We start from the raw sequence: 48,786 nt of genomic DNA, 5'->3' as shown, positions 1-48,786 counted from the left end.
AGGTCAGCAAGGTCAGCAAGGTCAGCAAGGTCAGCAAGGTCAGCAAGGTCAGCAAGGTCAGCAAGACGATTCTTCGCAAAGCTCGCAGGATCAACAACAAAGCTCAGCTGACAATGGGAAGTCGCAAAGTCAAAGTGGTAGCCAAGATCAAAGCAACAAACAAGATCAAAGTGAAAACCAAGATCAGAATACTGACCAAAGCCAAGCTGATGATAGCCGCTCTGATTCCAAGACGGATGAAGAAAGCGACAAGCAAGCTGTGCAACAAAACAAAGCGGATCAAGCAGATAAACACTCACAGGACAAAGGTGACTCAGCATCTCAAACTGCCCAAGCACAAGAGGCTGCTAAGGAAGACAGTGATAACAACACTCAACCAGCTGCAGCACAAGCATCAGGTCAACCTATGTCGAGCGATCCGGATATGCGAAAGCTTGAGCAAGTAGAAAGCGCCCGTGACCCGAGCCAACTGCTTAAAGCGCAAATGATTCTACAAGCACGCCAAAAAAGTGCTCCTAACAACCAAAACAAAAAGTGGTAACCATGCGATCTTTAAACAAGCCATTTTTCTCAATACTCCTGACTTTGTTGCTGGGAGCTTTCTCTTCCTTCTCTGCATTGGCAGCAACGGCCGTAGCGAGCGTTTCACAAAACAGCGTAACTAAAGATGAAGTCTTCCTACTTAGAGTCGCAACCGATGAAAAAGTATCGTCAGGTGCTTTAGATCTAACGGCTCTCCAACAGAATTTCTACGTCGGCACCCCAAGCTTTGGGTCATCAATGCGAATCATCAATGGTAGCCGCACTGTGTCTAGCGAGTGGAATATTACCCTTGCCCCACTTCGATTAGGCCGATTAGATATTCCTAGCTTTGATATTGAAGGCGCTAAAACTAAGCCGATCACCATCAACGTTTCGGTTAATAAAGCCGCTCCAAAGCAGAGTGATATGGCCGAGTTTCAACTTAATCTGAGTAAAGACTCGCTATACCCTCAAGAGGTCGCGGAACTTGATGTAAAACTCATAATCAAAGCGGATCCAAGAAGATTACAAGATCCCCAAATCTCTCTACCAAACTCATCAAATTTGGACGTGGAACCCATCGGTGAGTCGAAACAGTTCCAAGATGTTATCAACGGACAAGAAGTCACAGTTGTTCAGCAATCTTTCCATATATCGTCACAGCAAGCAGGACAATTTCAGCTTCAAGGGCCAAAGTTAACCGGTGCTGTTGTTTACTCAACCAACAACTCAAGCAAAACTCGCCTTTTCCAGCTCGATACTCCTGTTGAAAGTCTGAATGTCACCGTCAAGCCTGTACCAAAAGGCTATCCAGGTGAGTGGTTACCAACCTCCGACTTCAAGTTGATTCAGAAATGGTCAGATAGCCAAGGCAACGAGCTGAGAGGTAGCAATGCTTTAGGTGGCGACAAGCAGAATATTGAAATGGAAGCCGGTGATTCGTTAACTCGTACCATCACAATGACAGCCAGCAACTTGACCCAACACCAGTTACCAAAACTGAACATCACCTACCCTAAATCGGTGCGCGTGTATGAAGAGAAACCGCAATTTGGCACAACCCAGTCTGGTGATGCTGTCGTTGTTTACAAGCAAGTCTTGATTCCGAAAGAGGCTGGAAAGATCTCTCTTCCTGATGTTTCTCAAGCTTGGTTCAACACCGATACGCAATCGGAACAAACCACTAAAGCGCTTGGTCTTGAGTTGTCAGTTCAGGCAAGTGAACGCGCTAGCTCAAGCTCGCCAGCTCCTGCTATGGAGACACCAACTCAGCAAGCTAGCCCGACGATTGTTACCGTTGAAAACCCAGGAATGTGGCCTTATCTAACGGCGCTGTTTGCTGCTTTATGGATAATTAGCTCTGCGGTTGCTTTTTACTTCTGGTCACGCCGCGGTACAGCAGTAAAACAAAAGCAAAAAGATGAACGTCAATCCGATACGGCAGAAGCGCTTATTGCAGCTCTGAAAATGAAAGACGGTGTGAAGACGAGAACCTTGTTCGAACAGTGGAAAACAGAAAACCCAGACTTGAGTGATGAGACGTTAGAAACAATCGAAGCTGAGCTCACCAAGCTAAATCAGAGCCTCTATGCTGAAGCTTGCTCACCAAGTCAGTCATGGGACCCTTCTGAGGCAATCAAAGCGGTTAAGAAACCAAAACGCATCTCGAACAAAGCACACAAGAGCACATTAGAAAGGCTTTAATTAACCGGTGTTCTAAGTAAGCAGAAAGCTAATTAGGCAGAAAATCTAAGTAAAAAAAAGAACGAAGCCGTGATGACCACATTGTGATCATCACGGCTTCAGTCGTTTTTGAGAACGGGAAAAACAGATACCACACTAAGTCAGTGTAGCCGCAACTTTTCTTCGCTTCATAGCCGAGACAACTCTATTTCGCCCTGAATCTTTCGCCTTATACAAAGCCTTATCAGCCTTGCCATACAACAAATCAAAATCGAACTGGCGCTGATCCGAAGTTATCGATGCATAACCCACAGATGCGGTTAAATATTGGCTAGTGCTACTTTTACAATGGAGAATTTTTGCATCTTCAATACTTTGTCGAATCGACTCTGCACGCTGCTTTGTTGTTGTGTGATTGGTACCGATCATCAACAACATAAACTCCTCACCGCCGATACGGCAGAAGGTTTCTTGATCACCGTAAACATGAGTGCTCAGTATCTTGCCAATGGCACGTAAAGCGACATCCCCCTCAGTATGGCCATAGACACTGTTGTACAAACCAAAATGGTCAAGATCGACAAGAATTAACCCAAAGGTGACCTCATTCTGCGTAGCAAATGCACCGTGTTCCTCACAATTCAGATCATCTAAAACTTGTGACAGCATACGGCGGTTACCAAGACGAGTCAGCGGGTCGAGTTTAGAAATTACATCGAGCTGTTCATTCGCATTTTCAAGCTCTTGAGTTCGCTTGCTAACCTCTTGTTCTAGGGTTTCATTGAGCTTTTTGATCTCTTCTTGCGCCATGGTTCTTTGTAAGACTTCAGCAAGGCTAGAGGCGAAGATACGTATCACTTCACGCAGTTGTGAAGTTAAAGGGCTTCGTGTTAGCAAATTATCCGCAGCGATAAACGCAATCGGAACGCCTGTATTTGTGGTGAGCATTGTCATTGCCGTCCAGCCAACTCCGACAATATTATAATCATGATAAATTGGGACCGATTCTTCAAAAGCAACTTGGTTAGGGTAAGTACGAGCTGCAGACACAATGTCGCGCTCTACCAGCTCGGAGCGATAATAAGACTCATCGACAATGTCGCCTTTTATGTCGGTACCCCAAGTACCTTGCATGTAACTGCAATTTTTATCGGTAAGGAAAACGGCTAATCGATCAATGCCTAAATGCTGAATAGCAAAACTGACGGCGGACTTACACACAGCACTGACGCTATCGCAGCGAGACAACTCAACCATACTCGAATGCAGCATTCGGATGTTCAGTTCTTGGCGTTTACGAATGTATATCTGAGACAGCAGAGAGCCGAACGATTCAAGCATCTGCTTTTGGTAATTGGTGATTGGCGAGCGGTGAATGTAGTTGTCCATAGCAATCCAACCTACGGGTTTATCCCCTTCACGCAAGATAAGCATGCCATTCCACCCTTGCCCTACAACCTTACCTTCAGTGTAGAGTGGAGCATGTTCAATAACGACCAAGTTAGTGTGGTTGTCAGACAATGCCTCGATATATTCCGATTCAAGCTGATGCAGGTCATATTGAGTGTGATGTTCGCTGTTGGTTTTTCCTAGTTCATCGGTGCCGTAGGTGCCACTAAAGCAACGCTTTTTCATATCAAGCAACATAAATATGGCGCGATCAAAACCAAGTCTATCGCGTACCGCCTCTACCGATGCTTTGTAGAGTGCATCCAATGATTCAGGGTTCGAGAGCTCTAACGCCACCTGATGAACCAATTTCATATTCTCGACAAACAACTCTCGAAGCTTAATTTCATCAAGATATTGCGCTTCACGTGTATCCCTATGCTTAATCTCGATAGCTGCATTTTTTTCTGCGCGAATACACTGCCAGCGAGCTGCCGCTAATTGAAGGCCATCCAGCCCTTGGTCAAAGGTTTGATTAACTTTTTCTGCGATGCAATTTTGAATAATTAAATAAGTTCTACAGGCTGGGGCGTTGTCGAGCATCATGATGAACGACTCTCCACCAAGCGCTTTACTGTGATCCCACTTGCACGTATTGAGAGACATCGGTAACACACCGTCTGCAGTGTCGAACTGTGAAACCCATGGCCAAAATGTTGAAGGGTAATGATCAAGAGAGGTTAATTCACCGTAGGAAAACAACGGTAACGAGTCGCTTTCTGGTATTGGCTCTGAAAATATTCCGATCCCTTGGGGACCAAGCATTTTAATCAGGTAGTCAAACAGAGACTCAGCCAATAAACGGTGGTCACGCGTAGCAGATATCTGTTTTGCAAAGGCTTTAACATGCACGGCGTTGATCCATTGGCTAATAAGAATAACGCAAAAATACAGAAGCCTTGATATGCAATCAATGTAACTAAAAATGAGATGTTAAGTGGGTCGCAATTTGACCTTTTTCATTATCACAAGCATGAGAAGGACTACAAAAATGGGATTTCCTGCCCAAAATTTCGTCGACATGTGATGCTTTTTAACAGCATAAAAAAGCCCCACCTAAAGTGGGGCAAAACTTCCATCGCTTATAGTTATAGTGATAATTCTGTAAATCGAATCGATTATCTAACCTGCGTTTCAGTTAGTGGTATTGACCACGTTATCGATTAAGCAATTAACCAAAGTCACCGTTTACATAACCTTTAGTGCGATCATCTTTTGGTTCGCTGAAGATAACGCTGGTTTCGTTGTGCTCTACAAGCTCCCCCATTAGGAAGAAAGCCGTGCGATCTGAAATACGGCGGGCTTGCTGCATTGAGTGCGTTACGATAACGATAGTGAAGTTCTTCTTCAGATCTTCCATCAACTCTTCTATTTTATGAGTCGCAATTGGATCAAGAGCTGAAGTAGGTTCATCCATCAAAATTACGTCTGGTTGCATTGCGATAGTGCGAGCAATACACAGGCGTTGCTGCTGACCACCAGACAAACCGAATGCGTGTGCTTTCAAACGATCTTTCACTTCATCCCAAAGCGCCGCGCCGCGAAGTGAACTTTCAACCACTTCATCAATGTGCTTTTTGTCTTTGATACCTTGAGCACGTAGTCCGTATGCCACGTTTTCATAGATACTCATTGGAAATGGGTTTGGCTTTTGAAAAACCATGCCGACTTTGATACGTAGATCAGCCACATCTATATTGCCGTAGATGTTATCGCCATCCATCTCAAGAAGGCCGGTGATTTTTACACCTTCAATAAGATCGTTCATTCGGTTCAAGCAACGTAATAGCGTTGATTTACCACAACCCGACGGGCCAATCAAAGCGGTCACTTGGCGCTCTGGCACGGGTAGGTTGATTGATTTAAGCGCTTGGTTTTCGCCGTAAAAAAGGTCTAGGTCTTTAATATTAAATTTGTTCATATTCGTAATCTCGTAATTCGTCAAAGTCTGTACTGTTTTTGTTTTAGGAGCTCATTTGGCTCTAGAAAACCCTGCTTAGTAAGTTGCAGTATTAAAACGTCTTGCGATCAACTTCGTGAGTGTGTTGATCAGCAGTACAAGAACAATCAGTACTGTTGCTGTGCCGTATGCTTGATTCCATTCTTCAATGGTAAATAGCTCCGTCGTTAACTTATATAAGTGAACGGTTAATGTACGGCCAGAATCCAATAGTGAATCTGGGATACGAGCAACCATGCCTGCGGTCAAGAATACTGGCGCTGATTCACCAATAACACGACCAATACTCAGAATAACTGAAGTGATAATACCCGGCATTGCACTTGGTAGAATCAAACGCCAGATTGTGTAGATTTTAGAAGCACCTAAACCATATGAGCCTTCACGATAAGTTTGAGATACCGCCATCAACGCTTCTTCAGTAGTACGAATAATCACTGGAAGAATCAAGATACTCAGTGTCAACGCGCCCGATAGGATAGAGAAACCTAAACCTAAAATAGCTACGAAAAATGTCATACCAAACAGACCGAAGATGATTGACGGAATACCTGCTAATGATTCGGTACAAAATCGAATGATCTTAACTAAGCGACTGCCTACTTTTGCGTATTCAGTCAGGTAGATTGCCGTCATGATACCCAATGGCGCCGCAACCGCAATCGAAGCAATAACCATGTAGATGGTCGAGATGATCATCGGAAAAATGCCGTGCTCATCGCCCGTTCGCGTGTAGTCATCCGTGATGAAATTCCAATCAACGTGCTGTAAGCCGTTTGAGAGGATGTACCACATAATCCAGAACAAGAAGCCCACCGTTAACGCGGCAGCAGCCCATATAAAACCACTCAGAACGGCGTCTTTACGTGCGCGGGCTTTCTTTAACGCGATTTTATTCATCGTCTTACCTTGCGGGTTCGTAGGATCAGTTTGAGGTGCTACGTTATTTTCTAAAGACATAATGTTACCTCGCCTTCTCACGGTTCAAGTAAAGGAGAATTGCATTCAGAGACATGATGAAAACAAGGAGAACAACACCCGTCGCATAGAGCGCACTTGCGTGAATACCACTCGCGTAAGACATTTCAATCGCAATGTTCGCGGTTAGTGTACGAGCTGAATCCAAGATACCTTCAGGCATTGCCGGCGCATTACCCATCACCATAATGATTGCCATCGTTTCACCAAGAGCACGGCCTATACCCAAAATTACGCCCGTCATAATGCCTGAGCGAGCAGCCGGAACGAGCAACTTAAAGATGGTAAAGATCTTTGAAGCACCTAACGCTAAAGAGCCTTCTTTGTACGTTCTTGGTACAGCACGGATTGAGGTTTCAGAAACCGTAATTACCGTCGGAAGGATCATCACTCCCAATACAATAATACCCGCCAAAATCGTGTTACCCGCAGGCACTTGAAATACGTTTTGAATCAGGGGAACGATAATAACGAGACCGAAGAAGCCGTAAACTACCGAAGGTATACCCGCTAGCAATTCGACAGCAGGACGAATGATGTCCGCCAGACGCTTTGGCGCGATTTCAGCAATAAAGATTGCCGTTAACACACCAATCGGCACACCGACCACTACTGCACCTAATGTCGATACGACAGATGCCACAATCATGGTAGCAACACCGTAAAGTGCTGGTGGTAGCCAGTTCTGTCCTAGCACGATGCCCGATAGGCCCGCTTCCTGGAACGCAGGGATACTTTCTCTAACGATGAAAAAAGCAATAACAGCAAGGGATACGATGCCGATGATTGCGCTAGTAAGAAATAAGCCGTGAAAAATACGCTCTTTCCAATCTACACGCTTCTTTTTACGTAAGCCGCGTTTCAGTTGAGTCGCTTCGCTATTCATAAGCTGTTCACTATTCGTTGCGATGGTCATAACAAGTCTCACATATCGAAATCCTTAACACGCTGTCTAAGCGTACGGATTAACTCGAAGTGGGATAGAAAAGGCTCAGCCTGAAAAGGTAGGCTGAGCAATATTTAATTAATTGAGATATAGATTAGTTAACTGAGATGTAGCCTTTGTTCTCAACAAGAGATTGAGCTTCGTCAGTTAGCATCCAATCTAGGAACTTTTGAGTTTCAGAAGAAGGCTTACCTTCTTTGTAAAGTACTAGGAAAGGACGAGCTACTTTGTAAGAACCGTTCTTAACGTTGTCTACAGATGCTTCAGTACCGTCAATTGCAAGCGCGTTTACTGAGTTATCTACTGTACCTAAAGAGATATAGCCGATTGCGTAAGGGTTAGATGCAACCATTGTTTTTAGTGCACCGTTACCGTTAGCAACTTGAGCACGTTGAGAGATTGCTGATACTTTCGTGCCAGAAATCTTCATTTTAAGAGACATGATGTCTTCGAATGCGCCGCGAGTACCCGATGCTGTATCACGAGTGATTGCTACGATTGGCTTGTCTGCACCACCAACGTCTTTCCAGTTTGTTACTTCACCTTTGTAGATAGCTGTTACTTGCTCAGCCGTTAGACCGTCAAGACCATTCTTAGGGTTAACCACGACTGCGATGCCGTCACGAGCAACCACTTCTTCAACGAGTGTTGTTTCTTTCTCGCTATCTTTAAGGTTACGAGAAGACATACCTAAATCTGCACTGCCGTTCTTCGCCGCTTTAACACCAGCAGACGAACCTGGGCCTTGTACTTCGATAAATACGTTTGAATTCGTTTTCATGTATGTTTCAGAGAAAACTTCCATCAGTGGCGTCACGCTGCTTGAACCAACTGCTGAAATAGTTTCTTTAGCTGAAGCTGGAGTCACTGTTAGTGCACCTAAAAGAGCGATTGCACCGATAACTGTCTTTTTCATCACAAATTTCCTTAAGTGGCGTTATTGCCGTTGTGTTTAACTTGAACGGTGCCCACTTTAGAATCTGAATGTGACAGTTGTGTTTCATTAAATTGAAGCCTATATGACAACTACAAATTAGTAGATAATTTATCTCCTACTCGATCAATTGATGATTGCACATCTATATAACTCACATATTTATCGAAGAGTTCACCGAAAAATCAGGCACTACACCTTAGAACACCTCTTCATTTATATCGAACGACAACCAATAAATTTCCATATTTATCAGTCTAATAGCTTCAACACAATATGTAGAAATACGCACATTAGCCGCCATTTCGTGCAATAAATAACCGTGCACATTAAATACTTACTACATATAACAAAATCAAAGTCATTACTGATTGAATTGTTAGTCTCATTAGTTAGAATTGCGGGCTAATTATAATAAAAGCAATTGCATTTATTTATTTATTTATTAAGGGACAGTACATGCGCCAACTTCTCAGTGGCTTATCAATTAAAGTTCAAATTCTTATTCCAGTGCTCTTTTCCGTCGTATTACTTTTGACAGGTGTCATCATCGGTGGTGACAAGCTGGAAAACGCATTTAAAGATGTATCAACAGCGACAGATCAACTCATTCTACATAAAGAAGAACTCAGCGAAATCGTCGACAATAGCTACGGCATGCGCATCAAAGCAATCTATAGCTTGTTTAATCCTGATGATGTAAACACACTCGTTGAAACGCTTAACCAAAAACGTGAACAAAATTATCGGCTGTTGAACTCATTGGAAACAGTGTCAGGTATGCAAGATGAAGTCGCAGCAATGACCAAGGCGATGGACCACTACGTTAACTTCTCACGTAATACCATGCTTCCCCTGTTAAAGGCAAAGCACGACAATTCAATCCTACCTTCTGATTTTGATACAAGCTACCAAACAGCGGTTGACCAATACCGCCATGCAGGTAATGAAATGGTAAAAGCAATCGACACTCTTTCTAAAAAGCTAAACTTGCTTGCTACTCAACAAGTCCATACCAATGGTCAGCAACACACTAGCACCCTAAATACTGCGACTATTGGGCTTTTAGTGATTCTTTCTATTGCTCTTGTTATTAGCTGGACACTGGCTGGCATCATTGTTAAACCAATCAACAATATTCAGGCAACCATGCGCGAAGTAGCAAAAGGTAACCTGCTAGTAAAAGCCGAAGAACATGGAGACAATGAGATCTCACGTCTTGCGCAAGACGTAAACAAATCCGTTGAGCAATTGCGTGACACGGTAAGTTCACTGTCTCGAATCAGCATCGAAGTTGCGTCAGCATCGACTGAACTAGCTGCTGTAATGACACAATCAAGTGCGAACTCAGACCAAGAGAAGCAAGAAGTGGAACAAGTTGCTTCTGCCGTGAATCAACTTGAGAGCACAGCAGCAAACGTCAACGAAAATGCAGTACAAGCCGACTCCGCGTCTAAGCAAGCTGACGAAATGGCGACACACAGCATGAGCTTGTTTAATGAAAGTAACCAAGCAAACGAGCAAATGGCGATTCAGCTTAGCGAAGCTGCGAACGTTGTTGGCACGCTAAAAGAGCACTCAGAGAAGATTGGTAATGTCATTGAGGTTATTCAAAGCATCTCAGAGCAGACTAACCTTCTTGCGCTTAACGCTGCCATTGAAGCCGCTCGTGCAGGTGAAAGCGGACGTGGTTTTGCGGTTGTAGCTGATGAAGTGAGAATGCTAGCAGCACGTACACAAGATTCGACCAAAGAAATCCAAACCATCATTGAAGGCTTGCAGGTTCAATCTGGAAACGCGAATGAGAGTATGAGCAGTTCGCTGTCTATGTTGGAACATAACCAGACTCTTTCAGGTGAGGTAAGCTCTGCACTTTCAGGCATTGCGAACTCAGTAACGGATATCACGGAGATCAACACTCAGGTCGCCGCTGCTGCAGAAGAGCAAAGCCAAGTGACTTCAGACATTAACCGTAATATCTCAAATATCTACAGCTTAGTAAGCCAAAATGTAACAGGCATTACCCAAGCAGCAGCAGCAAGCCACGAGTTATCAAACCTCGCTGAACAACAAAAGCAGCAGTTGGGCTTCTTTAAGGTTTAAGGAGTAAGGTTTAAGGGCGAATAAGCTTTAAGGTTCAAGCTGTAACGGCTTATGGTATAGGCTCTAGGATACAAAATTTAAGCCTTAAACTGTAAGCACTTACTTAGCATGTACAGATTGCAGTAACCGTCCTTCATTATTAAGCCAACTATTGAGTCATCAGTAGTTGGCTTTTTTAATTTCTGGAGATTACTGATCGCTCTGAGCAGCTCTGATTCTTTCAATCGCTTCTACCCTTCTCAGCTGTTGTGGCTGAAAATGCGTAGTCCGAAGCTGTGCGATAGTCTCTTGTTGCTCAATTTCAGAGAGTTCGGAGTCATTCAAAATGTCATTTCGTTCAACAAAGTAAACTTCTAAAGCTCCATCAAAGTCCGCCCTTTGTTGATCAAGCGCTTCGAGCCTCTGTGTCGCTTCTTCTCCGACCAGTTCGCTTCTTTTCAAGTATTTACCTTGTTCGTCTAGACCTTCTGAACTGGATAGCTGTGGGAGTAATACCTGATTTTGATGACTGGCTTGAACGTAATCTGGCTGTTCAGATAGATAAGACTCAAGCCTTTGCTGATATTCTGACTCGTCTAGCCCTTCTTGTTTCAGAAGTAACTTTTCTAAAGCGATTTCCCTCATTCTGTTGTCATGGGTAAACAAAATACTTATCTCGCTCTCACTGAAAAACTGTGCTTGAAGATCGAGGAGAGCTTGATTCAGTGCACGTAAGTCCTCAGCGGATATAGAGGTGTTGTCGAATTGCACGTCTAATGCTGTCAGTGCCGCCTTGTACTCAAGATACTTGGCAAACAGTGCTTCATCGACAATCGTAGCTTGTGATTGCTCGTGGTGTTTTGCCACATTGTCGCGAATATCTTCGAGGGTTAATTCTGTATTGCCTGACACGAAATATTCCATCATGTCTTTAGCTGACGCACTATCGATTTCGGTATCTTGTTGAGAGCTAACCTTCAATGAAGAAGCGCTTTGTTCGCTGTTATTATATGAACTTGTATCTTCCTTCTTTAGATATAAAAAGACCGCCGCTGTACTCATCAGGGCTATCGTGGTTATCGACAAAATGGCGATCTTTTTCATCATACTTTCCTTATTCTCTTAATGAACGGTTAGTGCTACCTAAAGGCCGGCCAACTTCAATCGATTGGCGTGCTGACGATATAAGGTCACTGGATCGGTCTCAAAAAGATGGTGGATACCCAATAGTCCATTGATCTCGTCTAGGTGATTCATTTTGTAGTCATCACCAATCACTTTGCCCAAATGCGCGCTACATGCTCCCACTAACCCGTCATTAGGTTCATTAAAAGCTAAACCAAGGATTGTCATCGCTCCGTCGGTAGGATCAAGAAGGTTGGTAAAAGTGGAAGAGCCTGTCCATGAATAGTAATAGACACCGTTGTTTGCTTGCCATTCACCATCACCACACTCAGACGTTGGCACGCCTTCAGGGTAAAACTGATTGAATGCAAGCGAACCTTCAGTGGTCAACGCTTCAAGAGACGCAAGGCCATCTTGATCAAGATCCGTTCCACCAGATAATAGGTTGATAAGCGCCGTCAATCCACCAGCCAATTTAACCGCGATACCTTCTGAAACTGACCCTTCAGATACCGTCCCGCGAACAAGGTCTGCCACTTTAGATCCTTTATGAACACCACCAATGCTCGTCACCGAAGCAACAAGATCAGGTCGAACCGATGCGACATAGCGCGCAGTAGGACCACCGTGACTATGACCGACTAGATTCACTTTACTTGCGCCTGTCGCGGCTAATAGCGTCTCGACTTGAGCGAGTAACTGTTCACCACGAACTTCGGAACTGTTGGTAGCTGAAACCTGAGCAACGTATACGCTCGCACCATCTTTTGTTAGAGACTCCGGTACGCCATAGAAGTAATCCACGCCTGCTAATGTATCGAAACCAAACAAACCGTGTACCAGCATAATAGGGTATTTCGTTGCAGTGTATCCGCTGGTTTCTAATGCTGATGCGCTTGTTCCGGCATAGACGCCAAAACTGGATAGGCAGGCTATCGTCCAAATTAATATCTTTTTCAATGCTCTTTCCTTAAACAGATTAGACCTCTGATGAGTAAGGAAACCGTAGATGATGATTTTATAAAACAAAAAGTAACAACTTGATATTTGTGATATTGAACTTGAATTAAACAATTGTGATGAACATAGAAAATGCAACGTCGCTTGATATTACCAACGGGTAAGCTACTGATTAAATTATAATTTACCTCTCACCCTTCTGATAACGTTTTCATTTAGCATTCAATAGACAAGTCATCACATACCGGTCAATGACGACGTGTTTGCCTGCGATAGTTCGTTAAAATCAAATGTTAGATATTAGCCATTTCACTTCGAAGCCATTGTTTTTCAATCAAAAAGTGGTTGAAACTTTGACACTTATGCCAGTTATGAGCCGCTAACAACCTGAATGTATTGACGAGAGCTATTGGTTTTAGATATAGGTCATACCAGTTATCTGCAATTTAGTTATTAAAACAGTCACAAGCAACAACGTTTTGTTTGGCTCACTAAATATAAAAGAGAATACAGTGATGAAAAATACGGCTTTTATACTCGCGTTAACCCTGCCTTTTGGCGCTTATGCTGCTGAAGATTCAATACCGACACCTGAATCCATTACATCCGCACAAGTATTTGGTACACAAGGTTCCGAGACCTATTCTTATGTTCGATGCTGGTATCGAACCGATGCCTCACATGACTCTCCAGCCACCGACTGGAAATGGGCAAAAAAAGAAAATGGTGATTACTACACGATCAATGGATACTGGTGGTCTTCTGTATCCTTCAAAAACATGTTTTACAGTGATACGCCCCAGCCTGAAATCAAGCAACGTTGTGAAGAAACGCTCGACATCCAAAATGATGCCGCAGACATCACTTACTTTGCCGCAGACAATCGCTTCTCTTATAACCACTCGATTTGGACAAATGACAACGTTGTCCAAGCGAACACCATCAACCGTATCGTCACCTTCGGTGATAGTCTTTCTGACACTGGTAACCTATTTAACGGTTCTCAATGGGTTTTCCCGAACGCTAACTCATGGTTTTTAGGGCACTTTTCAAACGGTTTAGTCTGGACAGAGTATTTAGCCAAGGCGAAAGATGTGCCTCTTTATAACTGGGCAGTAGGTGGGGCAGCTGGCACCAATCAATACGTCGCATTAACCGGAGTATATGACCAAGTCACCTCTTACTTAACCTATATGAAAATCGCCAAAAACTACCGCCCAGAAAACTCGTTGTTTACTTTGGAGTTTGGCCTCAATGACTTTATGAACTACAACCGAGAAGTGGCCGATGTAAAGGCCGATTTCAGCAGCGCTTTGATCCGCTTAACGGAATCTGGTGCAAACAATATCCTGCTGTTCACCTTGCCCGATGCAACCAAAGCACCTCAATTCAAATACTCAACTGAACAAGAGATCATTAAAGTTCGTGGCAAGATTTTAGAGTTCAATCAATTCATCAAGACGCAGGCCAAGTATTACCAAAGCATGGGTAAAAACGTGGTGTTGTTCGATGCAAGCGCGTTGTTCGCCAGCATTACCGATAATCCAGAGCAACATGGCTTTCGAAACGCGAGTGATGCCTGTCTTAATATCAATAGAAGCTCAGCAGCCGACTACCTAAAAAGTCACAGCTTAACCAATGATTGCGCAGCGCACGGATCAGACAGCTATGTCTTCTGGGGAGTAACACACCCAACGACCGCCACCCACAAATACATTGCCGACCATATCTTAGCGTATTCATTCTCAACCTTTGATTTCTAAAGCCTTTCGAATGACTCTGTAACCTGAGACAACACCTCTCAGGTGCAGAAACCAGATACAAAAAAACCGCCCTTCATAGGCGGTTTTTATTTACGCTAGCTTGTATAAAAATCTGTTTTTATAAACATAATCTTTTAGCTCACGCGAGTTGATTACTCGTCGTCAGTTTTTGGCGCAACTTTCTTCTTAGGGATAAATACTGTATCACCCACTGCCACATTCTTGTGGAAGCTCTTATCGCGCTTAACCGGTTTTTTCGGCGTTTTCTTAGCTTGAGTGTTGGTTTTCTTCTTCGCAGGACCGCCTTTAGCAAAAGCAGGTTTACGCGGCTTAATACCTTTGAATTTACCTTTTAGACCTTCAAGTACAGAGAAAGTAAGATCTTGTTGAAGGTAAAGCTCAACACGCTTGAAGCTATCCCAATCCTTTGGACCAACCAAAGAGATTGCATCACCTTTGTTACCCGCACGACCAGTACGACCAACGCGGTGCACGTACTCTTCTGTATGCTTAGGCATGTCAAAGTTAATAACATGGCTTACGTTTGGAATATCGATACCACGTGAAGCAACGTCTGTTGTTACCAAGATCTTGTAAACCGCACGCTCGAACTGGCTCATGATTGCATTACGTTGCGTTTGGTTTAGGTTACCGCTCAATGCCACCGCTTTAAGCTTCTTCTCGTTTAACTTCTCGGTTAGGCGATCAGTATCAGCACGAGTTGCCGTGAAGATCATCACCTGACGGTATTCAGCTTCTTCAATAACACGATCCAGAATTGCTTCTTTATGATCTAGATGGTCACATAGGTAAAACTTCTGAGTGATATCAAGGTGCTGTTCGTTAGAAACACCCACTGAGATGCGTTTAGGCGAATCTAGCATTTCATTTGCAATGTCGTTCACTTCCGCGTGATCAAGTGTCGCAGAGAACATCAACGTTTGACGGCGACGGTGTTTAGCTGCGTTCGCGATACGACGCAATTCAGGTGCGAAACCTAAATCTAGCATACGGTCAGCTTCATCAAGGATCAGCGTTTCAACACCATCTAAAAACAGTGAGCGGTGCTCAAGGTGATCGGCCAGACGACCTGGAGTCGCAATAATAAAACGAGGGTACTTACGCAGGGCTTTAACTTGGTCGTTAAAGTTTTCGCCACCCAAGATAAGTGTGGCTTCGTAAGACAGACCACCAAGCATGCTACGCAGCTCGCCGTAAACTTGTTTTGCTAGCTCACGAGTAGGAGCCAAAATTACACCACGAGGATCTTTAGCAGAAAACGCTTTTGTTTTTAATGCTTTATGTATCATCGGCAACACAAACGCCAATGTTTTACCTGATCCCGTTTTTGATGAAGCCAATAGATCCTTACCAGCAATAGCAACAGGGATCGCTTTTGATTGGATCTCTGTCGCCTTCTTGAAGTCGTAATGTTTTAAGTTCTTCAGTAAGCGGTTATCTAAGCCTAAATCTTTAAAGTGCAAAGGACTCTCCAGTCATGATGGTATTGAATAAAATTAATTTAACGTGACATGATACCGCGAAAGTACTTTATAAGGATAGAGATCACAGAAAATTTATCCCTTTATCTCTCGTTTGCTAGCACATTGTATGCATTGTTCGTAAAGAAATAACTCTCCAAAACACATCAAAACCGGCTCTCACCCCTCCATCTCATAAACGAGACATAACGTGACGCTCAGCTAATTACCTCAAAAATTTAGTAATTTCTCTAGTTATTGTTTTTGCAGTTAAAAAATTAGTCGCTACAATCATTAATGAAGCGACTATATGATAAAGAATGTATAGCGCATCTTTTGATGATAAATAAGCAAGGAGTTCTTATGAATAAGACGTTAATCGCAGCTGCAGCCTCAGTTTTCATTTTAGCTGGTTGTTCTTCTGAGCCAGAAGAAGCTGCAATGTCACAAATGGATCAATTGACTAACCAAGTTGCTGAGCTAACCAGTGAAGTTGAAGCACTTAAAGGCGATAAAGCGGCAGCTGAAATGAAAGCTCAAGAAGCAGCTGCAGCCGCTATGGCAGCAAAAGAAGAAGCGGATCGTGCTAACGACCGTATCGACAACATCGCAGAGTCTTACACTAAATAGTTTGAGAGCTCAGTGCGATTAAGCTGTAGATTAAATCAGTCGCAAAATGCAGTAAATAGACAGCACCACCTCTTAACGGATGTGGTGCTTTTTTTCGGCGTTACTAATTCGAATAGAAGGCATTAATTCGAGTAGAAGGTACTAATTCGAGTAAACAAAGATAAACGCCCCTTATTACAGAAGAGGCAATCAAATTAGAACTCAATCACAGGTGGTGCTATCTCAACAGGCACGCCATTTTGAGCAAATATCACCGCTTTCGCTTTTGAATTTGGTAGATCTGCATCTTCAAGCCACCATTTTAATTCAACGGGGATTTGCAATAATTTCTTAGAGCCGTCGCTTCGCGTCAATGGTTCGTGAGCTTCAACAAACACGCTTCTATCTGGCTCTAAAGACACTTTGATAGGCTCATCGATTATTGTGACTTGCTCACCACGACTAACCTGTTCAAAAAGCCACTCAATATCTTTAGGTTCCATACGGATACAGCCGGAGCTGACTCGCAAGCCTATCCCAAAGTCTTTATTGGTGCCGTGTATCAGATAATCACCTGCACCATAAGCAAGTCGTAATGCATACTCGCCCAGAGGGTTTTCCGGCCCAGCAGGAACCACTTTTGGTAGCTCAATCCCTTTCTCTAGATACTCTTTACGAATTGAGTTTGGAGGCGTCCAAGTCGGATTGGGTCTTTTTTGGCTTATCTTAGTGATCATCTCTGGGGTATCTCGCCCCACTCGACCGATGCCAACAGGAAATACGTGCACCTGATTTTTCTCAGGTTCAAAGAAGTACAACCTTAACTCGGCAAGGTTAATCACAATGCCTTTTCTCGGCGTATCCGGCAGAATCAGACGACTAGGAATACTTAACACATAACCTTCAGCAGGAAGAAAAGGATCAACGCCTTTGTTTGCCGCCATTAAAGAGAGAAAACCAATATCGTATTGCTTAGCAATGATGGCCAACGTTTCGCCCGCTGCCACTTCATGCTGCTGTATTCTTCCGACAATACGACTTTCAGTTGGCGGCAACTCAAAAGTTGCAGCAGACACACACGACGAAGCCATCGCTGCCACAAACAAGGTGACCCTCACTAGAGGTAAAGCTACCTTACGTATCTGTGTTCTCATTGAGTGCAAAGGCGTCGAGTTAGCGCAATACGACATACAATTCCTTGGTTTGTCTTTTTATCAAAGTTTAGATTATCGCTGATCAAACGTCGCGACAACGTATTGTTGCTCCAAGCTGATATGCAACAGGCCTTTATTTGTCGTTTTTCGTCTGGACATAGCGTAATTTAACCACACAAAATCGATTGCCTCTAAACTTTCAACATATTTGGTTATCTATATGAATAATACTTTAAAGGTAGAGCAAATTTGTGACAAACATCTCACGGAGCCTCGTTTTAACTCGCTAATATTGCCTCAACAAAACGAATTCAATTCAACAGAATCGGTAATTAATAAAACCCTGTTCCTATAATTACCGTTAAAACTTTGGAGAACGACCATGGCTACACCTCATATTAATGCTCAAGCTGGTGATTTCTCAGAAACTGTACTTATGCCAGGCGACCCGCTTCGCGCAAAATACATTGCAGAAACATTCCTTGATGACGTGAAGCAAGTTTGTGACGTTCGCAACATGTTTGGTTACACAGGCACTTACAAAGGTAAGAAAGTTTCTGTAATGGGCCACGGTATGGGTATTCCATCGTGCTGCATCTATGTACATGAGCTAATTGCTGAGTACGGCGTAAAGAACGTTATTCGCGTAGGTAGCTGTGGTGCGGTACGTGATGACGTTAAACTAATGGACGTTGTTATCGGTATGGGTGCATCGACTGACTCAAAAGTAAACCGCATTCGTTTCAACAACCATGACTTCGCGGCAATCGCTGATTTCGGTCTTCTAGAAGAAGCCGTAAACCAAGCACGTGCACAAGAAGTTCCAGTTAAAGTTGGTAACGTATTCTCTGCAGACCTTTTCTACACTCCAGAAGCTGACCTTTTCGAAAAAATGGAAAAGCTAGGCATCCTTGGTGTTGATATGGAAGCAGCTGGTATCTACGGTGTTGCTGCGGATCTTGGTGCTAAAGCTCTAACTATCCTAACAGTATCTGACCACATCATCCGTGGTGAGAAACTAAGCTCTGAAGATCGTCAAAAATCTTTCAACGACATGATGAAAGTTGCTCTAGAGACTGCAATCAACATCTAACGAATTGATAAGATACATTGAAAAGCGTTACCCCGCAGCCAAGCTCACTTGGCTGCTCAAATAATCCCGAGGGGGAGATCGTGTCTAACGACAAGCTGCCAAAAGATGCGGATGGTTTGCAACTCAACTTTTGTAAAACATTGGCGTGTGACAACTTTGGCTTGAGCGATGCAAAACGGTATGTTTTGCAACACGCAAACCCTAAGCGTCCAGCGATGGTTTGTCGTGAATGTGGAGCTTTCCCCCCCTTACTTAACAATCGTGAAGTGTTAAGCGAACTTCATCGCCTAAGACAACTTCACAGCGACGGGCTCCCTGCTTGTCGTAATGATGATTGCGATAACTTTGGCTTATCGGTTCATACCCACAAACATCTTTATCATGCCTTCGGCTACAGTGGCGATAGGCAGCGTTACAGATGCAAAGACTGCCAATCAACCTTCGTTGATAAGTGGTCAGGATCCAACAAAAAACTTCAGTTTCAAGAGAACCTCATGGGCTTATTGTTCATGGGGTATTCAGTACGTGAAATTTGTAGAAAGTTAGAGATCAATCCAAAGACTTTCTATGATCATGTTGACCATATCGCCAGTCGCTGTCGTCGCAAGTTAGCGATGATCGATGCTCGTTGGGTCAACCATGCTAAAGATTACGAATTCGCTTCTCACTACCAACGCCTGCAACCGAAAAGCAACAATGGTGTGGTATGGATAGCGACTGGCGAGGCACACTCTGGCTACATCCTTTGCCAACACGTCAATTACTCTCAAAATGAAGAACCATCTGGAAGTGCTGATCACAACCCTTATGATGACGTTGCACGCTTTGTGTCTAAAGAGCACTCTTCAGAAGCGAATCTCGAACTTCCTCAGCCGTCTGACAAACTGAAAGAGCGCATTGAGCAGCAATACCAAGTGATTCTTGCGAGAGGTAATGTCGAGGATCCAATGGGGAACCTCACGACATTCAGTTACCCTTCGAAGGGCGCGCTAATTCGACCGCCTTATACTTCCTATGCTCACTTCCTACACGTGCTTGATATGTGTGATGAGAATAAGCATGTCACGATCTATATGCCACAAGACCCATTACTAAGATCTGCCGCTCTAAGCGTTTGCTTGCCGCGTATTCAGAGTCAAAATGTTGACCTTATGTATGTAGAGGAAGACTCAGGTTGGCAAGATGACCAAAATTTTGAAAAGATCGACATCGTTCATATGAGTTGGTGGCGCGATCGTTGGGCTATCGCGAGTCAAGGTGACAGTCAAAAAGGTATCTGCTACCTAACCGGTAACAATCCAGAACCAAAACAGTGGTTTAATACAGCTTCAATTCAGCAAACAAAGTTCTATCAACAACGTTTTCAGTTGTTATTTGATAGCTTCATCAATGAGCCAAGACGTAAACTTCGTCCTGGGGGCATTCTTCCATTACTCGACATATTTAGATCTTGGCACAATCTGTGCTACCAAGATAAGCAAGGGTTGACGGCAGCACAACGCTTAGGTGTGACAGAGCAGCCATTAACTCTTAAGCAATTGCTTTCATAGAGATTTACCATCTAGACAAGCGCTCTAGAACTCATTGATTTCAAAGCAAAAGCATGAGATAACACCCAGAATTGGAAAAGATACGTGTCCCCTTTATGCTCAGCGAGAGATAATTGATGCTTATCATCAATCACACTCCTATAATGATTGTGTTATCAATATGTTCGATAATTATGGATCTAAGCCTTGGACAAAAATCAGTACCTTCTTGAAACCGAACTAGAACAACTCAAAACTCGCGTTGATTCTGAGCCATTGGTGATCCTAGAGATTGCACAACAATGCCTAGTCAGATCAGAGCAAGTTCTGTTTGAAGAGGGCGCTATCCAGTCATTCATGTTAATGGCGAGATGTTGTTGGAACCTTATGGATTACCAGAAAGGTTTAAAATACATCAAGGAAGCCTACAAACGCCAAAGCCGATTAGATACCGATCATTTTCTCCCTGAAATTCTCCACTTACACGCTCTCCAATTCTGGGGACAAGCCAAGTATTACTCCGCCCAACAGTTCTGGATCAATGCATTAGAACAATCTGCACTGGTTGATGAAGTGGAGATTCAAATTGAATGCCTCATTGGCCTTGGCAACATTTGGCGAATGACTCACGAATATAAACTTGCACGCTCTACCCACCAGCTCGCTGTAAAAGTAGCGAATAACAGTCGCATTGGTTGGTTAGAAGGCAAAGCAAGAATACTTCTCGCATGGGATTACTACCTGCTCAACAACTATGTTGAAATGCTGTCGGTGCTCGACGGTGCAGAAGAAGCATTAAAAGAATATAAAGATAATACTTGGCACGCTGAAGTATGGGATTTTCGAGGCCTTGCCCTACTTGGCCTTGAACGTTTGGATGATGCAGAACGAGCCACAGCCAAAGCGCACAAGCTAGCAGTAGAGCACAACCTTGTATGGATGAAAGCGCATTCCTACATCAGTCGAGCTAGACTGGAGCTCTTAAGAAAGAGGCCAGAACAAGCCGCCGAGTTGCTAAGGCTGGCAGAAGAGTCAGCAAACGAATTCGATAATGGCGAACTGCTTAGCCAAATTTGTTATCAACAGTCTTTAGTCGCAGAAGAAAATCAAGATTTTGAAGCCGCATTGACCGCTTTTAAGAAGTATCGTCAATATTCTACCGGCATGCTTAAAGAACAAACAAATCGTGTCGGTTTAGACAAAGCGCGCAGTTCAAAACGCCAGCTTGAACAGAGAGCTCGTAAGCTAATTAACCGCATTCGAGGTCAACACGAACACGACCCGGAAAAGCACCTCTCTTATGTCGTTTCCGAAACCTTCTGGTGGGAAAAACTGGTACTATTTAAGACGGAGCTTAAACGCTCTAATCACTGCATCATCATGTTCCATCACATCGATACCGATTACTTAGATGTCTGTACCGAGATAGCACATACCTTGTGTAATCAGAACGACTTCATTGCAAGGCTAAGTTCGGAACGTGTGGCTCTTATGCTTTCCGAAAAAGACGAAGCTGCTGACCAGATCTTCAAAACTCTGACCACCATGCTAGATATCTATCCATGGCACAGAAAAGGATTAAAAGGTTCGAGACCGACCGTCAGCCTCAACGATATTTTGACGTTCCCGTTCACTCTTGAACAACTAGAAGAAGACGATGCTGAGGTAACAGAATGATGGAAACCCTATTAAGCAAGATTACAGATGCAGGTCTAGATCCTTCATCGGTATCGGGTGAAGAGGCGATCATATTCTGGAATCATATTCGCCAACACGTTTCGACGACACAAACAGAACAAGCACACTGTTACATCATCAGCTCTGAGTACCGCGCCGAGTTACAACAAAATCAAACCAGTATTGATGAATTAAAACTGGCACTCGACCTACTCCACCTTCCTACAGATATAGAAGATATTCTTACTGTAAAGACCAGCTTAAGTAATCGCTTGGTTGAAATTGGTGATTACACGTCGGCACTGAATGAATTCGTCAGCTCATCGACAATCGCCGTTGAGCACGGACATATCGATGAATATGTAATGACTATCTTAGGTATGGGGAACCTGTGTGACGCTTACGGAGACCACAGCAGAGCTCTTCGCTACTACCAAAAAATCAATAGCATAGATCACGCGATAAGCAGTCGATCACTTCGTCTGAAATTCAAGCTTTATATGGTAGCAAGTCTGCTACTGCTCAACCGAATAACGGCGGCCAGCGACTTACTGAACGAATGCGAAGAACTGAGCATTTTAGTGAGTGATAAGCTACTCACAGCTCAGATACTGTTGTATCAAGCAAAAGTGCTCCGTGCTAAGAAAAAGCACCATGAAGCGCTTCGTTGTCTGTCAAAAATTCAATATCCAGCCAACAGTACTCAAGCAAGTTGGCTCGCGACCATGACTCGTCTAGAGTTAGCACATTGCTTGAGTGCGACCGGAAAGCAAGACTATGCAAGTATGATCTTGTCGAGCACCCACAAACGTGTGAAGCCCGGCTCGTCACCTGTGCTTGCGAAGCGCTTCTATGATTCTCTAAGTGATGTGTGTTTGAATCAAGGTCGTTTTGAAGAAGCGCTGAGCTACGAGAAGAAAGGCTACCGAATTGAAACGGATCTGATGAAGCAGATCCCGATCAGCGAACTCGGTGCAAGCCAACTGCGCCGTCTATCTCGGTTTGAATTACAACTTAAACTCATTCTCTCCGAACAAGAGAACAAAGAGCTTAAAGAGACAACAGAGCAACATAAAAATACAGTTGCTCAGCTACAACAAGATGTTTTCACCGATCCACTGACCGGGTTAAACAACCGTCGCTGGTTAGATGTGAAACTGAAAGATCTACTGCTACACGAAACGCCTTTCGCATTAATGGTTATCGATATCGACCACTTTAAGTCAATCAATGATGAACTGAGCCACTTAGTGGGTGATAAAGCGATCGTCAGCGTTTCTCAAGAACTGCGTTCATACTTTAAGTTTAGAGGCGCGTCATGTGTCAGGTTTGGCGGAGAAGAGTTCCTCGTCATCCTTGAGAATACTGACCTTGCGAAAGCAGAAATGCACTCTGAAAATTATCGAGAGCGTATCTTCCAATTTGGGTGGCATGAAATACTCGGCGAGCGCGGTTTAACCGTTAGTATCGGTATCACTTTGCATCGCGATAGAGAAAATACTCAGCGTACCTTCTATCGTGCAGACAAAGCCCTATACCGAGCTAAAGCCAACGGCCGTAATCAAGTGTGTACAGAGTAGTAACACGTCTGTCTGTGGGTCTTTAGTTCTGTAGGTCTGTAGCTCTGTAGCTAAGCCCGCCTCTTATTGATAAAAGAACAAAGAAATTCCACCTAATGCGGCAAGTGTCCCGATGATACTTTGCTTTGACACCTTCTCTCCTCTAATCGCATAAATCACCAAAATAAAGACCGGGCTGGTCGCTATTAATGTTTGAGCAATCGCAGGGTTAGCATTTTTCAACGCCACTTGCTGAAGCCATAGAGCGAGAAACGTCCCGACAAAGATTGCCCCTAATAACCAAAGTTTATCGAGCTTGGTCATTGCCCATAAATCTCTTTTTATCGACGAGTACGGCTTCTTTTCAACGAAAGGGATAATCAGCATTACGGCAAACACGCCAATCGTCAGGCGAATCAAAGCACCTAACAATGGTGGAATGTCACCCGCCACCAATGCGTAGTGGGAAATCACCACACCCGACGCCTGACAAACACTTGCCATAAGCCCATATCCAATGCCACCCCACTGTGCTTTGTCATTAGAAATATCATTACCGTTCGCTGATTTCGACGGCTGAAAGACCACAAAGGTCACCGCTAAGGTTGTTATCACAACACCGAGCCAACTTTGCAAAGTGAGTGCCGCGCCAAGAAACATTAATGCCAAAACACCAGAAAGAGGTGGAGCCAGAGATTCCAGCAACAAGGTCTTATTGGCACCAATTCTTTTTAATGCCGCAAAATAAGCACTGTCACCAACTGCGATACCAATGACTCCCGAGATCGCCAAGATCCCAAAATGGTTAGCACTCAGTTCGAATTCAGGCATTGGTATTAACGGCATGACCAACAGCATCATGCCAGAGGCTACAACCCCCTTAACAATGTTCAACTGCATCGCAGAGAAGCGATGCCCAAACTGCCCATAAATCCATGTCGCACACGCCCACACCATCGCAGCGCCAATGGCCGCTAATTCACCTATATACATCCGCATTTATCCTTTATTTTTTGTTGTTATGATTATGGCTATGCGCATCGTTTGAATCAGAACTGTCATCTTGTCAGCAAGAAATACGAAACAACCTATTCAAGTTCAATTGGATTTTATAAGATCCATCAGTGATTTTATTCTCATTATTAGCAGCAACATATTATTTTCAGATTGGTAAATCATTTTTATAACAATTACTTGGATGATAGCGTAGTATATTTGTAACTAACATCTAACATTACAAGGATCTGTTATGTTTTTAGACTACTTTGCACTCGGTCTACTGATTTTCGTAGCATTAGTTATCTTTTACGGCATCATCGTTATTCACGATATTCCCTATGAAATTGCGAAAGAACGCAATCACCCTCATCAAGATGCTATTCATGTCTCAGGCTGGGTTAGCCTATTCACTTTACACACTATTTGGCCATTCCTTTGGATTTGGGCTACGTTGTGGCGCAAAGATCGTGGCTGGGGCTTCGCTAAGCTTGAAGAAGAACAACATGATATTCATCACCGAGTCGACACTCTCATCGACCAAGTGAGTGCACTTCAGAGCGAAATCGCACAGCTAAAGCAAGCGGGCACTGAGCAAAACAGCACAGAGAAACAGACAAACAACGTTCAAGATCAGGAGGCTAAGTAATGGATTTACTGCTGATAATGACCTACGCGGCGCTTTGTATTACGATTTTCAAAGTATTCAAAATCCCACTAAACAAATGGACCGTCCCAACAGCCGTACTGGGTGGTGTTGTCCTCATCGGTACTTTGATTCTATTAATGAACTACAACCACCCTTTCACACAAATCGGTAATCAAGTTTACTCAACGACACCGATTGTTTCAGGGGTTCGAGGCAAAGTCATCGAGGTTCCGGTTGAAGCAAATAAGCCTCTCAAGCAAGGGGATATCCTTTTCAAAATAGACCCGATTCCTTTTGAAGCTGAAGTTGCTAAGCTGCAAGCCAAAGTAAAAGAAGCGAGTCAAGGTGCCTTAGGTCTAGAGTCGCAAGTTGGAGAAGCCGAAGCAGCCAAAATAAAAGCCATTGCAGAAAGAGATAAAGCACAACGTGAATTCTCTCGATACAAGCGAGGCTTCGAAAGTGGCGCATTTACAGAGCAACAGCTCGATACTCGTCGACAGGCATACAAAGCCACAGAAGCAGCAGTGAAAGTAGCCGAAGCAAACCAACAACAAGCTCAGATCGCACTTAACTCTGAGATTGGCGGTGAGAATACAGCGGTTGCAGGCTTACTTGCTGATTTACGTAAAGCTGAATTCAATCTTGACCAAACGGTAGTAAGAGCACCAACCGATGGCTACGTAACTCAACTCGCTCTTCGTCCTGGTGTAATGGCTGTACCACTACCATTAGCGCCGGTGATGACCTTTGTTCACACTGAGGCGCAATTCTATACCGCAGCCTTTAGACAAAACTCACTACAACGACTGCAACCTGGCTACGAAGCTGAGTTTCTATTTAGAGCACTACCAGGAAAAGTGTTTAAAGGACGCATTGATGAAGTGATCCCAGCCATTGGTGAAAGTCAATTTCAAGCTCGAGGCACACTTCTAGGTACTGACGCACTGCGCACTAGCGGCCGTGTATTTGTTAAGCTGACCATCACTGATGATCTGTCTGAGTACCATTTACCTATGGGTACTGCCGTCGAAGTGGCCGTTTATTCTGACAGCTTCACTCACGTATCTATCATGCGTAAAGTGCTTATTCGCATGAAGAGTTGGCAAAATTATTTGTATCTAGACCACTAACCGTATCTAGACCACTAACTAGAGCTAGACCACTAAACGGTCGTAGATATACGACGACCCCGCTTAACACATTGTTAATATGAATCAAAAAGCCAGACTCGTTCTGGCTTTTTTGTTGCTTGATTAACCGTAAAATTGCGCTTTTTACATGATATTAATGCGTCTAGATGGAATTTTAGACATCTAGACACTTACCTTCCCTTATGGAAGGGTTCTACTGTATAATGCGCGCCTTATTTTTTATATTTGCCCAAAAAACGTTCTCATTGAGACGCATATTAATAATGGCGAATATTATGCTTTATTTTCAGTATTCGAGGTTATCTATGAACTTTTCAGCTAAAACAGTCGTCGTTATTGCTATTGGCGCGGCACTGTACGGCATTGGTGGTTTACCTATGTTTGGTGTCCCAGTGTTTGCTAACACGACATTGAAACCAGCAATGGCAGTCCTAGCACTGTTTTCTGTTTTGTTTGGCCCTATTGTTGGCTTCTTGGTTGGCTTTATCGGTCACTGGGTAACGGATTTGTTCGCAGGTTGGGGGGTATGGTTAACTTGGGTATTAGGCTCAGGTATTGTCGGTATGGTTATCGGCTTATTCCCAATGATGACTAAGAATCGCCTTCAACAAGGTGAACTGCCAATGAAAGATTTTGCACTGTTCGTGGTACTTGCCCTTGCGGGTAACGTTGTGGGTTATGGTAGCTCCGCGTTCCTAGACACCATCCTATACGCAGAACCGTTTACTAAAGTCTTCACTCAACTGTCTATCATCGCTGCGGGCAACACTATTCTTATCGCAGTGGTAGGCTTCCTGATCCTAAAATCAGTCGCTAAACGTAACAAACAAAGCCGTAACCTGACCGAGGCATAAACGCTAATGACTATAGCATTTTCGAACTTCTCTTTTAGATATGAGTCGCTGGATAAACCGACGCTAAAAAATATCAATCTAAGGATAGAGAAAGGAGAGAAAATCGTCATTATTGGACCAAGTGGTAGTGGTAAATCTACGCTAGGTCAGTGTCTCAATGGTCTGATACCTCATGCAATTAAAGGTGAGGTATCTGGTTCTTTAGAGATCAACGGCAAGAATGTGTCTGAGTTTTCAATGCACGACTATACCGAGCAAGTCGGCACAGTATTGCAAGATACTGACAGCCAATTTGTGGGGTTAAGTATCGGTGAAGATATCGCGTTCGCATTAGAAAACCAGTTGATGTCGAACATTGATATGTACCCGTTAGTTAAATCGACAGCAAAAATGGTCGACCTAGCGGATATGCTTGAGCGCTCTCCTCATGACCTTTCAGGTGGTCAAAAACAGCGAGTATCGTTAGCGGGTATTTTAGTCGATGATGTCGATATCTTGCTGTTTGATGAGCCTTTAGCAAGCCTTGATCCTAAAACGGGCAAAGCAACGATTGAGATCATCGACCAACTTCATAAAGAAACCAACAAGACTATCGTGATTATCGAGCATCGCCTTGAGGATGTTCTACATCGAGATATCGATCGTGTAATCTTAATGGAGCGCGGTGAAATAGTCGCGGATATGACTCCGGATGACATCTTAGCGTCCAAGTTACTTGAGACGCACGGTATTCGTGAACCTCTCTACTTATCTGCACTTAAAGCAGCGAAAGCCCCTCTGACTAACGAAGATAAACTTTCAAACCTCAAAGCTTTGGATTACAAAAGATTCCGCCCAGCAGTTCAAGCTTGGTTTGCTGAGCGCCCTGCACCGGTAGCAGAGAAACAGTACCAGCCTTTACTCGAAGTTCATGGCTTAACTTATTCTTACGACGGCGAAAAAAATGCACTCGAAGATGTGAGTTTCAAAATTGGTAAGGGTGAGTTTGTCTCGATTTTGGGCAAGAACGGTTCGGGTAAATCCACTATCACCAAACTCATCATGGGTGTGATAGATGCTGATTCAGGTTCTTCCTATCTAAATGGTCAAGACTTATCTGAACTTTCCATCTTTGAAAGAAGCCAGAAAGTCGGTGTGGTGATGCAGAACCCGAATCATATGATCTCACATCATATGATTTTTGATGAGATTGCTTTTGGTCTTCGTAACCGAGGTATTGCAGAACAACTGATCACAGAAAAAGTAGAGAACGTTCTTGAGCTTTGCGGGTTAAGTAAGTTCCGCCACTGGCCCATTGAAGCTCTGAGCTATGGTCAGAAAAAGCGTGTAACGATCGCGTCTATCTTAGTGTTGGAGCCTGAACTCCTCATCTTAGATGAGCCAACAGCAGGCCAAGACTACCGTAACTACACATCGATGCTGGCATTCATCCAAAAGCTTAACCGAGATTTGGGCATTACTGTTGTGATCATCTCACACGACATGCACTTGGTTCTAGAATACACCACACGTTCGATCGTAATCGCAGACAGTAAGTTAATTGCTAATGCAGCCATGACGGAAGTGTTTAGTCAGCCATCGCTTTTAGAACGTGCGAACCTTTGTACTACCAGCATTTATGAACTTGCGACTATAATGAAAATCGACGACACCAACGCTTTTATGCAGTACTTCATCGACGACGAGAGAAGCTCGCTATGAATGCATCAAAAGTAAAATTTGGCATCAATTACATTGATACCAAATCACCGTTACACGCACTGAACGGCATCACTAAATTTGTACTTTTTCTCGCTTGGGTCACTGTGGTTTTAACTACGTTCGACCTGAGATTGATCGCGTTGCTTATTGTGACTGGTTTATTCCTGCTAAAGCTCACCAATGTGCCTGTGCGCGTTTATAAGCCTTTGTTATTGGGAACGGTGAGTTATTAAGCCTAAATGCTTTGTTCATGTATCTGCTTGCTCCACAGCAAGGTACAGAGCTCATCGGCAGCGAGACTCTATTGCTGACACTGCCGAGTAACTACTCGTTGAGCCAAGAGACTCTGTTTTATTTAATCACTGTCACGCTCAAATACATGAGCATGTTCCCGATAGCGTTAATATTCGTCTTTACCACGCACCCGACCGAGTTTGCCGCAAGCCTCAACCGTATTGGCGTTCCATACAAAATCGCCTACGCGGTCAGCTTAACACTGCGTTATTTACCTGAAGTTAAAAAAGACTTCATCAATATCATGCACGCGCAACAGGCTCGTGGCGTTGAACTATCGAAGAAAGCACCTTTACTCACTCGCATCAAAAACGTTGCTAAGGTTCTAGGTCCGCTCATTTTTTCTAGCTTAGACCGTGCAGACGAGATTTCAAACGCAATGACGTTACGAGGTTTTGGCAGACATAAGTCACGGACTTGGTATAGCTATGCGCCTTTGAAACGTATCGATTATGTTTGGCTAATGGTTATCGCCTTTATCGTTGTGTTAGCGATCGTAAAGCGTGTTTTAGAACCACAATTATTCTGGTATCCATTTTAGGTTTTTCATTGAAAGCATCGCTTAAATAACGTGCTGTATAATGTTCTACTTAACGAAATTCAAGCCGTTTTAGAGTGAAAATCGAAACAAAAAAAGGGAGCCTCAGGGCTCCCTTTGTCGTCTTTGTGATCACTTACTTACTGTGATTGTTATTAGTTTAATTTGTAAAACACCGTTGATAGTGGTGGCAAACGCAGCTCAATCGACGTATCCAAACCTTCGCTTGCTATTGATTCAACCTGAGCAACCTGCTTCACTTCAAAACCGCTGCCTGCGTAATCAGCCGAGTCAGTATTCAGCAATAGCGAGTACTGGCCTTGGGCTGGAACACCTAAGCGGAAACGCTCATGAGGAACGGGCGTAAAGTTAGAAACAACCAATACTCGTTCACCCAACTCACTAATACGTTCATGAGCTAAGATACTTGCTTCAGCAGAATCTTGTAGACGCCATTCAAAACCTTTCGGGTCGAAATCAAGATCGTGCATTGCCGCCTCAGAGCGGTATAGATTGTTCAAATCTTTCGTTAAGCGTTGAACACCTTGATGGCGTTCATATTCCAACAAGAACCACTGCAGTTGATCATCATGATTCCATTCAGCCGTTTGACCGAATTCAGCGCCCATGAAGTTCAGCTTTTTACCCGGTTGTGCATACATGTAACCCATGTAAGCGCGTAGGTTAGCCGTTTGCTGCCACTCATCACCCGGCATCTTGTTGTGGATAGAGCCTTTACCGTAAACCACCTCATCGTGAGACAGAGACAATACGTAGTTTTCGCTGTGAGCATAAACCAACGGGAAGGTAATCGTATCGTGGTGATATTTACGGTTGATTGGATCTTCTTGAATGTAAGACAAGCTATCGTGCATCCAACCCATGTTCCACTTAAAACCGAAGCCTAAACCGCCCATAAAGGTTGGTGCTGAAACACCCGGGAAAGCCGTCGATTCTTCAGCAATTGTCATCGCATTCGGGAAGTGTTTGTACACTTCTTCGTTCATCCACTTAAGGGTTGCGATGGCGTCGTAATTTTCATTGCCGCCGTCTACATTCGGAATCCATTGATCATGGCTACGCGAGTAATCGAGGTACAACATCGAAGCAACAGCATCAACACGAATGCCATCGATATGGAATTGTTCGAACCAGTACAATGCATTTGCTACTAAGAAGCGACGAACATGCTCTTTACCTAAGTCGTAAATGTACGAGTTCCAATCTTGGTGCCAACCACGGCGTGGATCTGGATCATGGAACAAAGGCGTTCCATCAAAGTTAGCTAAGCCGTGATCATCACTTGGAAAGTGTGCAGGAACCCAGTCCAGAACAACACCTAAACCGGCTTGGTGACATTGGTCGACGAAGAATTTGAAATCATCTGGAGAACCAAAACGACTTGTTGGCGCAAACAAGCCTATTGGCTGATAACCCCAAGAGCCGTAAAACGGGTGCTCTGAAACCGGCATCAACTCTACGTGTGTGTAACCGAGATCCGTTAGATATGGGATTAGCTCTGCCGCTAGCTCACGGTAGTTTAGGAATTCACCTTCAGCATTGCGCTTCCAAGAGCCGGCATGCAATTCATAGAATGAAAGGGCTTCTTTGCGCTTTTGCGTCACTGGGCGATTCTGCCATTGAGAATCTTGCCACTGGTAGCGAGCGTGATCGTAAGTCACAGATGAAAATGATGGGTACTGCTCAGAGTAGAAACCCCATGGGTCAGCTTTATGTGGCAAGCCTTCGCCATCAGGCCCTTTTAATTCAAACTTGTATTGTGCGCCTTCTTCCAGATCAGGAATAAATAAGCCCCACATACCATAATCTAGACGCTGCATTGGGTGGCGACGACCATCCCAAGCGTTGAAGTTACCCACCAAGCTAGCCGCTGTTGCATGCGGTGCGTACACCAAGAAACGCGTGCCTGAAATCGTCTGTCCATCACGCTCTAGCGTAATAAACTGAGCTCCCATGTGATGATACATATCTTTAGGTGTATGAAGATCCTCATAACTCGCGTACAGATCATGGTATTGGTATGGATCATCGATGATCTGCTCTACTCCATTCCAATCAACCGCAAGCTTGTAGTGAGTAAAACGTAAGTCTCTTTCTTGCTTAAGAATGAAACCACTTTCACCCTCTCGCGCTAACTTAATACGAGGTTCCTTTCCAACAATCAACTCGACTTTATCTGCCCCAGGAATCCACACTCGTAATGAACCTTGTTCAGAAGGTAAGTATGGCCCTAAAAACGCAAATGGATCTGTGAAGCAAGCCTGTGATAGTTGGGTATATATTTGTTTTTGCTTTGAAATCGAACTTAGTTCCAAAACGCTTCTCCCTAACCAAACATCCAAAAAACATAATACAAAAATGCCCGCTATTAGTGCGGGCAATATAACGACGGTTTATTCTACCAGATGAGCATTCAATATTGAGTGACCGAGGTTGTAGTTTCGTACGGCGTAAGCAAAAAACCACCTCTTTTCAAGCCACTCGACTCCATTACTTAGCTGCTTTTTCTCGTACATCAGTTAGCTTAGATGCGATACGATTCACGCCTTCATGAGCGAAGATTTCGTCCAAGTTCATTGATAGTTTACGACGCCAGTTAGGGTACTCATCGACCGTACCAGGGATGTTAACGGGCTTATCCATCTCTAGCCAATCTTCCAACTGAACACTCAGGAGTGTTGAGCCACCAGCCGCAACGTGCAACTGAAGCGCTTCAGCAAGATAAGAATCCATCGGCACTTGACTTGCATCACGCCCAACACCTTCAGGTAGGAAGCCGTGCCATGCCACTGAGTCTAAGATACCTTGCTTGCACTCCAAGCGGTTATCGAACAAAGTTTCTAGCTGTTGTGCGTCTGGGTATAAACCAATCTCTTGACCCATTTTCAAGTCATCACAGTGCCAGAAGCCGCGAAGCGTTGGCATATCGTGAGTACACAGTGCTGCCATCGATTGTGACGCGTAGTGCTTCGGAGAAATAAAACCACCGTCATTTTCTGATGTTTCGAAGAAGAAGACTTTGTAAGAATGCACGCCAGCATCAGCAAGGATGTCTACGATTTCATCCGGTACCGTGCCTAAGTCTTCACCGATAACGCTGCATTGGTAACGGTGAGATTCAAGCGCCAGAATAGACAGCATGTCTTGCACTGGGTAGTAGATGTACGCACCTTTCGTTGCGTTCTCACCCTTTGGAATCCACCACAAACGCAGCAGACCTAAAACATGGTCAATACGCAATGCACCACAGTGCTTCATGTTGGCACGAAGTAGTTTGATGTAAGCGTCGTAGCCGGTTTCTTGAAGTACTTCTGGGTTTAGTGGCGGTAAGCCCCAGTTTTGGCCTAGAGGACCAAGAATATCCGGTGGAGCACCAATGCTCGCATCCATCACTAGGTTGCCTTCATCAGCCCATGTCTCGCTGCCTGAATCTGCAACGCCTACCGCTAAGTCACGGTACAGTCCAACCGCCATGCCTTTCTCTTCAGCAAGAGACTGTGCATCGTTGATTTGGCAATCGGCTAACCATTGTAGGTACATATAGAGATGCACTTGATCTAGGTTATCTTTGATGTATTTCTGGGTCGCAGGGCTTTCAAATGTACGGAATTTCTCTGGGAATACAGGCCAGCCCCACATACCTGAATCTTCAGCATGCAGTTCACCGTGCAGAGCATCAAACGCCGCTTGATGCATCAGGCTTTCACCGCCCTCTTCAACGAACGCTAAGAACGCTTGTGCGCGGTCGCTGTTTTTGTCTAGATGACGAGTCTTAAATTCTGCGAATAGCAGAGGTAAGATGCTCATCTTCAGCTCAGACACTTCAGTGTAATTCACCCAGTGCGCTTCACGAGCTTTCTGTAGGCGCTGCTGGAACTCGGCGCTGCCTACCGTTTGTTGCGCTTCCGCGCTTAATGCGAACTCAGGAACTGAACTCACATCAATGTATAAGACGTTCAACCAACGACGTGAAGACGGGCTGTATGGGCTCGCACCTTCCGGGTTTGCAGGGAACAGTGAGTGAATTGGGTTTAGACCAACAAAGTCACCACCGCGAGACGCGATATCCGAAACAAGCTGTTTTAGGTCACCGAAATCACCAATACCCCAGTTGTGCTGAGTTCTTAGCGTGTACAGTTGAACACTTGGTCCCCAAAGCTTTTTGCCTTGCTCAATGGGTGACTGCTTGAAGCACGCTTTTGGCGTAATAATCAACGTCATCTCGTAAGGTTTCTTACGGCGCTTACGACTCACAATGAGCTTGTGATAACCCCATGCCAAATCACTTGGCAATGCAAACACTAAAGGGCCACCCTCGGCACGCTCGTCACGAACGACTTGAGATTGAAGATAGCCTTCAAGTACCTCTCCTTGCTCGGTTTCTAAGCGCCAGCTGAACTCACTTTCACGAGCACTCACACCCAGATTGAGTGTCACTTCTACTGGCTCACCGTCACGCAAGACAAGAACCGGGTCTAATACATCTTTTCTGTGCTTTCTTTCTGCAGATTTAAGCAGTGCATCATCGCTGCTTGTATCGTAGCCCAATGAAGCCAATAGAGACGTAATCGTCTCTTCTGATACTTGTGCTTCATCGCCCCACGCACTAACGTAACTATCGGCAATATTTGCCATTTCTGCGACTTGTTTTAATACGGTCTGTTCTTTCATCGCTCTCTCCGAAAACGTTCTGACGCTTTCAATTTTTGTAGGGTTGTCTATTTAATTTTTACTAATCAATTAGCTTGTGACAATCAGTTTGTAAGCATTGCTATCTGAATAAGCCGTCTATTTGCTCACAAGCTAATTGAGCCAAGGCAGAAACTGCCTTGGCTACTTTGCAACTATTAACGGTTAACCGCTTCAAGTTTCCAAATGTTGTTCACGTAGTCGCGAATTGAGCGGTCTGATGTGAACTTACCAACCAATGCCGTGTTAAGAATCGCTTTCTTAGCCCAACCAGCTTGGTCTTTGTATTGTGTGCCCATGTCTTCGTGTGCTTTCACATAAGATGCGAAGTCAGCAAGACATAGGTAAGGGTCACCACCGTCTAATAGGCTATCAAACGTTGCACGTAGAAGACCGGGTTGACCTGGAGTGAACTCATCGCCAGTCAGTAGATCTAGAGATGCTTTCAATAGTGGGTCTGCATTGTAGTAATCGTATGGGTTGTAACCCTGAGCTTTCAGTGCAACAACACCGTCAACTTCTAGGCCGAAGATGTAGATGTTTTCATCACCCACTTCTTCACGAATCTCAACGTTTGCACCATCCATAGTACCGATAGTTAGAGCGCCGTTTAGAGCCATCTTCATGTTGCCCGTACCTGAAGCTTCTTTACCAGCTAATGAGATTTGCTGAGAAACGTCTGCCGCAGGGATGATGATTTCAGCCATGCTTACACGGTAGTCAGGAATGAATACCACTTTCAGCTTGTTACCAATGCGAGGATCGTTGTTGATCTTCTCTGCAATCTTGTTAACCGCGAAGATGATTTCTTTTGCTAGGTGGTAACCCGGTGCTGCTTTCGCTGCGAAGAAACATACGCGTGGCTCACACTCGAAACCAGGTTCGTTAAGAATACGGTGGTACAGAGACAGAATGTGTAGCAAATCTAGGTGCTGACGCTTGTATTCGTGCAGACGCTTAATTTGAACGTCGAAGATAGCGTTAGTATCTAGCTCGATACCCATATTCTCTTGAACCCAATCCGCAAGACGCTGTTTGTTTTCTTTCTTAACAGCCATAAATTCTTTTTGGAATTTCGCGTCTGTTGCAAACTTAGCGATGCCTTCTAGCTGCTCAAGTTTTGCTGGCCACTCAGAGCCAATCTTACCTGTGATTAGATTAGATAGACCTGGGTTACAGAACTTCAACCAACGACGTGGCGTGATGCCGTTCGTTACGTTAGTCAGTTTACCTGGGAAGATTTCGTTGAACTCTGGGAACAAGTCTTTCTTAACAAGTTGAGAGTGAAGTGCCGCTACACCATTTACTTTGTAAGAACCAATCACACATAGGTTTGCCATGCGAACCATGCGGTGGAAACCTTCTTGGATGATAGAAAGCTTCGCTTGTTTCTCACCGTCACCAGGCCACATCTTGCGAACTTCTTGCATGAAGCGGTGGTTGATTTCAAAAATGATTTCCATGTGACGTGGAAGAAGACGGTTGATCAGCGATTCAGACCAAGTCTCTAGCGCTTCTGGAAGTAGTGTGTGGTTCGTGTAAGCGAACGTATGTGCACTGATTTCCCATGCTTGATCCCAAGATAGACCTTTCTCGTCGATCAGGATGCGCATTAGCTCAGGAATCGCAATCGTTGGGTGCGTATCGTTAAGCTGAATCGTTTCTTGTTTAGGCAGATCTTCTAGAGAGAAACCTGCTGCTTCGTGACGACGTAGAATATCGCGAACAGACGCTGCTGAGTGGAAGTACTGCTGCATTAGGCGCAGTGTCTTACCTTTCTCGTGGTTGTCGTTCGGGTAAAGTACTTTAGTGATGTTACCTGCATCGATTAGCGAGTGTTGCGCTTCGAAGTAATCACCGTTGTTAAAGCTTGCTAGTGAGAATGGTGCAATTGCCTGACATTCCCAAAGACGCAATGGATAAACCGTGTTTGACTCGTAACCTACGATAGGTAGATCCCAAGGCATTGCTTTTACTTCCATACCTGGAACCCAAGTACGAACTTCTTTACCGTCGATGAATTCAACTTCTACATGACCGTAAAAACCAATGTGTTGTGCTAGCTCTGGACGAGCGACTTCCCATGGGTAACCTTCAACACCACGCCATGCGTCTGGTGCTTCTTGTTGACGACCATCTTGGAAAGACTGTTTGAATAGGCCGTATTCATAGTGAAGACCGTAGCCTACTGTTGGGTACTCTTGTGCAGCACAAGAATCCATAAAACATGCAGCAAGACGACCAAGACCACCATTACCTAGCGATGGGTCGCGTTCTTCTTCTAGAAGGTCAGTTAGGTTTTGGCCTAGCTCTTCCATTGCATGAGTAATCTGTTCGTACAGACCCATGCTGATCAGATTGTTACCTGTTAGACGACCAATCAAAAACTCTAATGAAAGGTAGTTAACGCTCTTCGCGTTTTTGATTTTTTCATCATTTTCAGTTTCTAGCAGATCAAATGTTGTCAATTCTGCTAGCGCACGCCCCATTGCTAGGTACCATGCGCGGCTATCTGCTGTTTCAATCGTTGTTGCGTAAGTTGCAGATAAATGCTTTTTAACGCTTTCTTGGAACGACACTTTATCGAAAGTTTTTTGCTGAGTTGGTTTCATTTCAGAAATCTCGCTTTTAATAGTTCTAATTCATCTGTGACATATCGTGCATGGTCACCATTAACTAAACATCCTCCCGTTAATACGACTAACTAGGAGTAGATGAGAGGGCGTAGGGGGCGTACCGATGTAAGGTTAGTGATCTGACTCTCATGTTCTAACTTCGAACAAAAAGTTGGAGTGACTAAGATCACAAGCTCCCGTTCGATAACTTAACGTTAATTGATGTGAGTTTTATTTAACCGGAATAAACTGATTAGCAAATCTGAGCTTGAGATCACGAAATTATTTTCCATATCTCATCTTTTGCATAAATCTCAGTGTAAGACCGAACAAAGTCACATTCACAAACCACCACGCAACGTGAGCAAAGTCTCAAATTAAGGGCGTAGAAAGCCAAAAACATGCAAGACCGCAAGGTTTCTGAGGAGAATCATAGTCGGTGCCATTTTTCTTCACGTAACATAAGCACAGACTTAAGTAATTAGGCAGATGTGATTGGGCAACTCTTTTACGGTTTTAGAATCCCCAAAACATACGCCACGGAATAGGTGAAAAACTTCGACATGTGGATCCCTTCGAAACTGACTCGTCCCGGCCGCTTACATAATGCAATCCTACGACCTAGGGTTCTCGATCTGCTCCAGAACGCAGATTGCTATAAGCTTGTATTGTTCCGTTCTCCTGCGGGCTATGGCAAGACCACCATGGCTGCACAGTGGCTGTTAGATAAGCCGAATGTGGGTTGGTACAGCATCGATGATAGTGACAACGATGCCTTCCGTTTTATCAACTACCTACTCCAATCACTCAATAAAGCGACTCAAAATTCCTGTCCCAATGCCCAAAAACTGGCAGAGAAACGACAGTTTTCATCGCTGCATTCTTTATTGAGCGAAGTATTCGCCGAGATGTCGGACTATCATCATGAATGTTTTCTTGTTTTAGACGACTACCATTTAGTCAACAATGATGACATTCAAGAAGCAATGCGCTTTTTCCTCAAACACATGCCCGACAATCTCACGCTAGTTGTAACCAGTCGTGGTACACCACCCCTAGGTACGGCAAACCTGCGCGTTCGAGACTTAATGATCGAATTAGGTAATGACTCGCTGGCTTTTGATACCGAAGAGACGACGCGCTTTTTTAATCAGCGTGTTGCCGATGGTATTGATGACACAACGGCAGACAGTATTTGTACCTATGTAGAGGGTTGGCCTTCTGCACTTCAACTTATTGCGCTACAAGCCCAACATCAAAAACGCACGCTGGCGCAGTCTGCTGAGTCCTTCTCCCACTTTAATCAAGCCCATCTTTGGGACTACTTGGTTGAAGAGGTTTTCGACCTGTTAGACAAAGAAACTCGACAGTTCTTGATGCAGTGTTCAGTGCTTGACCACTTCAACGACGAACTGGTTTGTGCGCTAACGCAGCGTGAAGACGCACTGGGTATGATCGAATCATTAAATCGATTCGGTTTATTCATCTACCCGCTTGAAGGCGAAAAGAACTGGTATCGTTTCCATAACCTGTTTGGTGAATTTTTGGCACATGAGCGTCAAGCTCGAATCCCTCAACAAGAAGCAGAGTTGCACCGAAGTGCCGCGAAGGCGTGGATTAAACAAGACACACCACACCAAGCACTACGCCATGCACAGCGCGCTGAAGACCCAGAACTGATCATTCAAATACTGACAGACCACGGTTGGCCGATGTTCAACCAAGGCGAGCTTTCCTCGTTAGAGATGGCGATCAAGCAACTGACTACGGATCAACTTTACAGCGCCCCTAAACTGTCCATGTTACGAGCTTGGCTAGCACAAAGTCAGCACCGCTACGAACAAGTAGGGACATTATTGGAAGAGGCTGAAACACAATATCAAGCTCGAAATATTGAACTCGACACTCAACAGCAAGGGCAATACAACGCCCTACGCGCGCAAGTTGCGATTAACAGTAATGAACCTGAAAAAGCCTTAGAATTGGCAGAGCTTTCGCTAAGTCAGCTGAACACCACCGTTTATCGTAGCCGAATTGTCGCCACGTCTGTTGTTGGTGAAGTCAATCACGTAATGGGCAACTTGAGCCGTGCACTGCCGATGATGCAGCAAACAGAAAAACTTGCACGCCAGTACCAAGTTTACCACCAAGCGCTTTGGGCGATTCTACAACAGAGCGAGATCTTAATTGCACAGGGTTACGTTCAAGCGGCATTCGAGCTGCAAGACAGTGCGTTCAAATTGATCGAAGAACACCAGCTAAAATACGTGCCTCTGCATGAATTCTTACTGCGTGTTAGAGCTCAAATATTCTGGTGTTGGAACCGATTAGATGAAGCGGAAGAGTGCTGTTACAAAGGCTTGGATATCCTTGGTCACCATTCGCCAAGTAAGCACCTTCACAGTTATTCAATGTTGGCTCGTATTTCACTGAGTCGCGGTGAAATTGATAAAGCATCTAAGTTTATCGACCAAATTCAGCACCTTTTGCGTCAATCGACTTACCACGTGGACTGGACGGCGAACGCTTCTCTTTCTTTGATTCTTTTTTGGCAAGTAAAAGGCAATAAAGAGGCGATACGTGATTGGTTGAATGTGGCTGTTCGACCTGAATCGGCAAGCAACCACTTCTGCCAACTGCAATGGAGAAACATCGTTCGCGCTCACATCATTCTCGAGCAGTATGAAGAAGCGGAAGAAGCGCTGACGTTCCTTAAGAGTGAAGCCCAGCGTTCACACCTGATTACAGACACCAACCGAAACTTGATCGTTGAAGCCGTGTTACGTACACAAATTAACGATGAAGACAGCGCACGCGTGCTACTTGAAGAAGCGCTTCATATGACTAACCAAACCGGTATGGTCGGCAACTTCTTAGTAGACGGCGGGACTATCGGACATATCTTGGATAAGTTGAGCAACAAGCCTGGCTTAGGTGACTTAGAACGCCATCGCGCTCAACAGATCATGAAAGATATCTCGACCACCCAACGCAGCCGCTCGGTTCACTTTGATGAAGACTTTGTTGAAAACTTAGTCAATCACCCAAACATTCCTGAACTTGTGCGCACAAGCCCACTCACCCAGCGTGAATGGCAAGTACTTGGTTTGATTTATTCAGGGTTCAGTAACGAGCAGATAGCTCAAGAACTCGATGTAGCAGGTACCACCATCAAGACTCACATCCGTAACCTTTACCAAAAGCTAAACATTGCTAACCGCAAAGAAGCGATCAGCACAGCGGAGAATTTACTGCAGTTGATGGGGTACTAAACGATTCGAGATTAATTCGAGAAAAGCTTAAGCTAGTCGCCGATGGTGACTGGCTTTTTTTTCGTTTGGAGCATGGGGTTAATAGCAGATAACTGATCATAAAGAGCCAAACGACAGACAAAAAAATAGCCAACCGCAATAATCGCGATTGGCTCTATATATTTGTGAACAAATCATAAGTTCACTAACAACGTCAGTTGGCTAGGTAACCCTCGGCTTAAGAAGGGTCAATGTATATAATGCAGTTAGCGTGCCAACTTTAATTCAGCCGTTTTATACGCCCTGCATCGCATAAAAACCTCTAATTCATGATGCGAATTGCAAAGTGCATTTGCATAATGCAACCAAGATGCAATATCGATAGAAAACAAGTTTCACTGAAGCCGATAATAATAAGACGCCAAGCAGTTGTATTTTAAATGTAAGGCAGATGTTCACATCAACGTATTGCCTTACAATTAAAGAGGTAATAAAGCACCTCGCCAAAGGCATATTCATACTTTTTTTACACTAAAGTTTGTATACTGCACAAAATCATCCTCAACTCTATGAAGCAATGAACTACTTAAGTACTTTTTTCAAAGGCATGGCAATGGGCGCAGCAGACGTTGTTCCTGGCGTGTCGGGCGGAACCATCGCATTCATCACTGGTATCTACGATACGCTGCTAGAAAGCATTCGCAGAATTAACCCTAGCGTACTTGGCTTATGGAAACGCGAAGGCTTCAAAGCCGCGTTTAATCACATCAATGGTTTCTTCCTAATTTCACTGTTCGCGGGCGTATTCACGAGCATTACGACATTCGCAAAATTGATTTCTTGGTTATTAGTCACCCACCCTGTTCCACTGTGGTCTTTCTTCTTCGGCCTGATCTTGGTGTCGGTTTTCCATATTCTTAAGCAAGTAGAGAAACGCGATATGATTCGCTTCGTGTTTTTGCTGCTTGGCGTTGCTTTCGCTTATAGCATTACCGTGCTTAAACCGCTGCAAATGGAGCCAACCAGCATCAACGTATTGATTGCGGGTGCGATTGCTATCTGCGCGATGATTTTACCCGGTATTTCAGGCAGCTTTATTCTGCTCCTGATTGGCATGTATGGCCCCGTGCTTGGCGCCGTTAAATCATTTCAAGTCGATGTACTTGCGCTATTCCTTGCGGGCTGTGTGATCGGACTGCTGACTTTCTCACATGTACTGTCTTGGCTATTGCGCTCATTCCGCGACTTCACATTAGTATTCTTGACTGGTTTGATGATCGGTACACTGCCGAAGATTTGGCCGTGGAAAGAAACGATCAGCTGGCGTACAAACTCTAAAGGTGAGCAAGTTCCTCTGATTCAAGAAAACTTGTCACCGTTTGATTTTGAAGCCGTCACTTCTCAACCTTCACAGCTAGTAATGGCTATTGTGATGATGCTTGTAGCGATTGCTCTGGTCCTTGGGTTAGAGAAATTTGCAGAGCGCAACGCTGACTAATCATTCAGCCAACTTCTGGAAAGCGTTTAGAACGGATAATGCTTAGAAAGACTAAGCTCACGCCCCTATGACACAGACAAAAGCGAAGCCAATGGCTTCGCTTTTTTAGTTCTACCATACGCACAAAATTACTTTTTGATACAAGCACATATTGAGGGATATGATAACATCGCCGCTCTTATAAAATTAGATGAGAACACGACATGCACTCTGCATTAAAGGTTGCTGCTCTTGGGATCGCTCTCGTGGCAGGCTTTTATGGGCCGCAAGCAATTCAGCAATTTGAATCAGCGATGGAGCGAGCCTCTGCTGAAGTTAACTTAGATGATTACTGCATGCTTTCCACCACATCGTGTGAGCAAAATACAGTTACGATGACACTTGATCGCGAGACGGCTCAACCTCTGGCTCCCACCAAAATCAAAGTAGTGTGGGAAGGCGCAGCCTCTGACACATTAATGCTGTCGCTTACAGGTTTAGAGATGGAAATGGGCTCGGCACGTTTTCAATTAAAAAACATTGACAATAATACCTATGAAGGTGATGTAATTTTACCTGTATGTACTTTAGACAAGATGACATGGATCGGTGAGCTCACTGATGGTGTCGATACTGTAAATCCGGCAATAAGGATGGCAAGATGAGTAGAAATTGGTCGTTAGCATTGGTTGTCGCTTTTGTCCTTGGCTTTGGCGTTAAAAGTTATCTTGATGGGCAAAACGAAGCTCAAAAACAACACGCGGCAAAACAACAATTCTCCACGACAATCCTTTTCGGTAAAGATAACCAGCCAACTGAAATCTTTGACCAAACCGATGACAGAATTCGTATCGTTTATTTTGGTTTCACACGTTGTCCAGATGTGTGCCCTACTTCTCTAGCAATGTTAGCCGGAGCACTTAACCAGATTTCTGATGAAGCAAAATCCAAGATTCGCCCGATGTTTGTTTCTCTCGATCCAGAACGTGATGCCGCTGAAGCCTCATACGAATACGCACAATACTTCCACCCAATGATGGAAGGATTAAGTGGCCCGTTAGATGTGACAACAACGCTTGCACACAACTACGGTGTTATTTTTAGAAAGACCAAGCTTGAAGGTTCAGAGTTGGAATACACCCTAGACCACAGCTCATATTTCTATTTTTTAAAACCCGATGGCACGCTGATTACCAAAGTGCCGCATACGTTAACGCCAGCGCCAATTGTTGAAGCTATTAACACATTAACGCGCTAACGTACCAAGTCATCAGCGACGAGAAACAACGTGTACAAAAATAAAGAACTTAACGAATAAAGTTCGAACAAAAAGTCAGGTCCCAGACCAAAACAAAAAATTAAGGACAACAACATGAAGTTAAAAGCACTTGCTCTAGCAGGCTTATTGCTCACTCCTCTTGCTCAAGCGAATAACGACATTATGGTTCATGACGCGTACGCGCGCGCAACCCCGCCTTCAGCAGTGAACAGCGCGGTATTCACGACTCTGATGAACCATAGCGATAAAGATCGCGCTATTGTTTCTGCAACAACATCAGCAGCAGGAAAGGTTGAACTTCATGATGTTATCGTTGATGGCGACGTAATGAAGATGCGTCAAGTTCAAGCGATCACCATCCCTGCAAATGGTAAAGCTGTACTTAAACCAGGTAGCTTACACATCATGTTGTTTGACTTAAAAAGCAGCCTAAAAGAAGGTGAACAAATCAAAATGACACTGACCTTCGCAAACGGTGAAACACAGACCTTTGATGCGCCAGTGAAGAAAGTGATGAGCGGCATGAAAAAGATGAATCACGATCATCATTAATCAGATTCACTATCGATGAAATAATTTAAGCCACGATGACTTCTCGCCATCGTGGCTTTTTGCTAAACTGAGCTCGCTTTTTATTCAAAGCCTGACCACATTAATAACCAAGGAGAATAGAAGATGATTGTAATGAAGACACTAAAACTGGCAGTAAAAGTAACGCGTTAACTTGTTTGGTTAATCCAACTTAAATACCGATCGACCAATTTATCGTCACTCTTTGACGACCGCACACTTTTACCCGGTTTACTATTGATCGTAAGTGATCAATTCCTGCATGCCTGTAAAGCATGACTCAATCCGGGGTCCTATCTATTTGAATTCGACCCAAACTCAAAACATTTTTGGCGTCTCGACGCTTTTAATCTCAGCAACGCTTTTTGGTCTCATTAACTCTTTTGATCTCATCAACAATAAGAGAGCTCACAAGAAGTTAATGCTCTCATAAGACTTTAATGCAGTGATAATACTTTAATGCTCTCACAAGAAAAGAAAGCTCGCACGTCTGGGTAAATAGACATGAATTCACAAAACGCATTTTCTAATCCAATGTCACTTCAACAACTTGGATGGCAACCTGTATTCCAACAACAACTGACACTCGAAGACTATGACCAATCCGTCATTGCTCGTATTACTGCGCACCATCGCAGCGGCTATACACTAGCGTCAGAACAAGGCGAAATCGCTCTCCCTATCCATCAAAACCAACCCTCAATGACGGTAGGCGACGGGTAATCTTGAACTCTGAACTGCAATTCGGCCGTTTATTAGACCGTCAATCACTCTTCAGCCGTAAAGCTGCAGGTAGCCGTGTCGCTGAACAATATATCTCAGCTAACATCGACACGGTTTTTATCGTGGTTTCGTTAAATAACGACTTTAATCTAAGCCGTATTGAACGCTACCTAGCGCTCGCCAATGAAGCACAGGTTGAAGCCGTTATCGTACTCACCAAGAAAGACTTGTGTGATGACTACGAAGACAAAGTACAACAAGTGCAAAGCTTAGATTCTATGCTGATGATCGAAGCGGTGAATAGCCTAGACCAAGACTCAACTCAAGTTTTGTCGCCTTGGTGTAAAACGGGCAAGACTGTGGCTTTAATGGGTTCATCCGGTGTGGGTAAATCTACCTTAGTCAACTCATTACTTGGTGAGGCTGAACAAGCCACAGGTGGCATTCGTGAAGACGATAGCAAAGGCCGACACACAACCACATCACGATCGCTCCACCTGCTAACATCGGGCGGCTTACTACTCGATACTCCAGGAATGCGAGAGCTACAACTTGCTGACTGCGCTGAAGGCGTGAGTGAAACCTTTTCTGATGTCGAAGAGTTAGCCATGCATTGCCGATTCTCTGATTGTCATCATGAATCAGAACCGGGGTGCAAGATACGCAAGGCGATTGAAAGTGGAGAATTGTCTGAGCGACGATTTACTAACTATCGAAAGTTATTGCGAGAACAAGCCCGAAATGGCGCCTCGTTAGCGGAACAACGCGCCAGCAATAAGCAGCTTTTCAAGATGTACAAAACCGTACAATCAGAAGGCCGCAATCTTAAAAAAGCGTCTGACTAAGGTTTAAGGTTAACGGCTATAAGCTGTATTTAAGATAACCTAACTTAAGATAACTTTAATTTAAGACAATGAGCCCCATCGTGTTAATCACGTGGGGCTTTTTGTTTCAATTTGATAATGGTGCGGTTATTTATGCACACAATGTTCTTTCCTATAGCCGTTTACATTTCTACATTTGCAGTGTTTTGAATCTATCAAATGAGAATCAGCAGATTTATAGCTCAATCAAAATACATTTGTTTAACATTTAGCTCTAAAAACACCACATAGCGCAAACAATAACCCTAAAAGTAAACTATCCCTAGACACCCTGTTAGATCCCGCTAATATGACCGCCAATTCCGCTAGTGTATAGTTGGATTTGGTACAACTTCATAAAAAGATACATCACTATAATAAATTAACAATTGCAGGTATTTTATGCAAAATCACAACATGCTCGCCCGCATCGCTCGTGGAAATCTCGTTCTACAGATCCTTGCTGGTATTGTTTTCGGTGTCGTTCTCGCCATGGTTTCTCCTTCAGCAGCTCAAGATGCAGGCCTATTAGGTAGCCTGTTTGTTGGTGCTCTGAAAGCTGTTGCCCCAATTTTAGTATTCATTCTTGTTGCAGCTTCTATCGCAAACCAAAAGAAAGGTCAGCATACTCATATGCGTCCAATCATTGTGCTTTACCTGATTGGTACGTTCTCTGCTGCACTGACTGCTGTAGTACTGAGCTTCATGTTCCCAACCACCTTGACACTGGTTGCTGGCGCTGAAGGTGCTAACCCTCCTCAAGGTATTGCAGAAGTTCTTCATACGCTTCTATTCAAGCTTGTAGACAACCCAGTTAGCGCACTAATGAATGCGAACTACATCGGTATTCTTGCTTGGGCAATCGGTCTTGGTCTTGCTCTGCACCACGCATCTGCAACAACCAAAGCGGTTTTCGAAGACCTAAGCCACAGTGTTTCACACATTGTTCGCTTCATTATTCGCCTTGCGCCATTCGGTATCTTCGGTCTTGTTTCTGCAACATTCGCAACAACAGGCTTCGATGCACTGGCAAGCTACGGTCAACTACTAGCAGTACTACTAAGCTCAATGCTGATCATCGCACTTGTGGTTAACCCACTGCTTGTATTTATTAAAACAAAACAAAACCCATACCCACTTGTACTGCAATGTATTCGTGAATCTGGTGTAACGGCATTCTTCACTCGTTCAAGCGCTGCAAACATCCCAGTGAACATGAACCTTTGTAAGAAGCTAAAGCTAGACGAAGATACTTACTCTGTATCGATTCCTCTAGGCGCAACGATCAACATGGCAGGCGCTGCAATCACCATTACTGTGTTAACGCTTGCTGCTGTACACACTATGGGTATTGAGATTGATATCTTCACTGCGATTCTACTAAGCCTTGTTGCTGCAGTTTCAGCATGTGGCGCATCGGGTGTTGCTGGCGGTTCACTACTGCTTATCCCGCTAGCGTGTGGCCTATTCGGTATTTCAAACGATGTAGCGATGCAGGTTGTAGCGGTTGGTTTCATTATCGGTGTGATTCAAGATTCAGCTGAAACGGCGCTTAACAGCTCAACAGACGTAGTGTTCACTGCTGCTGTATGTAAAGCCGAGCAAAACAAAGAGCAATAAGCCTTTAGCTGCTCTGAACCTAAACAGTTCTGAGCTCTAAGCTCTAAGCTCTAAGCTCTAAGCTCTAAAAAGCAAATCGTACATAAACAAAAAGGGAAGCAGATGCTTCCCTTTTTTTGTTTGAGTGCTTTACCCGCCGCAGTCAATAATACCAATCACAGTAAGTAAGTGATCAAAAATACTAACGCAGTTATCGAGTGTTTTAGCAAGCTAGGGTGACCAGTTATTTACTACGATTGATATAACACCTACCGTATGAATAACGGATCACCTTAGCGGCTTAATACAGTCAGTTATAACATCTACACTCATATAACATCGTTGGATCTTTTAAATTGTAGAACTACTCGTTTCAGTCATGTTCAGAATACAGGTAATAACTCATAAACACGGTTTATTAATTGCTCTTCCAGTTAGACTCGACTGCCGGTTGGCTAAAGTCCAAAGAACCGCTATTAGAGTTAGCTTGCTTATCTTGTGATGCTCGATTTGCGCTTGCCTTGTCACCATCATGGTTTTCAGCCGCCTGTTGGTGATTGTTGCCATTTAAACCTTGAGCACTTGAAGCTTGAGCATTTGAGGCTTCAGTATCCAAATCCGCCTTATCGACACCTAACTCATCACCCTCTTCGTCAGAGGCTTCTTTCACTTTCTTATGTACTGGGATATCGCGTTTGTAGAGCTTGTTGAGCGCTTTAACGATAGAGTGCTTGGTGATTGCTTCTTGCGTCAACTTGGTCATTATTGGCTTAGTCAGAGCCTGTAACCCCACAACGGCATCAACACCAAGATCCCCACCAACTTTATCTCTCAAATACCTCGCATCCGCATAGCCAAAATGAGCCGATAAGAATAACCAGATATACGCGATAGCATTGCCGTGCTCACCATGGTCAATCCACGCCTCACCGGCTTTAAACATCGCTTCTGCACAGTTTTTTTCAGCTGCCGTTTCAAACCAGTAAACCGCTTCACGATGATTAGCGACAACACCAACACCGTTCAAATAGCTCATACCCAATTTGATTTTTCCGTCTAGGCTATTCTTTTCAGCCGCTTTTCTGTACCACATGAAAGAGCTTTCTGGAGAATAATCTGGGTTCTCTCTATCTAAACACCAATCCCCCATGAAAAGCATCGCTTCGGTGTTACCACTAACTGCAGACTCTTCAATATAGGCGCTGCCTTTCGGAAGGTTTTTCTCAACTCCGCGACCAAACACGAGTGCTTTACCCACCTCGAATTTTGCAAGCGGATCATTATCCAGTGCTGATATCGCTAACTGCCAAAAATTGGCCTTTTCTCTTAAAATTAGGTCTTCTTTGCACTTCATACTCAGACGCACAATGCCGTACATGCCGTTGACATTGTCTAAATGGGCAGCTTTATCGTACCAATACAGAGCTTCCTTAAGATTGACTCGTTCGGCCTCTTTCGCCAAATACAGAATCGACGGCACATGCCCTGTTTCAGCCTTAAATTGACGATCTTTTTGCTCTTGGATACGTGCTTTTTCAATCGCTTTTCGGTAAGCGACGGCGCGAGCTTTACGTTCTTGTTCCAAGCGCTTTTTTCTTAGCGACAAAGAGACCAACCAAACAGCAATAAGTATTAACGAAAGAGCGGTCGCACCAATTGCGATTCCCATTGTACTCATAAAATATTTTATCCTAACTCGGCTAATAGCACCCTACACAGGAAAGCAATCAACCTATAGCGAGCAGTATGTTTGAATGACAGGGAAAAGCGCAGTTATTAAAACGTTCCGCCCTAAAATGAATTTTGTTCAGTATCTCAGGAATACATAATGATAAAAAGCCTACGAGTATCTATCCGTCAGCACTCCATTAATGCTGTGATCCCGCTCGCTTTTTCTCTATAAGTCTTGGGGCGTTACTTATTCTATCTTATCTATCTTATCTAGCAGCTTATGGCCTAGTGATCCGCACCAGCAGTTTTGGACACTGAGTTAAGTGAGTACAATCACTAAT

The 48,786-nt window shown here is 44.1% G+C and carries 32 protein-coding genes and 3 pseudogenes; 21 read left to right on the top strand and 14 right to left on the bottom strand.

The window, feature by feature from the left end:
- Positions 1-541: pseudogene (locus ACED28_RS14230) on the top strand (hypothetical protein); the annotation flags it as partial.
- A 2-nt stretch (positions 542-543) separates the two neighbouring features.
- Complete coding sequence (locus tag ACED28_RS14225) at positions 544-2,226, top strand: BatD family protein (RefSeq protein ID WP_371710117.1); 1,683 nt, start codon at positions 544-546, stop codon at positions 2,224-2,226.
- Between the two features lie 135 nt (positions 2,227-2,361).
- On the opposite strand, the gene ACED28_RS14220 is transcribed toward ACED28_RS14225, so the two are convergent.
- The 5 genes from ACED28_RS14220 to ACED28_RS14200 all read right to left on the bottom strand — a co-directional run bounded on the left by ACED28_RS14220 (position 2,362) and on the right by ACED28_RS14200 (position 8,454).
- Positions 2,362-4,506 (bottom strand): GGDEF domain-containing protein, encoded by a 2,145-nt coding sequence (locus ACED28_RS14220; RefSeq protein WP_371710116.1) that lies wholly within the window; start codon positions 4,504-4,506, stop codon positions 2,362-2,364.
- A gap of 319 nt (positions 4,507-4,825) precedes the next feature.
- Positions 4,826-5,575 (bottom strand): phosphate ABC transporter ATP-binding protein PstB, encoded by a 750-nt coding sequence (pstB, locus tag ACED28_RS14215; protein WP_009845819.1) that lies wholly within the window; start codon positions 5,573-5,575, stop codon positions 4,826-4,828.
- A gap of 75 nt (positions 5,576-5,650) precedes the next feature.
- A complete protein-coding gene (gene pstA, locus ACED28_RS14210) occupies positions 5,651-6,514 on the bottom strand; it encodes a phosphate ABC transporter permease PstA (RefSeq protein WP_012600195.1) in 864 nt (287 codons plus the stop codon).
- Positions 6,515-6,578: 64 nt separating this feature from the next.
- On the bottom strand, positions 6,579-7,508 hold the full coding sequence (gene pstC / locus ACED28_RS14205) for a phosphate ABC transporter permease subunit PstC (protein ID WP_009845821.1): 930 nt from the start codon (positions 7,506-7,508) through the stop codon (positions 6,579-6,581).
- A 124-nt stretch (positions 7,509-7,632) separates the two neighbouring features.
- Positions 7,633-8,454: a phosphate ABC transporter substrate-binding protein gene (locus ACED28_RS14200; protein WP_009845822.1), complete on the bottom strand. Its 822-nt coding sequence runs from the start codon at positions 8,452-8,454 to the stop codon at positions 7,633-7,635.
- Between the two features lie 477 nt (positions 8,455-8,931).
- On the opposite strand from ACED28_RS14200, the gene ACED28_RS14195 reads away from it, so the two are divergent.
- Positions 8,932-10,575 carry a methyl-accepting chemotaxis protein gene (locus tag ACED28_RS14195; RefSeq protein ID WP_017101006.1) on the top strand — a complete coding sequence of 548 codons (1,644 nt, stop codon included), beginning with the start codon at positions 8,932-8,934 and terminating at the stop codon, positions 10,573-10,575.
- Between the two features lie 189 nt (positions 10,576-10,764).
- Here the strand turns inward: ACED28_RS14195 and ACED28_RS14190 are convergent, their stop codons facing one another.
- A complete protein-coding gene (locus tag ACED28_RS14190) occupies positions 10,765-11,658 on the bottom strand; it encodes a lipase secretion chaperone (RefSeq protein WP_371710125.1) in 894 nt (297 codons plus the stop codon).
- Positions 11,659-11,697: 39 nt separating this feature from the next.
- The gene (locus ACED28_RS14185) at positions 11,698-12,639 is read right to left on the bottom strand and encodes a triacylglycerol lipase (protein ID WP_012600192.1); all 942 of its coding nucleotides are present in this window, start codon (positions 12,637-12,639) and stop codon (positions 11,698-11,700) included.
- A gap of 515 nt (positions 12,640-13,154) precedes the next feature.
- Between ACED28_RS14185 and ACED28_RS14180 the strand changes: the two genes are divergently transcribed.
- Positions 13,155-14,402, top strand: coding sequence for an SGNH/GDSL hydrolase family protein (locus ACED28_RS14180; RefSeq protein ID WP_371710124.1), 1,248 nt, complete (start codon positions 13,155-13,157; stop codon positions 14,400-14,402).
- 152 nt (positions 14,403-14,554) lie between these two features.
- Here the strand turns inward: ACED28_RS14180 and ACED28_RS14175 are convergent, their stop codons facing one another.
- Complete coding sequence (locus ACED28_RS14175; protein WP_371710115.1) at positions 14,555-15,886, bottom strand: DEAD/DEAH box helicase; 1,332 nt, start codon at positions 15,884-15,886, stop codon at positions 14,555-14,557.
- A gap of 360 nt (positions 15,887-16,246) precedes the next feature.
- Here ACED28_RS14175 and ACED28_RS14170 point away from each other — a divergent pair, with 360 nt between their 5' ends.
- Complete coding sequence (locus ACED28_RS14170) at positions 16,247-16,513, top strand: Lpp/OprI family alanine-zipper lipoprotein (protein ID WP_009845829.1); 267 nt, start codon at positions 16,247-16,249, stop codon at positions 16,511-16,513.
- Positions 16,514-16,707: 194 nt separating this feature from the next.
- Here the strand turns inward: ACED28_RS14170 and ACED28_RS14165 are convergent, their stop codons facing one another.
- A complete protein-coding gene (locus ACED28_RS14165) occupies positions 16,708-17,682 on the bottom strand; it encodes a L,D-transpeptidase family protein (protein WP_017100924.1) in 975 nt (324 codons plus the stop codon).
- 346 nt (positions 17,683-18,028) lie between these two features.
- Here ACED28_RS14165 and deoD point away from each other — a divergent pair, with 346 nt between their 5' ends.
- The 4 genes from deoD (at position 18,029) to ACED28_RS14145 (ending at position 23,525) form a co-directional block, all read left to right on the top strand.
- Positions 18,029-18,739, top strand: coding sequence for a purine-nucleoside phosphorylase (gene deoD / locus ACED28_RS14160; protein WP_017100923.1), 711 nt, complete (start codon positions 18,029-18,031; stop codon positions 18,737-18,739).
- A gap of 80 nt (positions 18,740-18,819) precedes the next feature.
- Entirely contained in the window at positions 18,820-20,289 is a 1,470-nt protein-coding gene (locus ACED28_RS14155) for a lactate dehydrogenase (RefSeq protein ID WP_029223173.1), read from the top strand.
- A 186-nt stretch (positions 20,290-20,475) separates the two neighbouring features.
- A complete protein-coding gene (locus ACED28_RS14150) occupies positions 20,476-21,945 on the top strand; it encodes a hypothetical protein (RefSeq protein ID WP_017104294.1) in 1,470 nt (489 codons plus the stop codon).
- Complete coding sequence (locus tag ACED28_RS14145) at positions 21,945-23,525, top strand: diguanylate cyclase domain-containing protein (protein WP_371710123.1); 1,581 nt, start codon at positions 21,945-21,947, stop codon at positions 23,523-23,525. Before ACED28_RS14150 ends, ACED28_RS14145 begins: the two co-directional genes overlap by 1 nt.
- A 63-nt stretch (positions 23,526-23,588) precedes the next feature.
- Here ACED28_RS14145 and ACED28_RS14140 read toward each other — a convergent pair whose 3' ends face one another.
- Positions 23,589-24,497, bottom strand: coding sequence for a DMT family transporter (locus ACED28_RS14140; RefSeq protein ID WP_029223175.1), 909 nt, complete (start codon positions 24,495-24,497; stop codon positions 23,589-23,591).
- Positions 24,498-24,753: 256 nt separating this feature from the next.
- On the opposite strand from ACED28_RS14140, the gene ACED28_RS14135 reads away from it, so the two are divergent.
- The 5 genes and pseudogenes from ACED28_RS14135 to ACED28_RS14115 all read left to right on the top strand — a co-directional run bounded on the left by ACED28_RS14135 (position 24,754) and on the right by ACED28_RS14115 (position 29,690).
- Positions 24,754-25,149, top strand: a complete 396-nt coding sequence (locus tag ACED28_RS14135; protein WP_017104296.1) for a DUF3302 domain-containing protein — start codon at positions 24,754-24,756, stop codon at positions 25,147-25,149.
- The gene (locus tag ACED28_RS14130; protein WP_009845836.1) at positions 25,149-26,279 is read left to right on the top strand and encodes an HlyD family secretion protein; all 1,131 of its coding nucleotides are present in this window, start codon (positions 25,149-25,151) and stop codon (positions 26,277-26,279) included. Before ACED28_RS14135 ends, ACED28_RS14130 begins: the two co-directional genes overlap by 1 nt.
- Positions 26,280-26,605: 326 nt before the next feature.
- A complete protein-coding gene (locus ACED28_RS14125) occupies positions 26,606-27,154 on the top strand; it encodes an ECF-type riboflavin transporter substrate-binding protein (RefSeq protein ID WP_009845837.1) in 549 nt (182 codons plus the stop codon).
- Between the two features lie 6 nt (positions 27,155-27,160).
- Positions 27,161-28,855 (top strand): ABC transporter ATP-binding protein, encoded by a 1,695-nt coding sequence (locus tag ACED28_RS14120; protein WP_017100919.1) that lies wholly within the window; start codon positions 27,161-27,163, stop codon positions 28,853-28,855.
- Positions 28,852-29,690 (top strand): annotated as a pseudogene (locus ACED28_RS14115) (energy-coupling factor transporter transmembrane protein EcfT). The gene ACED28_RS14120 and the pseudogene ACED28_RS14115 overlap by 4 nt, the downstream one beginning before the upstream one ends.
- A gap of 152 nt (positions 29,691-29,842) precedes the next feature.
- Here ACED28_RS14115 and glgB read toward each other — a convergent pair.
- The 3 genes from glgB to ACED28_RS14100 all read right to left on the bottom strand — a co-directional run bounded on the left by glgB (position 29,843) and on the right by ACED28_RS14100 (position 37,009).
- Positions 29,843-32,023 (bottom strand): 1,4-alpha-glucan branching protein GlgB, encoded by a 2,181-nt coding sequence (glgB, locus tag ACED28_RS14110; RefSeq protein WP_017100917.1) that lies wholly within the window; start codon positions 32,021-32,023, stop codon positions 29,843-29,845.
- Positions 32,024-32,198: 175 nt separating this feature from the next.
- The gene (malQ, locus tag ACED28_RS14105) at positions 32,199-34,379 is read right to left on the bottom strand and encodes a 4-alpha-glucanotransferase (RefSeq protein WP_017096249.1); all 2,181 of its coding nucleotides are present in this window, start codon (positions 34,377-34,379) and stop codon (positions 32,199-32,201) included.
- A 176-nt stretch (positions 34,380-34,555) separates the two neighbouring features.
- On the bottom strand, positions 34,556-37,009 hold the full coding sequence (locus ACED28_RS14100; RefSeq protein ID WP_086050576.1) for a glycogen/starch/alpha-glucan phosphorylase: 2,454 nt from the start codon (positions 37,007-37,009) through the stop codon (positions 34,556-34,558).
- 566 nt (positions 37,010-37,575) lie between these two features.
- Here ACED28_RS14100 and malT point away from each other — a divergent pair.
- The 7 genes and pseudogenes from malT to sstT all read left to right on the top strand — a co-directional run bounded on the left by malT (position 37,576) and on the right by sstT (position 46,795).
- A complete protein-coding gene (gene malT / locus ACED28_RS14095) occupies positions 37,576-40,284 on the top strand; it encodes an HTH-type transcriptional regulator MalT (protein ID WP_371710122.1) in 2,709 nt (902 codons plus the stop codon).
- A gap of 556 nt (positions 40,285-40,840) precedes the next feature.
- Positions 40,841-41,761 carry a DUF368 domain-containing protein gene (locus ACED28_RS14090; protein WP_371710114.1) on the top strand — a complete coding sequence of 307 codons (921 nt, stop codon included), beginning with the start codon at positions 40,841-40,843 and terminating at the stop codon, positions 41,759-41,761.
- 203 nt (positions 41,762-41,964) lie between these two features.
- Positions 41,965-42,405, top strand: a complete 441-nt coding sequence (locus tag ACED28_RS14085) for a hypothetical protein (RefSeq protein WP_371710113.1) — start codon at positions 41,965-41,967, stop codon at positions 42,403-42,405.
- Positions 42,402-42,998 (top strand): SCO family protein, encoded by a 597-nt coding sequence (locus ACED28_RS14080; protein ID WP_371710112.1) that lies wholly within the window; start codon positions 42,402-42,404, stop codon positions 42,996-42,998. Before ACED28_RS14085 ends, ACED28_RS14080 begins: the two co-directional genes overlap by 4 nt.
- Before the next feature lie 114 nt (positions 42,999-43,112).
- Positions 43,113-43,571, top strand: coding sequence for a copper chaperone PCu(A)C (locus ACED28_RS14075; RefSeq protein ID WP_065678499.1), 459 nt, complete (start codon positions 43,113-43,115; stop codon positions 43,569-43,571).
- Between the two features lie 522 nt (positions 43,572-44,093).
- Positions 44,094-45,157, top strand: a pseudogene (rsgA, locus tag ACED28_RS14070) (ribosome small subunit-dependent GTPase A).
- A gap of 420 nt (positions 45,158-45,577) precedes the next feature.
- Positions 45,578-46,795: a serine/threonine transporter SstT gene (gene sstT / locus ACED28_RS14065; protein ID WP_009845849.1), complete on the top strand. Its 1,218-nt coding sequence runs from the start codon at positions 45,578-45,580 to the stop codon at positions 46,793-46,795.
- Between the two features lie 397 nt (positions 46,796-47,192).
- Here sstT and ACED28_RS14060 read toward each other — a convergent pair whose 3' ends face one another.
- The gene (locus tag ACED28_RS14060; RefSeq protein WP_371710121.1) at positions 47,193-48,443 is read right to left on the bottom strand and encodes a tetratricopeptide repeat protein; all 1,251 of its coding nucleotides are present in this window, start codon (positions 48,441-48,443) and stop codon (positions 47,193-47,195) included.
- Between the last annotated feature and the right edge of the window lie 343 nt (positions 48,444-48,786).

It is taken from the genome of Vibrio sp. 1F253 (assembly GCF_041439295.1).
GTDB lineage: Bacteria > Pseudomonadota > Gammaproteobacteria > Enterobacterales > Vibrionaceae > Vibrio > Vibrio tasmaniensis_A.
Note: the sequence above shows the minus strand (reverse complement) of the source record. Positions and strands in the feature narration are given on the sequence as shown.

Excerpts from the sequence above, each read along its gene's own strand:
- malQ (WP_017096249.1), bottom strand. The coding sequence starts at position 34,379 with ATGAAAGAACAGACCGTATTAAAACAAGTCGCAGAAATGGCAAATATT.
- ACED28_RS14180 (WP_371710124.1), top strand. The coding sequence starts at position 13,155 with ATGAAAAATACGGCTTTTATACTCGCGTTAACCCTGCCTTTTGGCGCT.
- ACED28_RS14165 (WP_017100924.1), bottom strand. The coding sequence starts at position 17,682 with ATGTCGTATTGCGCTAACTCGACGCCTTTGCACTCAATGAGAACACAG.
- ACED28_RS14200 (WP_009845822.1), bottom strand. The coding sequence starts at position 8,454 with ATGAAAAAGACAGTTATCGGTGCAATCGCTCTTTTAGGTGCACTAACA.
- sstT (WP_009845849.1), top strand. The coding sequence starts at position 45,578 with ATGCAAAATCACAACATGCTCGCCCGCATCGCTCGTGGAAATCTCGTT.
- ACED28_RS14100 (WP_086050576.1), bottom strand. The coding sequence starts at position 37,009 with ATGAAACCAACTCAGCAAAAAACTTTCGATAAAGTGTCGTTCCAAGAA.
- pstA (WP_012600195.1), bottom strand. The coding sequence starts at position 6,514 with ATGAATAAAATCGCGTTAAAGAAAGCCCGCGCACGTAAAGACGCCGTT.
- ACED28_RS14075 (WP_065678499.1), top strand. The coding sequence starts at position 43,113 with ATGAAGTTAAAAGCACTTGCTCTAGCAGGCTTATTGCTCACTCCTCTT.
- ACED28_RS14120 (WP_017100919.1), top strand. The coding sequence starts at position 27,161 with ATGACTATAGCATTTTCGAACTTCTCTTTTAGATATGAGTCGCTGGAT.
- malT (WP_371710122.1), top strand. The coding sequence starts at position 37,576 with ATGTGGATCCCTTCGAAACTGACTCGTCCCGGCCGCTTACATAATGCA.
- ACED28_RS14195 (WP_017101006.1), top strand. The coding sequence starts at position 8,932 with ATGCGCCAACTTCTCAGTGGCTTATCAATTAAAGTTCAAATTCTTATT.
- ACED28_RS14145 (WP_371710123.1), top strand. The coding sequence starts at position 21,945 with ATGGAAACCCTATTAAGCAAGATTACAGATGCAGGTCTAGATCCTTCA.
- ACED28_RS14085 (WP_371710113.1), top strand. The coding sequence starts at position 41,965 with ATGCACTCTGCATTAAAGGTTGCTGCTCTTGGGATCGCTCTCGTGGCA.
- ACED28_RS14225 (WP_371710117.1), top strand. The coding sequence starts at position 544 with ATGCGATCTTTAAACAAGCCATTTTTCTCAATACTCCTGACTTTGTTG.
- ACED28_RS14130 (WP_009845836.1), top strand. The coding sequence starts at position 25,149 with ATGGATTTACTGCTGATAATGACCTACGCGGCGCTTTGTATTACGATT.
- ACED28_RS14190 (WP_371710125.1), bottom strand. The coding sequence starts at position 11,658 with ATGAAAAAGATCGCCATTTTGTCGATAACCACGATAGCCCTGATGAGT.
- pstC (WP_009845821.1), bottom strand. The coding sequence starts at position 7,508 with ATGACCATCGCAACGAATAGTGAACAGCTTATGAATAGCGAAGCGACT.
- ACED28_RS14140 (WP_029223175.1), bottom strand. The coding sequence starts at position 24,497 with ATGTATATAGGTGAATTAGCGGCCATTGGCGCTGCGATGGTGTGGGCG.
- ACED28_RS14125 (WP_009845837.1), top strand. The coding sequence starts at position 26,606 with ATGAACTTTTCAGCTAAAACAGTCGTCGTTATTGCTATTGGCGCGGCA.
- ACED28_RS14080 (WP_371710112.1), top strand. The coding sequence starts at position 42,402 with ATGAGTAGAAATTGGTCGTTAGCATTGGTTGTCGCTTTTGTCCTTGGC.
- ACED28_RS14090 (WP_371710114.1), top strand. The coding sequence starts at position 40,841 with ATGAACTACTTAAGTACTTTTTTCAAAGGCATGGCAATGGGCGCAGCA.
- pstB (WP_009845819.1), bottom strand. The coding sequence starts at position 5,575 with ATGAACAAATTTAATATTAAAGACCTAGACCTTTTTTACGGCGAAAAC.
- ACED28_RS14135 (WP_017104296.1), top strand. The coding sequence starts at position 24,754 with ATGTTTTTAGACTACTTTGCACTCGGTCTACTGATTTTCGTAGCATTA.
- deoD (WP_017100923.1), top strand. The coding sequence starts at position 18,029 with ATGGCTACACCTCATATTAATGCTCAAGCTGGTGATTTCTCAGAAACT.
- ACED28_RS14170 (WP_009845829.1), top strand. The coding sequence starts at position 16,247 with ATGAATAAGACGTTAATCGCAGCTGCAGCCTCAGTTTTCATTTTAGCT.
- ACED28_RS14060 (WP_371710121.1), bottom strand. The coding sequence starts at position 48,443 with ATGGGAATCGCAATTGGTGCGACCGCTCTTTCGTTAATACTTATTGCT.